46 protein-coding genes (1 of these 46 cut by a window edge) are annotated in these 42701 nt (G+C 64.9%); 20 read left to right on the top strand and 26 right to left on the bottom strand.

Annotated elements, in window-relative coordinates; genetic code table 11:
- Together V7Q53_RS03935 and gspG are read right to left on the bottom strand one after the other, a co-directional pair.
- Window positions 1–390, bottom strand: a 390-nt coding sequence (locus tag V7Q53_RS03935; protein WP_333827074.1) for a pilus assembly FimT family protein, incomplete at its 3' end; no start/stop codon positions are given.
- Complete coding sequence (gene gspG, locus V7Q53_RS03930) at window positions 383–862, bottom strand: type II secretion system major pseudopilin GspG (RefSeq protein WP_333827073.1); 480 nt, start codon at window positions 860–862, stop codon at window positions 383–385. The genes gspG and V7Q53_RS03935, both read right to left, overlap by 8 nt.
- A gap of 174 nt (window positions 863–1036) precedes the next feature.
- Here gspG and V7Q53_RS03925 point away from each other — a divergent pair, with 174 nt between their 5' ends.
- On the top strand, window positions 1037–1816 hold the full coding sequence (locus tag V7Q53_RS03925) for a prepilin peptidase (RefSeq protein ID WP_333827072.1): 780 nt from the start codon (window positions 1037–1039) through the stop codon (window positions 1814–1816).
- 5 nt (window positions 1817–1821) lie between these two features.
- Here V7Q53_RS03925 and V7Q53_RS03920 read toward each other — a convergent pair whose 3' ends face one another.
- Window positions 1822–3483 (bottom strand): Na/Pi cotransporter family protein, encoded by a 1662-nt coding sequence (locus V7Q53_RS03920; RefSeq protein ID WP_333827071.1) that lies wholly within the window; start codon window positions 3481–3483, stop codon window positions 1822–1824.
- A gap of 62 nt (window positions 3484–3545) precedes the next feature.
- Window positions 3546–4415, bottom strand: a complete 870-nt coding sequence (locus tag V7Q53_RS03915; protein ID WP_333827070.1) for a MurR/RpiR family transcriptional regulator — start codon at window positions 4413–4415, stop codon at window positions 3546–3548.
- A 168-nt stretch (window positions 4416–4583) separates the two neighbouring features.
- Here V7Q53_RS03915 and V7Q53_RS03910 point away from each other — a divergent pair, with 168 nt between their 5' ends.
- The 8 genes from V7Q53_RS03910 (at window position 4584) to carB (ending at window position 16035) form a co-directional block, all read left to right on the top strand.
- Window positions 4584–5420, top strand: coding sequence for an N-formylglutamate amidohydrolase (locus V7Q53_RS03910; RefSeq protein ID WP_333827069.1), 837 nt, complete (start codon window positions 4584–4586; stop codon window positions 5418–5420).
- Window positions 5420–5926, top strand: a complete 507-nt coding sequence (locus V7Q53_RS03905) for a TRAP transporter small permease subunit (RefSeq protein WP_333827068.1) — start codon at window positions 5420–5422, stop codon at window positions 5924–5926. Before V7Q53_RS03910 ends, V7Q53_RS03905 begins: the two co-directional genes overlap by 1 nt.
- The gene (locus tag V7Q53_RS03900; RefSeq protein WP_333827067.1) at window positions 5927–7255 is read left to right on the top strand and encodes a TRAP transporter large permease; all 1329 of its coding nucleotides are present in this window, start codon (window positions 5927–5929) and stop codon (window positions 7253–7255) included.
- Between the two features lie 37 nt (window positions 7256–7292).
- On the top strand, window positions 7293–8330 hold the full coding sequence (locus V7Q53_RS03895) for a TRAP transporter substrate-binding protein (protein WP_333827066.1): 1038 nt from the start codon (window positions 7293–7295) through the stop codon (window positions 8328–8330).
- 123 nt (window positions 8331–8453) lie between these two features.
- Entirely contained in the window at window positions 8454–9821 is a 1368-nt protein-coding gene (locus V7Q53_RS03890) for a glutamine synthetase family protein (RefSeq protein ID WP_333827065.1), read from the top strand.
- Between the two features lie 123 nt (window positions 9822–9944).
- Entirely contained in the window at window positions 9945–11333 is a 1389-nt protein-coding gene (locus tag V7Q53_RS03885) for an aldehyde dehydrogenase family protein (RefSeq protein ID WP_333827064.1), read from the top strand.
- Window positions 11330–12478 carry an iron-containing alcohol dehydrogenase gene (locus V7Q53_RS03880; RefSeq protein ID WP_333827063.1) on the top strand — a complete coding sequence of 383 codons (1149 nt, stop codon included), beginning with the start codon at window positions 11330–11332 and terminating at the stop codon, window positions 12476–12478. The genes V7Q53_RS03885 and V7Q53_RS03880 overlap by 4 nt, the downstream gene beginning before the upstream one ends.
- A gap of 215 nt (window positions 12479–12693) precedes the next feature.
- The gene (gene carB / locus V7Q53_RS03875; protein ID WP_333827062.1) at window positions 12694–16035 is read left to right on the top strand and encodes a carbamoyl-phosphate synthase large subunit; all 3342 of its coding nucleotides are present in this window, start codon (window positions 12694–12696) and stop codon (window positions 16033–16035) included.
- Between the two features lie 92 nt (window positions 16036–16127).
- Here the strand turns inward: carB and V7Q53_RS03870 are convergent, their stop codons facing one another.
- From V7Q53_RS03870 to V7Q53_RS03830, 9 genes are read right to left on the bottom strand one after another with little or no spacing between them, the layout of a single operon-like run.
- Entirely contained in the window at window positions 16128–16586 is a 459-nt protein-coding gene (locus V7Q53_RS03870; RefSeq protein ID WP_333827061.1) for a flagellar basal body-associated protein FliL, read from the bottom strand.
- 11 nt (window positions 16587–16597) lie between these two features.
- Complete coding sequence (gene flgH / locus V7Q53_RS03865) at window positions 16598–17332, bottom strand: flagellar basal body L-ring protein FlgH (protein WP_333827060.1); 735 nt, start codon at window positions 17330–17332, stop codon at window positions 16598–16600.
- A 42-nt stretch (window positions 17333–17374) separates the two neighbouring features.
- The gene (gene flgA / locus V7Q53_RS03860) at window positions 17375–17797 is read right to left on the bottom strand and encodes a flagellar basal body P-ring formation chaperone FlgA (RefSeq protein WP_333827059.1); all 423 of its coding nucleotides are present in this window, start codon (window positions 17795–17797) and stop codon (window positions 17375–17377) included.
- Window positions 17797–18582, bottom strand: a complete 786-nt coding sequence (flgG, locus tag V7Q53_RS03855) for a flagellar basal-body rod protein FlgG (RefSeq protein ID WP_333827058.1) — start codon at window positions 18580–18582, stop codon at window positions 17797–17799. Before flgG ends, flgA begins: the two co-directional genes overlap by 1 nt.
- Window positions 18583–18593: 11 nt before the next feature.
- Window positions 18594–19310, bottom strand: a complete 717-nt coding sequence (locus tag V7Q53_RS03850) for a flagellar hook-basal body complex protein (protein WP_333827057.1) — start codon at window positions 19308–19310, stop codon at window positions 18594–18596.
- A 3-nt stretch (window positions 19311–19313) separates the two neighbouring features.
- Window positions 19314–19580, bottom strand: a complete 267-nt coding sequence (locus V7Q53_RS03845; protein WP_333827056.1) for a flagellar biosynthetic protein FliQ — start codon at window positions 19578–19580, stop codon at window positions 19314–19316.
- Between the two features lie 3 nt (window positions 19581–19583).
- On the bottom strand, window positions 19584–19883 hold the full coding sequence (gene fliE / locus V7Q53_RS03840; RefSeq protein ID WP_333827055.1) for a flagellar hook-basal body complex protein FliE: 300 nt from the start codon (window positions 19881–19883) through the stop codon (window positions 19584–19586).
- A 34-nt stretch (window positions 19884–19917) separates the two neighbouring features.
- Complete coding sequence (gene flgC, locus V7Q53_RS03835) at window positions 19918–20319, bottom strand: flagellar basal body rod protein FlgC (RefSeq protein WP_333827054.1); 402 nt, start codon at window positions 20317–20319, stop codon at window positions 19918–19920.
- A gap of 11 nt (window positions 20320–20330) precedes the next feature.
- Entirely contained in the window at window positions 20331–20696 is a 366-nt protein-coding gene (locus V7Q53_RS03830) for a FlgB family protein (RefSeq protein WP_333827053.1), read from the bottom strand.
- 99 nt (window positions 20697–20795) lie between these two features.
- Between V7Q53_RS03830 and V7Q53_RS03825 the strand changes: the two genes are divergently transcribed.
- Complete coding sequence (locus V7Q53_RS03825; RefSeq protein ID WP_333827052.1) at window positions 20796–22106, top strand: FliI/YscN family ATPase; 1311 nt, start codon at window positions 20796–20798, stop codon at window positions 22104–22106.
- Between the two features lie 73 nt (window positions 22107–22179).
- Here the strand turns inward: V7Q53_RS03825 and V7Q53_RS03820 are convergent, their stop codons facing one another.
- From V7Q53_RS03820 to purE, 5 genes are all read right to left on the bottom strand, one after another.
- On the bottom strand, window positions 22180–24228 hold the full coding sequence (locus V7Q53_RS03820) for an OmpA family protein (protein ID WP_333827051.1): 2049 nt from the start codon (window positions 24226–24228) through the stop codon (window positions 22180–22182).
- A 247-nt stretch (window positions 24229–24475) separates the two neighbouring features.
- Window positions 24476–25726, bottom strand: coding sequence for a saccharopine dehydrogenase family protein (locus V7Q53_RS03815; RefSeq protein ID WP_333827050.1), 1251 nt, complete (start codon window positions 25724–25726; stop codon window positions 24476–24478).
- Between the two features lie 38 nt (window positions 25727–25764).
- Window positions 25765–26859, bottom strand: a complete 1095-nt coding sequence (locus V7Q53_RS03810) for a carboxynorspermidine decarboxylase (protein WP_333827078.1) — start codon at window positions 26857–26859, stop codon at window positions 25765–25767.
- Between the two features lie 248 nt (window positions 26860–27107).
- The gene (locus V7Q53_RS03805; RefSeq protein WP_333827049.1) at window positions 27108–28175 is read right to left on the bottom strand and encodes a 5-(carboxyamino)imidazole ribonucleotide synthase; all 1068 of its coding nucleotides are present in this window, start codon (window positions 28173–28175) and stop codon (window positions 27108–27110) included.
- Window positions 28168–28656 (bottom strand): 5-(carboxyamino)imidazole ribonucleotide mutase, encoded by a 489-nt coding sequence (gene purE / locus V7Q53_RS03800; RefSeq protein ID WP_333827048.1) that lies wholly within the window; start codon window positions 28654–28656, stop codon window positions 28168–28170. Before purE ends, V7Q53_RS03805 begins: the two co-directional genes overlap by 8 nt.
- Before the next feature lie 128 nt (window positions 28657–28784).
- Here purE and V7Q53_RS03795 point away from each other — a divergent pair, with 128 nt between their 5' ends.
- Window positions 28785–29261 (top strand): bacterioferritin, encoded by a 477-nt coding sequence (locus V7Q53_RS03795; RefSeq protein WP_333827047.1) that lies wholly within the window; start codon window positions 28785–28787, stop codon window positions 29259–29261.
- Window positions 29262–29264: 3 nt separating this feature from the next.
- On the opposite strand, the gene V7Q53_RS03790 is transcribed toward V7Q53_RS03795, so the two are convergent.
- The gene (locus V7Q53_RS03790; protein ID WP_333827046.1) at window positions 29265–29483 is read right to left on the bottom strand and encodes a YdcH family protein; all 219 of its coding nucleotides are present in this window, start codon (window positions 29481–29483) and stop codon (window positions 29265–29267) included.
- 213 nt (window positions 29484–29696) lie between these two features.
- Here V7Q53_RS03790 and V7Q53_RS03785 point away from each other — a divergent pair, with 213 nt between their 5' ends.
- Complete coding sequence (locus V7Q53_RS03785; protein WP_333827045.1) at window positions 29697–30110, top strand: Hsp20 family protein; 414 nt, start codon at window positions 29697–29699, stop codon at window positions 30108–30110.
- A 12-nt stretch (window positions 30111–30122) separates the two neighbouring features.
- The gene (locus V7Q53_RS03780) at window positions 30123–30344 is read left to right on the top strand and encodes a DUF1150 family protein (protein WP_333827044.1); all 222 of its coding nucleotides are present in this window, start codon (window positions 30123–30125) and stop codon (window positions 30342–30344) included.
- 90 nt (window positions 30345–30434) lie between these two features.
- Here the strand turns inward: V7Q53_RS03780 and V7Q53_RS03775 are convergent, their stop codons facing one another.
- Window positions 30435–30944 (bottom strand): DUF1643 domain-containing protein, encoded by a 510-nt coding sequence (locus V7Q53_RS03775; protein ID WP_333827043.1) that lies wholly within the window; start codon window positions 30942–30944, stop codon window positions 30435–30437.
- A 117-nt stretch (window positions 30945–31061) separates the two neighbouring features.
- On the opposite strand from V7Q53_RS03775, the gene V7Q53_RS03770 reads away from it, so the two are divergent.
- The 4 genes from V7Q53_RS03770 to V7Q53_RS03755 all read left to right on the top strand — a co-directional run bounded on the left by V7Q53_RS03770 (window position 31062) and on the right by V7Q53_RS03755 (window position 36711).
- Complete coding sequence (locus V7Q53_RS03770; RefSeq protein ID WP_333827042.1) at window positions 31062–33371, top strand: Tex family protein; 2310 nt, start codon at window positions 31062–31064, stop codon at window positions 33369–33371.
- A 201-nt stretch (window positions 33372–33572) separates the two neighbouring features.
- On the top strand, window positions 33573–34943 hold the full coding sequence (locus tag V7Q53_RS03765; RefSeq protein ID WP_333827041.1) for an MFS transporter: 1371 nt from the start codon (window positions 33573–33575) through the stop codon (window positions 34941–34943).
- On the top strand, window positions 34919–35815 hold the full coding sequence (mepA, locus tag V7Q53_RS03760; RefSeq protein ID WP_333827040.1) for a penicillin-insensitive murein endopeptidase: 897 nt from the start codon (window positions 34919–34921) through the stop codon (window positions 35813–35815). The genes V7Q53_RS03765 and mepA overlap by 25 nt, the downstream gene beginning before the upstream one ends.
- Complete coding sequence (locus V7Q53_RS03755; RefSeq protein ID WP_333827039.1) at window positions 35812–36711, top strand: esterase-like activity of phytase family protein; 900 nt, start codon at window positions 35812–35814, stop codon at window positions 36709–36711. Before mepA ends, V7Q53_RS03755 begins: the two co-directional genes overlap by 4 nt.
- Window positions 36712–36746: 35 nt before the next feature.
- Here the strand turns inward: V7Q53_RS03755 and smpB are convergent, their stop codons facing one another.
- On the bottom strand, window positions 36747–37220 hold the full coding sequence (smpB, locus tag V7Q53_RS03750) for an SsrA-binding protein SmpB (protein ID WP_333827076.1): 474 nt from the start codon (window positions 37218–37220) through the stop codon (window positions 36747–36749).
- Between the two features lie 152 nt (window positions 37221–37372).
- On the opposite strand from smpB, the gene V7Q53_RS03745 reads away from it, so the two are divergent.
- The 3 genes from V7Q53_RS03745 to V7Q53_RS03735 all read left to right on the top strand — a co-directional run bounded on the left by V7Q53_RS03745 (window position 37373) and on the right by V7Q53_RS03735 (window position 38950).
- Window positions 37373–37669 (top strand): I78 family peptidase inhibitor, encoded by a 297-nt coding sequence (locus tag V7Q53_RS03745; RefSeq protein ID WP_333827038.1) that lies wholly within the window; start codon window positions 37373–37375, stop codon window positions 37667–37669.
- 261 nt (window positions 37670–37930) lie between these two features.
- Window positions 37931–38272 (top strand): DUF2794 domain-containing protein, encoded by a 342-nt coding sequence (locus tag V7Q53_RS03740; RefSeq protein ID WP_333827037.1) that lies wholly within the window; start codon window positions 37931–37933, stop codon window positions 38270–38272.
- Window positions 38273–38299: 27 nt separating this feature from the next.
- Window positions 38300–38950 carry an RluA family pseudouridine synthase gene (locus V7Q53_RS03735; RefSeq protein WP_333827036.1) on the top strand — a complete coding sequence of 217 codons (651 nt, stop codon included), beginning with the start codon at window positions 38300–38302 and terminating at the stop codon, window positions 38948–38950.
- Between the two features lie 101 nt (window positions 38951–39051).
- Here V7Q53_RS03735 and V7Q53_RS03730 read toward each other — a convergent pair whose 3' ends face one another.
- From V7Q53_RS03730 to V7Q53_RS03710, 5 genes are all read right to left on the bottom strand, one after another.
- Complete coding sequence (locus V7Q53_RS03730) at window positions 39052–39516, bottom strand: PTS sugar transporter subunit IIA (protein WP_333827035.1); 465 nt, start codon at window positions 39514–39516, stop codon at window positions 39052–39054.
- Window positions 39517–39591: 75 nt separating this feature from the next.
- On the bottom strand, window positions 39592–40155 hold the full coding sequence (hpf, locus tag V7Q53_RS03725; RefSeq protein WP_333827034.1) for a ribosome hibernation-promoting factor, HPF/YfiA family: 564 nt from the start codon (window positions 40153–40155) through the stop codon (window positions 39592–39594).
- Window positions 40156–40239: 84 nt separating this feature from the next.
- Complete coding sequence (locus tag V7Q53_RS03720; protein WP_333827033.1) at window positions 40240–41520, bottom strand: RNA polymerase factor sigma-54; 1281 nt, start codon at window positions 41518–41520, stop codon at window positions 40240–40242.
- Between the two features lie 12 nt (window positions 41521–41532).
- The gene (gene lptB / locus V7Q53_RS03715) at window positions 41533–42273 is read right to left on the bottom strand and encodes an LPS export ABC transporter ATP-binding protein (RefSeq protein WP_333827032.1); all 741 of its coding nucleotides are present in this window, start codon (window positions 42271–42273) and stop codon (window positions 41533–41535) included.
- A 6-nt stretch (window positions 42274–42279) separates the two neighbouring features.
- Window positions 42280–42701, bottom strand: the 3' portion of a protein-coding gene (locus V7Q53_RS03710; RefSeq protein ID WP_333827031.1) for an LptA/OstA family protein. It continues 73 nt past the right edge of the window; 422 of the gene's 495 nt are visible here — the last part of the coding sequence; its start codon lies off the right edge, out of view; the stop codon is at window positions 42280–42282.

The raw sequence follows: 42701 nt of genomic DNA, 5'->3' as shown, positions 1-42701 counted from the left end.
GTTTATGAGACAGGTATCTGGTGGGGGCGGTACGGGGAAATGCGCGGTGCCGTCGATGACCCAGACCAGCGCCGGGGCGGCGCCTTCGCCAGCCGATTGCCAGGTGTCCGTGGCCCGGTCACGCTGCAACAACTGCCAGCCATCGGCGCGCGGGACCAGCGCATAGGGGCGGCGGGTGTGAAAGGCGTGGCTGCGCGCGGTGTTCACCGCCGTCTCGAACGCCCGCGCGGTGCTTGCGGCAGCGTTGTTCCGGTCACGGCCCAGAAGCGAACCCGCGCCGGTGCCGACCACCATGGCAAGCGCCAGAATGGACAAGACCGTCATCACCGCGACAAGCTCGATCAGGGTGAAACCCGCCGCGCCGTGCCCGCCCGCTGCGGGGTCAGTCAATCTGCCAGTTTCCGATATCAGCGCTGACACCCGCCCCTCCCGGCCGGCCATCGGCACCAAGGCTGAACACATCGAAAGGCCCGTGCACGCCCGGCGCCAGATACTGGTAGGGCTGCCCCCAGGGATCGGTGGGAACACGGTCGATATAGCCGTTCGCGGCCCAGTTTGTCGGCGCGGGCGACGAGGCCGGACGCGACACAAGCGCCTGAAGGCCCTGATCGGTGGTGGGGTAGGTGGCGTTGTCCAGCCGGTAGAGATTGAGCGCTGCTGAAAGCGCCGCGATATCCGCCCGCGCGCGGGCCACGCGCGCCTGATCAGGCCGGTCGATGACGCGCGGTACGATGACCACCGCCAGAATTGACAGGATTACCACCACGACCATCAGTTCGATCAGTGTCAGCCCCCGGTCGCCACGCCTGAATCCGCCGCCCGCTTTTCTTGCGCGGGATGCTCTGCTAGCAATGATTGTCATGCCCGACCCGTACCCATACATACCTGACGCTGCTGCGCAGATTAGCCAATCGCCTGACGCCGCACAACTGCGCAGGCGGCGAAGGGGGGGCTTTCTGCCCCCCCTCTGGGCCTTGCGGCCCATTCACCCCCCCGAGGATATTTTCAAACAGGTGAATGGGAGAGGGCGCAGGCCATGAGCGCGCATTGGGCCGAGGGGATGCGGCTGCTGGTGGCGCTGAGCGGGCCTGCGGCGGGGTCTTTCGCGGCCCTTCTGGCCGATCGCCTGACGCGCGGGGAGCCGGTGATGCTGGCGCGTTCGCGCTGCCGGTCCTGCGGCGCGCCTTTGCGCTGGTTCGAACTGGTGCCGGTAGTGTCATGGCTGCTGCAACGCGGGCGGTGCCCTCGCTGCGGCGCGCCGATCCCCGCCCGCCTGTTGCAGGCGGAACTGGTGGGGCTTGGCTTTGGGCTGGGCGCGGCGTTTCTGGCGCCGACCCCGGTTACGGCGCTGCTGGGCGCGCTGTTTCTGTGGTGCCTGCTGGCGCTGGCGCTGGCGGACCTGCGTTTCTTCCGTCTGCCGGATCCGTTGACCGCGGCGCTGGCGCTGCTGGGGCTGGCGCTGATGCTGGCCGGCGATGGCACCGGCTGGCCGCTGTGGCAGGACCGGCTGGTGGCGGCATTGCTGGGGGCCTTCGCGGGGGGCGGCGCCTTTCTGGCGCTGCGTCTGGGCTATCGGCGGGTCGCCGGGCGCGAGGGGATGGGGCTGGGCGATGTCAAGCTGATGGCCGGGATCGGTGCCGGGCTGGGGGTGGCGGCCTTGCCTCTGGTCGCGCTTCTGGCGGCGGTATCCGCGCTGGGCGTGGCGGCGCTCAGGGCGTGGCGGCGCGGGCGTGGGCTGCGGCGCGCGGGGCGTGTGCCGTTCGGCGCGTTTCTGGCGCTGGCGGCGGCGGCGGTCTGGCTGCTGGCGCTGGTCTGAAGCCCTTAGCGCGGCTCTGCCAGACGACTTTTAAGAATCATCCCGGATTCTTCCAGAATTGGCACCGCCACCGTGACCAGAAGAGAGTTGATCTCCTTGAAGGCCCGCACCACCTCAAGATGCCAGTTGCTGGTGGCCAGACTGTCGGCATTGCCGCGCTGGAGGCGTTCCAGATGGCGCTCATGGCTTTCACGCTCAAGCCGGCGCATCACCTCTTTTTCCTGCATCAGGTGGCGCGCCGAAGCGATATCGCCCGAGATGAGCACATTCATCGCCAGTTGCGTATTGGCCAGAACGCGGGCGTGCAGTTCAAGGATCTCATGCCAGCCTTCCTCCGAAAAGCGGCGGTTCTCGGCGCCCTTCTTTTCGGCCAGCGGCAGCAGGGTCTTGGCAATGATATCGCCGATATGTTCAAGGTTGATGGCGAAATCGGTCAGCTCGATGCTGCGCTTTGCGTCCTCAGTGCCCAGATCGCGGCGGTTGAGCGCGGTGATGAACAACTTGATATCGGAGTGGCGCCTGTCCACCTCGTCATCAAGGCCGCGCAGGGCGGCGATCTGCCCCTCGCTGGGGCTGTCGAGGACATCGCTCATCGGGCGCAGCATCTCTTCGATCACCTCACCCATCAGCAGCAGTTCGCGTTTGGCCGAGGCCAACGCCAGCGAGGGCAGGGCAAGCGTAGTGCGGTCCAGCGCCGAGCGGGGCCGGCGCTCTGTCTGGGGTGCTTCAGGGGTGACGGGCAGCAGGGTGACGGTCAGGCGGTGGACGGCGCCGACAAAGGGCAGCCCCAGTACCACAACCGCGGCGTTGAACAGCAGATGCGCGTTGACCAGCTGCACATCGGTGCGCGCGCCCAGCCAGGCGGGCATCTGCGGGTCGGTCAGCCAGAATGCCAGCAGCCCCAGACCGGCGGCAGAGCCGCGCAGGATCAGGTTGCCAAGCGGGATGCGCCGCGCCTCGGGTACCAGCCCGCGCGTCAGCCACACCGCGATCAGCCCGGCGCCGAAATTCGCGCCCAGCAGCATCGGCAAAGCCGCCGCCATCGGGAGAATGCCGCCCTGCGCCAATGCGGCGAGCAACAGCACCATCGCCACCGAGGAATGCATCCCCCAGGTGAGCAGCGCCACCACCGCAAAGGCGGTCAGTGGATCACCCGCCAGATAGCCGATGGTGGCGGGAAGGACCGCGCTCTCGCGCATCGGTTCGGTTGCTGTGCCGATCATGGTCAGCGACAGAAGGATAAAGCCGATACCCAGCACGATGCGCCCGATCTGGCGGATCTGGCGGGCCTCGAACTTCAGGAACAGGGTGGCGCCGGTCAGAAGCAGCACGGGGATCAGTGCCGACAGGTCAAAGGCCAGAATGCGGACCACCAGCGCCGATCCCAGATCGGCACCCAGAAGGGCGGCAAGCCCGGTTGCCCCGCCCAGCATGCCACTGGCCGCGAAGCCTGCGGCCAGCACGCCCACCGCCGTGGCGCTCTGCAACAGGATGGCGAGCACCACACCGGCCCCTGCCGCCCCCGGCAAACCGCCGCGCGCGCGGCGCAGCCCGTCGCGCAGGGCGCTGCCATAGGCGCGCTCCATCCCGGTGCGCACCATGCGCACGGCCCAGAGCAGCAGCATGACGGCAGCGGCCAGATTGAGCAGCACGATGAAAGGATGCATCCCCGCCCCCTTTGAAAAACCGACTTGTTAGGCCCCGGACCCGGGCCGGTCAAGCGATGATGTCAGCGCACGCGGCGGAAGAGATGGGTGCGCGCATAGAGCGCTTCCATCCGGTTCAGCCGGTCCGAGGTTTCATTCCAGTTGCGCTGCTGCACCGCCGCCAGAAGCGCCTCGACCAGAACCATCAGCGAGGCAAGCGAATCCCAGGCCGAGGGCACCTCGATATGGCAGGGCATCAGGTGCTGGGCATAGCTGGCGGCGGGCGAGACCCAGCGGTCGGTGATCAGCACCACCTCGGCGCCCTGTTCGCGCGCCAGTTCCACCACCTGCAGCACCGTCTGTTCATAGCGGCGGATGTCGAACACCACCAGCACATCGCCTTCACGCATGTCCAGCAGCGCGGGTGGCCATGTGTTGGGCATATGCGACAACAGGGTCACATCGCCGCGCATGACCTTCAGCGCCGTGGTGAAATAATCGGCGATGGAATGGGTCAGTCGCCCGCCCATCATATGGATGCGCCGCTGCGGATCGGCCAGAAGATCGGCCACCCGGTCAAACCCGGCACGGTCGATCTGGCCGATGGTTGCGGTCAGATTCTCCATCACCTGTGCTGCAAAACTGCTCAGGATATGGTCATTGGCGGGCGCGTTTGCCCATTTGTCACGCTTGGCGATGGGCGAGGCGAGCTTCTCGCCCACCTCCTCGCGGAGCTGGTTCTGAAACTCGGGATAGCCCGAATAGCCCAGCTTCTGCACCAGCCGCACCACCGTCGGCCCTGAAACCCCGGCCCCCCGCGCCACCGAGGCGACAGAGCCGAGCACCGCAACGGGGTAATTGTTCAGCATATAAGCGGCAAGTTGCCGTTCGGCGCGGGTCAGGCCGGGAAGGGCGGCGCGCAACCGGGCCTCGGTGGTGTCTTTGTGTTGCATCGGCCTCCGCTGGGAACACGGACGTGGGGAACCTTGTTGCAGGATACACCGCTTTGTCCGATTTGTAACAGAAATGACGGCGCGGAAAAATTCTTGACAGAACGCGGGTGGATACAACAGGCTGGCGGTTCAAGCACACCGCTCCACGCCTTTTGCAAAGCCGCTCTCATGCATCAGCCCGCGCATAACGCTGTCGTCGATTTCGCGCAGCCCGCCGCTTCCGGCGCCGCCTTTCCCGGCATTGTCGAGACTTTCGGCAGCGGTGAGGGCCCGGCGGGTGTTGTGGTGATCTGTGAACATGCCTCGAACGCGCTGGCCGTGGACCGGCCGGAACTGGGCGGCGATCTGGGGCTGGACGCATCGGCGCGCGCGGCGCATGTGGCTTGGGATATCGGCGCGCTGGGTCTGTCGCGGGAACTGGCGGCGCTTCTGGCCCCGTCCTGTGGCGGAGCGGTGCTGGTGCATGCGCCCCTCTCAAGGCTGGTCTATGACCTGAACCGCGCGCCGGATCATCCCGGCGCGATGCCTGCACGCTCCGAAGTGTTCGACATTCCCGGCAACCGCGGCCTGTCGCCTGCACAAAAGCTGGCGCGCACCCGGGCGCTGTATCTGCCTTTCCACGAAACACTGCGCGCGGAAATCGCCGCGCTGATCGCCTGTGGCCGCCGCCCGGCACTGATTGCGGTGCATTCCTTCACGCCGGTCTTTCACGGTGCCCCGCGCGCGGTGGAATTCGGCGTGATCCATGATGATGACACCGCGCTGACCGATGCCATCATGGCGGCAGCCCCCGGCTGCGGCCTCGTCACCCGCCTGAACGAGCCCTATTCGGCCGCCGGTGAGGTGACGCATACCATCCGCCTGCATGCCACGCCGCTGAACCTGCACAACACCATGCTGGAAATCCGCAATGACCTGATCGCCACGCCGCAGGGGCAGGCCGATATCGCCGCCCGCATCGCCCCGGTGCTGGCGCGCGGGCTGGGCGCGGTGGGTGTTCTGTGATGCCGCAGTTTCTGATCACCTATGTGCGCTGGGTTGAAAAGCTGAACTACGGCGTGGGCCGGGTTGCCATGTTCGGCCTTTTCGCGCTGATGGGTGTGTTGCTGTGGGGGACGATTGCGCGCTTTGGCTTCCATCCGCAGATCTGGACCGATGAACTGGCCCAGTTTCTGCTGATGGGCTATTTCATGCTGGGCGGGGCCTATGCGTTGCAGATGGGCTCGGCAGTGCGGATGGACCTTCTGTATTCCCGCTGGTCCGACCGCACGCAGGCCGCCGTCGATGCGGTGACCATTTTCGTGCTGATCTTCTATCTGGGCGTGCTGCTCTGGGGCGGCATCGAGAGCACGCAATACGCGCTGGAATACGGCGAGCGGCGGCGCGGGCTGTGGCGTCCCTATATGGCGCCGATCAAGATTGTGATGGTGGTGGGCATTGTGCTGATGATCCTGCAATGCACGGCCTTCCTGATCCGTGACATCGCCAAACTGCGCGGAAAGGACATCTGAATGGGCACCGAAGTCATCGCCATGCTGATGTTCGGCTCGCTTCTGGCGATGATGCTGACCGGGCAGCGCATGTTCGGGGTGATCGGCTTTGTCGCCGTGGTGGCCGCGCTGTTTCTGTGGGGCGACAGGGGCGGGCACGACCTTGCCTTTTCGCAGGCCTTCAAGCTGATGAACTGGTTCCCGCTGATCACGCTGCCGATGTTCATCTTCATGGGCTATGTGCTGTCTGAAAGCCGTCTGGCCGATGACCTGTACCGCATGTTTCATGTCTGGTTCGGGCGGGTGCCGGGCGGGCTGGCGATGGGCACCATCGGGCTGATGGTGCTGATCTCGGCGATGAACGGGCTGAGCGTGGCGGGCATGGCGATCGGCGCGACCATTGCGCTGCCGGAGCTGCTGAAGCGCGGCTATGACAAGCGGATGGTGACGGGGGTCATTCAGGCGGGCTCCAGCCTGGGCATCCTTATTCCACCCTCGGTGGTGATGGTGCTGTATGCGATGATCGCGCGCCAGCCGGTGGGGCAGTTGTGGCTGGCGGGCATTCTGCCGGGGCTGATGATGGCGGGGCTTTTCATCGGTTATATCTGGCTGCGCTGCCGGATCAATCCGGCGCTGGGACCGGCGATCTCGCAGGAGGAGCTGGCCGCTGTCACGCGCGCTGAAAAATACCGGCTGCTGATGGCGGGCCTGCTGCCACTGGGGATCTTCATGGTGATGATGGTGCCCTTCGTGCTGGGCTACACGCGGCTTGTCGAAAGCTCGGTCGTGGGGGCGCTGGCAGCCTTTGGCGCGTCGGTGCTCAAGGGCCGGATGAGCTGGAAGGTGTTCGAGGAATGCACCCGGCGCACGCTGGCGATCAGCTGCATGTTCCTGTGGATCATTCTGGCGGCGCTGGCATTCGGTGCCATCTTCGACGGGCTGCGCGCGGTCGATTTCGTGCGCGCGCTGTTCATCGAGGATCTGGGCCTGAACCGCTGGCAGATTCTGATCCTGATGCAGCTGAGCTTCATTCTGATGGGCACGTTTCTGGATGACACGGCGATGCTGGTGATCGTGGCGCCGCTGTATGTGCCCATTGTGCGGCTCCTGGAGTTCGATCTGATCTGGTATGGGGTGCTTTACACCATCACTTGCCAGATCGCCTATATGACCCCGCCCTTCGGCTATAACCTGTTTCTGATGCGCGCCATGGCCCCGGCCGAGGTGACGCTGGTGGATATCTACCGCTCGATCGTGCCCTTCGTGGCGGTGATGGTGGTGGGCCTGGCGCTGATCATGATCTTTCCGCAGATCGCGCTGTGGCTGCCGCAGATGCTTTACAATCCCTGAGAAGCCAGGATCAATAACAACCAACGGAGGTAAGACCATGACGACCACGAGAAGGAAGTTCCTGACCACCGGCGCGCTGGCGGGTGCGGCATCGCTGGCGGCCCCGGCCGTCAAGGCGCAGTCGACAATCCGCTGGCGGTTGCAGACCTATGCCGGCACCTCGCTGGGGGCCCAGGTCGCCAAACCGGCAATCGACATGTTCAATGCCATCGCCGGCGACGAGATGCAGATTGACCTGTTCTATGCCGATCAGCTGGTGCCGACGGATGAGCTGTTTCAGGCCATGCAGCGCGGCACGATTGATGCGGTGCAATCAGACGATGACAGCATGGCCTCACCCACCGAGGTGACGGTGTTCGGTGGCTATTTCCCCTTTGCCAGCCGCTATTCGCTGGACGTGCCCGCGCTGTTCAATGACTGGGGCCTGAACGAGATCTGGGCCGAGGAATATGAGAAAGTCGGGGTGAAGCACATTTCGGCGGGGTCATGGGACCCGTGCCATTTCATCACCACCTCACCGATCACCTCGCTGGCGGAACTGTCGGGCAAGCGGGTGTTCACCTTCCCCACCGCCGGGCGCTTCCTGACGCAATTCGGCGTGGTGCCGGTAACCGTGCCATGGGAAGACGTGGAAATCGCGCTGCAGACCGGCGAGATCGATGGCGTGGCATGGTGTGGCATCACCGAGGCCTATGAAGTGGGCTGGGCCGATATCTGCTCGCATTTCCTGACCAACAACATCTCGGGCGCGTGGATCGGGCATTTCTTTGCCAATATGGACCGCTGGAACGAGGTGCCGGAACATCTGCAGAAGTTGATGGCCACCTGTTTCGAGCAGTCGCATTACTACCGCCAGCACTGGTACTGGGCCGGTGAGGCGCGGTTGCGCACCGAGGGTGACAAGCTGGAGCTGACCTCGATCCCCGATGCGGAATGGGCGACGGTGGAAAGCGCCGCGCGCACCTTCTGGGACGAGATCGCGGCAGAGAGCGAGACCAAGGCGCGGGTCGTGCAGGTCTTCAAGGATTACAACGCGGCGATGGACCGGGCCGGGCGGCCCTATCGCTACGGTTGACGGGGCGATGCGGGGGCTGCCGCCCCCGCACCCCCGCCTCAGGGGGGCGCACGCGCCCCCCTGAGAACCCCCCGTGCGTATTTATGGCAAGATGAAAGGCGGCCCTGGGCCGATGGAGTGAGAATGCAAGGCATGTTGACGCTGGAGACATTACAGGCGGCTTTTGATGCGGGAGAGATCGACACCGTGGTCGTCGCCGCGGTGGACATGCAGGGCCGCCTGATGGGCAAGCGGTTTCACGCCGCGCATTTCCTCAATGGCGGGCATACCGAGACGCATTGCTGTAACTATCTGCTGACCGTGGATATGGAGATGAACACGGTGCCCGGCTATGAGGCCGCAAGCTGGGAGCAGGGCTATGGCGATTATGTCATGAAGCCCGATCTGGCGACCCTGCGCCGGGTGCCATGGCTGGAGGCGACGGCGCTGGTGTTGTGCGATCTGCTGGACCATCACACGCATGAAGAAGTGCCGCAATCACCCCGCGCCGTGCTGAAACGCCAGATCGCCCGGGCGCAGGCTCTGGGCTTTGATGCGATGATGGCGACCGAGCTGGAATTTTACGTTTTCGACAACAGCTATGAGGAATTGCGCGATCTGGGCACCGGCGATCTGGTGCCGATCGGCGGCTACAATGAGGATTACCATATCTTCCAGACCACAAAGGAAGAGCCCCTGATGCGGGCCTTGCGCAACGGGCTTTATGGTGCCGGGATCGCAGTGGAGAACACCAAGGGTGAGGCCGATGCGGGGCAGGCCGAGGTCAATGTGCGCTACAGCGATGCGCTGACCACCTGCGACAATCATGTGATCATCAAGAACGCCACCAAGGAGATTGCGCACGCACAAGGCAAATCCGTCACCTTCATGGCCAAGTATGACACGGACAAGGCCGGGTCATCGAGCCATGTGCATCAGTCGCTCTGGACTGCTGACGGCCAGCCCGCGTTTCGTGATGCAGCCGATCCGCATGGCATGTCGGAGGTGATGAAGCATTTTCTGGCCGGGCAGCTGGAGCATGCGCGCGAGATCACGCTGTTTCTGGCGCCCTATGTGAACAGCTACAAACGGTTCTGCGTGGGATTGTTCGCACCCACCAAGGCCGTCTGGTCGTTTGACAACCGCACGGCCGGGTTCCGTATCTGTGGCGAGGGGACAAAGGCGATCCGGGTTGAATGCCGGATCGGCGGGTCGGACCTGAACCCCTATATGACCTGCGCCGCCCTTCTGGCCGCAGGGCTGGACGGGATGGAGCGCAAGCTGGCGCTGGAGCCGGAAATGAAGGGTGACATGTACAGCACCCAAGGTATCCGCGAGATACCGAAAACGCTGCGCGAGGCGGCTGATCTGGCGGACGGGTCGGAATGGCTGCGCGCCGCGTTTGGCGACGCGGTGGTGGGGCATTATGTACATGCCGCGCGCTGGGAAGTGTCAGAGGCCGACCGTATGGTAACCGATTTCGAGCTGAAGCGCGGGCTGGAGCGGGCGTAAGCCACCCCGGCCGGGGCGCGGATTTCGGTTGCGGATGCCTCCGGCGGGGATATTTCTGAACAGATGAAAGGGCGGCGGTGCGCGCTGCCGGAAAGCGCCCTTGTGGCGCAAGGGGTGAGCAGAATGACGACGACGATACAATGTATCTCGCCCGTGGATGGACGGGTCTATGCCGAGCGCCCGGCGCTGTCGCTGGAGGCCGCAAAGGGGGTGGCGGCGCGCGCGAAGGCCGCGCAGCGCGACTGGGCCAGGGTGCCGCTGGAGGAGCGGATTGCGCGGGTCAGGGCCGGGGTGGCGGCGCTGAACGCAACGAAGGACCGCACGGTTGAGGAACTGGCATGGCAGATGGGCCGCCCCACGCGCTATGGCGGCGAATTCGGCGGTGTGAACGAGCGCACCGAGTATATGGCCGGGATCGCGGCTGAAGCGCTGGCGCCGGTTGTGGTGGAAGAGAGCGACCGCTTCCGCCGGTATCTGGCGCGGGAGCCGGTGGGCGTGGTGTTCATCATCGCGCCGTGGAACTACCCCTATCTGACGGCGATCAATACCATCGTTCCGGCGCTGATTGCCGGGAATACGGTGGTGCTGAAACACGCCAGCCAGACGTTGCTGGTGGGTGAGCGGCTGGCCGAGGCGTTTCATGCGGGCGGCGTGCCGGAGGACGTGTTTCAGAACGTTGTGCTGGACCATGCCACGACCGAGGCGCTGATCGCGGGGCGGGCGTTTGGCTTTGTGAATTTCACCGGCTCGGTGGGCGGCGGTGTGGCGATCGAGCGTGCGGCGGCGGGCACCTTTACCGGCACCGGGCTGGAACTGGGCGGCAAGGACCCGGGCTATGTGCGCGCGGATGCCGATCTGGAGGCGGCGGTGGACGGGCTGATGGATGGCGCAATGTTCAACGCCGGGCAGTGCTGCTGCGGGATCGAGCGGATCTATGTGCATGAATCGCTTTACGATACCTTTGTCGAGAAGGCGGTGGCCTGGGTGAAGGGGCTGAAACTGGGCAATCCGTTCGAGCCGGAAACCACGCTCGGCCCGATGGCCAATGCCCGTTTCGCCCGCGTGGTGCGCGAGCAGGTGGCCGAGGCGGTTGCGGCGGGTGCGACGCCGCTGATTGACCCCGCACAATTTCCTGCCGATGACGGGGCGGCCTATCTGGCGCCGCAGATACTGGTCAATGTGGACCATTCCATGCGGGTGATGCGCGAGGAAAGCTTTGGGCCGGTGGTGGGGATCATGCCGGTTTCCGGCGATGAGGAGGCGATCGCGCTGATGAACGATTCGCCCTATGGCCTGACGGCCTCGGTCTGGACGCAGGACGCGGAGGCCGCTGCGGATATCGGTGTGCAGCTTGAAACCGGCACCGTGTTCATGAACCGCTGTGACTATCTGGACCCGGCGCTGTGCTGGACCGGCTGCAAGGATACCGGGCGGGGGGCAGCGCTGTCGCCGCTTGGTTTCCATTCGGTGACGCGGCCAAAATCCTACCATCTCAAGAAGGTGACGAAATGACTGTGCCCACGATGAACTGGTCATACCCGACCGCAATCAAATTCGGCGCGGGCCGGATTGCGGAGCTGGCCGAGCATTGCAAGGCCGCCGGGATGCGGCGCCCGCTGCTGGTGACTGACAAGGCGCTGGCGGCGCTGCCGATTGCAGCGCGTGCGCTGGAGGTGCTGGAAAAAGGCGGGCTGGGCCGCGAGATGTTCTCGGAGGTGGATGCCAACCCGACCGAGCACAATCTGGAGGCCGGGCTGGCTGCGTGGCGCGCGGGCGGGCATGACGGGGTGGTGTGTTTCGGGGGCGGCTCGGCGCTGGATCTGGGCAAGATGATCGCACTGATGGCCGGGCAGAACCTGTCAGTCTGGGAGCTGGAGGATGTCGGCGACTGGTGGACCCGGGCCGACGCCGCCAGAATCGCGCCGATTGTGGCGGTGCCGACGACGGCGGGCACGGGGTCAGAGGTGGGGCGGGCCGGGGTGCTGACCAACTCGGCCACGCACAAGAAGAAGATCATCTTCCACCCGAAACTGATGCCCGCGATCACCATCTGTGACCCAGAACTGACGGTGGGCATGCCGAAATTCATCACCGCAGGCACCGGAATGGACGCGCTGGCGCATTGCCTTGAGGCCTATTGCAGCCCGCATTACCATCCGATGAGCCAGGGCATTGCGCTGGAGGGCATGCGGCTGGTGTTTGAGAACCTGCCCAAGGTTTATGCCACGCCCGACGATCTGGAGGCGCGCGCGCATATGATGTCGGCGGCGATGATGGGGGCGGTGGCGTTTCAGAAGGGGCTGGGGGCGATTCACAGCCTCAGCCACCCCATTGGCGCGGTCTATAACACGCATCACGGCACCACCAATGCCGTGGTCATGCCGATGGTGCTGGATTTCAACCTCCCGGCGATTGACGTGCGGATCGGGCGGGCGGCGGATTATCTGGGCATCAAAGGCGGATTCGATGGCTTCCGCGCGCGGATCATGGATCTGCGCAGCGCGCTGGCGATTCCGGCATCGCTGGCGGCGCTGGGGGTTGAGGCGGCACGGCTGGATGAGCTGACCGAAATGGCGCTGGAGGACCCGTCCTGCGGCGGTAACCCGGTGGAAATGACGCGCGAGAACACGCGGGTGCTGTTCGACGCCTGCATGTGACGAAAAAGGGAGGGGGGCTTTGCCCCCCTCTTGGCTTCGCCAATTCACCCCCCAGCGTATTTCCGGCAAGATGAACGCGCGCCGGTTCAGGATGCGGCGCCATGGCCGCGCCGATCAGGGCTTGCGCCGACCCCTGCGCTGGCTATAACCCGCCTCAATTTAAGCGCTGCCCGGGGCCATGGGCGAGCGCCTGTCAGCATGCCACGGGGGCCATTATGCCAAAAAGAACCGATATCAAAACCATCATGATCATCGGCGCGGGGCCCATTGTCATCGGACAGGCCTGCGAATTTGACTATTCGGGGGCGCAGGCCTGCAAGGCCCTGCGCGAGGAAGGCTATCGGGTGGTGCTGGTCAATTCGAACCCTGCCACCATCATGACCGACCCGGGCCTGGCCGATGCCACCTATATCGAGCCGATCACCCCTGAGATCGTGGCGAAGATCATCGAAAAGGAACGCCCCGACGCGCTCTTGCCAACGATGGGCGGGCAGACCGGGCTGAACACTTCGCTGGCGCTGGCTGATATGGGGGTGCTGGACAAATTCGGCGTGGAGCTGATCGGCGCGAACCGGCAGGCCATCGAGATGGCCGAGGACCGCAAGCTGTTTCGCGAGGCGATGGACCGGATCGGACTGGAAAACCCGCGCGCGACCATCGTTGCCGCGCCGAAGCTGGCCAACGGGCGCTATGACATCAACGCCGCCGTAGCCGAGGCGATGGCCGCGATTGATTATGTGGGCCTGCCCGCGATCATCCGCCCTGCCTATACGCTGGGCGGTACCGGCGGTGGCGTGGCCTATAACCGCGACGATTACGAGGCGATCTGCCGTTCGGGCCTTGAGGCATCGCCGATGGCTCAGATTCTGGTCGATGAATCGCTGCTGGGCTGGAAAGAGTTCGAGATGGAGGTGGTGCGCGACAAGGCCGACAACGCAATCATCGTCTGCTCCATTGAAAACGTCGATCCGATGGGTGTGCATACCGGCGACAGCATCACCGTGGCCCCGGCGCTGACGCTGACCGACAAGGAATACCAGATCATGCGCAACGGCTCCATCGCCGTGCTCCGCGAGATCGGGGTGGAGACCGGCGGCTCCAACGTGCAATGGGCGATCAACCCGGCCGACGGGCGCATGGTGGTGATCGAGATGAACCCGCGCGTGTCGCGCTCATCGGCGCTGGCGTCGAAGGCCACGGGCTTTCCGATTGCCAAAATCGCGGCGAAACTGGCCGTGGGCTACACGCTGGATGAGTTGGACAATGACATCACCAAGGTCACGCCCGCGAGCTTTGAGCCCTCGATTGACTATGTCGTCACCAAGATCCCGCGCTTTGCGTTCGAGAAATTTCCCGGTGCCAAGGCCGAGCTGACCACCGCCATGAAATCGGTGGGCGAGGCGATGGCTATCGGCCGTACCTTCCACGAATCGGTGCAAAAGGCACTGGCCAGCATGGAAACCGGCCTGTCCGGTTTTGATGAAATCGCCATTCCCGGTGCGACAGATCCGCAGTCGGGCAAGGCCGCCGTGATCAAGGCCATCTCGGCGCAGACCCCGGACCGCATGCGGCTGATCGCGCAGGCCATGCGCGAAGGGCTGAGCGACGACGAGATTCAGCACGCAACCGCGTTCGATCCCTGGTTCCTGTCGCGCATCCGCGAAATCGTCGAGGCCGAGGCGCGGATCCGTGAAGCCGGCCTGCCGCAGGACGAAGAAGGCATGCGCGCCCTCAAGATGATGGGCTTTACCGATGCGCGGCTGGCCATGCTGACCGGCCATGATGAAGTGGCGGTGCGCCGTGCCCGCAGCGGGCTGGGCGTGAACGCGGTCTTCAAGCGCATCGACACCTGCGCCGCCGAGTTCGAGGCGCAGACGCCCTATATGTATTCGACCTATGAAGCCCCCGCGATGGGCGATGTGGAATGCGAGGCGCGCCCGTCGGACCGCAAGAAGGTGGTGATTCTGGGCGGCGGGCCAAACCGGATCGGGCAGGGGATCGAATTTGATTACTGCTGCTGCCACGCCTGTTTCGCGCTGACCGATGCGGGCTATGAGACCATCATGGTCAATTGCAACCCCGAGACGGTTTCAACCGATTATGACACCTCGGACCGGCTGTATTTTGAGCCGCTGACCTTTGAGCACGTCATGGAGATTCTGCGGGTTGAGCAGACGAACGGCACGCTGCATGGCGTGATTGTGCAGTTCGGCGGGCAGACGCCGCTGAAACTGGCGAATGCGCTGCATGAGGAGGGTATTCCGATCCTCGGCACCTCGCCCGATGCGATTGATCTTGCCGAAGACCGGGAGCGGTTCCAGAAACTGCTGAACGAGCTGGGCCTGAAGCAGCCGGTGAACGGCATCGCCTCGTCCGATGAGCAGGCAATCGAGATCGCCAGGCGCGTGGGCTATCCCTTGGTGATCCGTCCTTCCTATGTGCTGGGCGGGCGGGCGATGGAGATCGTGCGCGATCTCGATCATCTGAAGCGCTACATCACCAATGCGGTGGATGTGTCGGGCAAGAACCCGGTGCTGCTGGACAGCTATCTGTCCGGCGCGATTGAGGTGGATGTGGATGCTTTGTGCGACGGCGAGGCGGTGCATGTCGCGGGTATCATGGAACATATCGAGGAGGCGGGCGTGCATTCGGGCGACAGCGCCTGCTGCCTGCCGCCGCATTCGCTGGACGCTGCCACCGTGGAAGAGCTGAAGCGCCAGACAGAGCTGATGGCGCGCGCGCTCAATGTGGTGGGGCTGATGAATGTGCAGTTCGCCATCAAGGACGGCGATATCTATGTGCTTGAGGTGAACCCCCGAGCCAGCCGCACCGTGCCTTTCGTCGCCAAGGCGACCGACAGCGCCATTGCCTCCATCGCCGCGCGGCTGATGGCGGGCGAGAAGCTGTCGAACTTCCCGCTGCGCGCGCCTTACGCGCAAGGCGTCGGCCCCGATACCGACCTGCCGCTGGCCGACCCGCTGACTCTGGCCGACCCGATCACGCCATGGTTCTCGGTCAAGGAGGCGGTGCTGCCCTTCGCCCGCTTCCCCGGTGTTGACACGCTGCTGGGGCCTGAAATGCGCTCCACCGGCGAGGTCATGGGCTGGGACCGCAGCTTCCCGCTGGCGTTCCTCAAGGCGCAGATGGGCGCGGGCACGATGCTGCCGGAAAGCGGGCGGGTGTTCGTGTCGATCAAGGATGCCGACAAGACCGATGCCATGGCGCAGGCCGCGCGCGGGCTGGTGGAGATGGGGTTTGAGCTGGTCGCGACCAGCGGCACGGGCAAATGGCTGGGCGGGCAGGGCGTTTCCGCCACGCCGGTTGCGAAGGTCTATGAGGGGCGGCCCAATATTGTTGACCGGATGAAGAACGGCGATATCGCGCTGGTGCTGAATACGACCGAGGGCACGCAGGCCATCTCCGACAGCCGGGCAATCCGCTCTGTCGCGCTGATGGACAAGATCCCGTATTTCACCACGGCCGCCGGGGCCATCGCGGCTGTGGCCGCCATGCAGGCCCGCAACGAAGGTTTTGGTGTCCGGACCCTTCAGGGCTGAGGCGGGGGGCCTTTTCTCGGTCTTGCCATTGCCGCAGCCAGCGGCACCGCTTCTGGCAGGGCGGTGCCCGCCCGGATGGTTGCAGGGACCGCTCAGTTCTCCTGCCGCAACAGTTCGGTGATCAGAATGTCGTGCAGCGCCTCGCCGATCTCGGCGCGCGCCGCGTCACGCAGGGTGCGGCGCAGCAGAAGCAGCGTCTCGCCGCTGGTGAAGACCCCCTCGAACCCGCCGGTATTGGCGTGGTCGAACATGACCTGCAGCAGCACAGCGCGCAGCCGGGCCTCCTGATTCTGAAGGGAGACCCCGTGACCCTGCGCCAGCTCCAGCGCCAGGCTCATCACCACCATTGACCGCACGCGGCCCTCCTCAAGCAGCGGAACCACAAACTGTCCGGGCAGGCGAAGAGTTTCGGTATTGGCGGGGGCCGGCCTGTAATGCGCCGCATTTTCATCTTCGGTGGCAGGTGCTGCACCCGGTCGCAGGGACCATCCCGCGCCCGCGCCTGCCAGAAGGCCGACAAGCGCCAGAATGACCGGCAAAAGCTTTTTCATCGATGTGCCTTTCAGAAGGGGAGGAGGATGTCGGCGATCTGCTGGCCATACCGGGGCTGCTGCATCTGCGAAATATGTCCGCGGCCACCATAGGAAATGCGCGCCCCGGCAATGCGGTCATAGGGGATTTCATTGCGCCGCGAGATATCTTCGGCACGGATATACCCGGTGACCAGAAGCTCGCGCAGTTCATTATTTACCCGGACCTCCTGACTGCCCTCGATCAGCATGACACCGTTCGGCAGGCGCTCCACGATCGTCGTGGCCACCCGCAGGGTAAGCCGCTCGTTGCGGCTGACCGTGCCGGAGCCCTGGAAACTGCTCGACCCCTCCAGCGACACACCGCGCGACAGCGCCAGCCCGCCGGGCAGGCGGCGGTCGATCGCATCGGGCAGACCGAAGAATTCCGGAACACCCGCGCTCTGCGTGCCGGTGCGGCCGCGCGCGGAGGAGTTCGATATCTCGGCGCGGTCATTGATTTCAATCACCACGGTCAGGATGTCACCCTGACGGCTGGCCCGCCTGTCACCCAGCAGCGAGCGCTGGCCAGCCGACCAGAGCGAGGCATCATCGACGGCGCGCTGCACTTCGGTGCGTTCGGGCAGGGGAAGGTTGTAGAGCGCGTGATGCTCCCGGCGCGGCTCAAGCGGCGAGAAATCAGGCGCGCGCCCGACATGCGAGAGGGGCTCGCAGGCTGCCAGCGCGAGGGTCGCGCTCAGCAGCGCAAGAGCAGGGACAAGACGCATTGGGCATACTCCGTGGTTGCGCAGCAGGGGCGCCGTGGGCGGTCAGGGGTGAACCACGACGATCCCGGGCGCGGCGACCCTGCCGCTGACCGTGTTGCGGGAGGCGAGGTTCATGATCCGGATGCTTTCGCCCGCACCGCCCCGGCCAAGTGCCCGGCCATCGGCGCGTATTTCCAGCCCACCATGCTGGAAGATGATCGAAACCAGTTGGTTACGCTCCACCAGCGCGGGTTCCGTCAGGCTGCCCAGCGGCACCGGGCGACCGGCATAAAGGGTGACGCGCGCCTCCAGGCCGATCACCGCTTCCGCATTGGTGGCGGCCCCGGGCGGCGGTGTGCCGCGGATGAGCGACAGGTCATCGGCGGTGATCAGGGTGCCAGCGCGCAGCGTTCGGGAGGTCACCAGCACATCGGCCAGCGCGGGCAGGGGCAGCGCAAGGAGGAGCAGACAGGCGAGATACCGCATCAGCGCACCTGTGTCGTGGCAGCGAGCATCTGGTCGGATGCGGTGATGACCTTGGCGTTCAGCTCATAGCCACGCTGCGCCTTGATCATCTCGGTCAGCTCGCGCACCGGATCGACGGAGCTTTCCTCCAGATAGCCCTGCCGCAAGGTGCCCAGCCCCTCTTCGCCCGGATTGCCGATGAAGGGCGGACCCGAGGCTTCGGTCTCGACGAAGAGGTTGGAACCCAGCGCCTCAAGCCCGCGGTCGTTGGTGAATCCCGCGAGGGTGAGCTGGCCCAGCCTTTCGGGCTGAACGCGGTCGCTGAAATAGGCCCAGACCTCCCCCTCGGGATTGATCGAGATGCTGCGGGCCTCGGGCGGGATCACGATGCCGGGTGCAACTTCATAGCCGTCCGAGGTGACGATCAGACCGTCGCCATTGCTTTTCAGCCCCCCGTCGCGCGTATAGGCCGCGCGCCCGTCGGGCAGCGCCACTTCCAGCCAGCCGCGCCCCTCCACGGCCAGATCCAGATCGCCGCCGGTCTGAACCAGCCCCCCCTGCGCCACCTGCATCGCCACCGAGGACGGGCGCGCGCCAAGGCCCAGCTGCACCCCGGTCGGCACCACGGTGCCGTCCGATGACGAGATGGAGCCGGCGCGGGTGAACTGCTGATAGTGCAGATCGGCGAATTCGGCGCGCCGGGCGTTGTAGCCGGTCGTGCTCATATTCGCGAGGTTGTTGGCGACCGTGTCCACCCGCATTTGCTGGGCGCTCATGCCGGTGGCGGCGATTTGCAGGGCTCGCATCGGATATTCCTTTATTTTCCAAGTGTCTGGACGACCGCGCGCACGCGCTCATCCTCACGTTCGAGAAATTTCTGGCCCATCTCATAGGCGCGCTGAATTTCGATCATCCGCGCCATTTCGGTGATCGGGTTGACGTTGCTTTCTTCCAGAAAGCCCTGATGCAGGCTGGTGTCATCCGCCGGAACCAGCTCTCCCTGCGCCTCAAGCAGCGTGCCGTGCGCGCGGCGCAGCATGGAGGGGTCTTCGGGGCGCATCAGCCCAATCCGGCCCAGGGGCTGGTCTGCGGCCGAAATGGTGCCATCCCGCCCGATGTTGATGCCGCGCGCATCGGCGGGAATGAAGACCGGCGCACCCGCGGCATCCAGCAGGCGAAAGCCGTCGGCAGTGACCATCTCACCCTGGGCATTGGTGATGAAATGACCGCTGCGCGTAAGCCGGTCACCCTCAGGGGTCTCGATGACGAAAAAGCCATCGCCCTCAATCGCCAGGTCCAGCGCGCCGCCGGTCTGCGCCAGTGTGCCCTGTGTCAGATAGGTCTGCCGGGCATTGGCTGCGGCCATCGACAGCGGAGCTTCGACGCCGCCCAGATTGCGCATGTATTCGGTAAAGATCACACCCTCACGGCGGTAGCCGGTGGTGGAGAGGTTGGCGACGTTATGCGCCAGAACCTGCATTTCGCGCAGCAGGCCGGACTGGCGGGTGAGGGTGGTGAAAACGGGATTTCCCATTGCTCAGCTCCCCACCACAAGCGGAAGGATCTCGGCATGGAAGTATTTGACCAGCATGCCGGACATGAAGCTCATGGAGACCCAGAATACGGCCAGCATGGCGATGATCTTGGGCACGAAGGTAAGCGTCATCTCCTGTACCGAGGTGAGCGCCTGAACGAGCCCCACGCCAAGCCCGGCAATCAGTGCCGCGCCCAGCATCGGCGCGGCCATCACAACCGAAACCCACAGGCCCTGGCGAAGAATGTCGAAAAAGGCGACCTCGTTCATGGCTCAGACCGGCATGCGCAGGATTTCGAGATAGGCCTCGACCACCTTGTCGCGCACCGCGACAGTCGTTTCCACGGCAAGCTGCGCCTCCGAGAGAGCCGCAACGAGCGCATGCGGGTCGGCATCGCCCAGCATCGTATCGCGGGAGGTGGTTTCGGCACTTGCCAGCACCTGTGCGAAATTCTCGGCAAATTGCCCGGCGGTGGTGCGGGGCCCGGATTGTTGCCCGGCCATCGGGTCTGGTGCTGTCAATGGCCGGGCTGCGCCGTAGGACCGGGCGGCGAGGTTGGCATTCAGTTCCATTCTGGACACTCCTTGGTTTCAGGGGACGCCGGTTTCAGCGCCGTAGCAGTCCGATCAGGCTTTGCGACATTTGCCGCGCCTGATCGAACATTCTGAGGTTCGCCTCATAGGATCGCTGCGCTTCGCGCGCGTCGGCCATCTCGATCATCAGATCGACATTCGAGCCGTCGTAATGGCCGCTTTCATCGGCCAGGATATGCCCGGGGTCATAAACCCGGGGCAATTCGCTGTGATCGAGCGCCATGGTGCCTGCCCTCACGCCCGAGGCCTGCCCCCAGCCCTCGCCATTCAGGCGCGCGCTCTCAAACGGGATAGTCTTGCGGCGGTAGCCGGGCGTATCGGCATTGGCGATATTCTCGGAGACGTGGCGCAGGCGGCTCGATTGCGCCTGCATGCCGGAGGCTGAGAGGGCAAGGGTGCGGGAAAGATCAGTCATCTGCGATTCCCCTACTTGCCGAGGCTGCTGCGCAGCAGGTCACGCGCCATCGAATAGATGCCCAGTGCCAGCTCATGCTGCTGTCTGGTTTCGACCCCGCGCATCATCTCGTATTCCAGCGAGACGGTGTTCCCGTTCGGCGCGCGGCTTACAGGGTCAGCATCGGTGCGGAAAAAGGCGTTGGGGTTCTGCGGCAGCCGTCCGGCGCCGCTTCTGTCATCAAGGCGCTGGAAATAGTCACTGAACGCGATGGCGTCCCGGGCCTGATACCCCGGGGTATCGGCATTGGCGATGTTCTGCGCGATGGCCTGCTGGCGGGTGCCGGCATGCGTTGCAAATGCCTGCGCCATGCGCAGGACTTCCAGACTGTCGAACATAGGGCTTCTCCCTTGGCTGGCTTACACGAAGCTTTAAGGCTGATTCGTTTAGAAACCGTAATCGGGCGTCACCACGGCGCACGATGATGGAGAAACCTCATGTCTGTTTTTGATCCGCTGCTGGCCGAGATCACTGAAATCCGCACCATCCGTCATTTCGGGCGCATCATCGAAACGCGGGGCGGCACATTGCTTGCCCAGGGGCTGTCAACGCATTCCCGGCTGGGGGACAGGGTGATGGTCCATGGCCGTGAAGGCCAGACGCTGGGCGGCGAAATTCTGGTTCTGGGGCCGCAGGGCGCCGAAATTCTGGCCGAAGGGCCGGTAGAGGGGTTTTCGATCGGCGACCGGGTGGAGCATCTGGGGCGCAACCAGATTGCCCCCGCCGACGGCTGGATCGGCCGCGTGATTGACCCCTACGGCATGCCGCTGGATGGCCGCCCGCTGGCGCGTGGCGCCAAGCCCCGACCCCTTCGCGCGCCGCCGCCGCCCGCCGCGCAGCGCAAGCGGTTGGGGGGGCGGCTGGCGACGGGGCTGGATGCGTTCAACACGCTGCTACCGGTTGTGCGCGGTCAGCGCATCGGGCTTTTCGCGGGTTCGGGCGTGGGCAAGACCTCGCTTCTGGGGGATCTGGCGCGCGGGGTGGAGGCGGATGTGGTGGTGCTGGCGCTGGTGGGCGAGCGCGGGCGCGAGCTGCGCGATTTCATCGAGGAGGTGCTGGGGCCAGAGGGGTTGGCGCGCTCGGTCGTGGTGACCGCCACCTCGGATCTGTCACCGCTGGCGCGCAGGCGGGCGGCATTGACGGCGATGGCGGTTTCCGAACATTTCCGCGAGGAGGGGCGGCATGTGTTGCTGCTGTGCGATTCGATCACCCGTTTTGCCGAAGCGCACCGCGAAATCGCGCTGGCGGGCGGCGAGGCGCCCAGCCTGCGCGGCTTCCCGCCGTCAACCGCGCATCAGATCATGGCACTGGCCGAGCGCGCTGGCCCCGGCCTGAACGGCGAGGGGGATATCACTGCCGTTTTCACCGTGCTGGTGGCGGGTTCGGATATGGATGAGCCGGTCGCCGATATCCTGCGCGGGGTGCTGGACGGGCATGTGGTGCTGGACCGCGCGATTGCCGAGCGCGGACGCTTTCCGGCGATTGACCTGCTGCGCTCGGTCTCACGCAGCCTGCCTGCGGCGGCCACGCCGGGCGAGAATGCCTATATCGCCGAGGCGCGGCGGCTGATCGGCGCCTATGAACGCGCCGAGATGATGGTGCAGGCCGGGCTCTATGCCCATGGATCAGACCCGCTGACGGACCGGGCGATCAAGCTGTGGCCCCGGCTGGACGCGTTCATGGCGGGCAGGGGGGCTGCGCATGCGGGTGAGAGTTTCGGGCGGCTGCGCAAGATGCTGGAGGGGTAAGCGCTGCCGGGGAATTAGGTTTGCATCAAAGGTCAGGGGCGCGATGGCGCGCCCCTGAAGCGTCTTGTTCAGATCAAAGGCCCAGCAGCGGCGATATCCGCCGGATGGCCACGCGCCGGTTTCGCTCTTCGGCTGCAGCGGTGGGTATCCGCAGATGGCGCTCGCCATAGCCCTGAATCACAAGATTTTCGGGCGGGATGACGAAGAACTCGGTCAGCGCCAGCGCAACCGATTCGGCGCGCCGGTCGGACAGCGCCAGATTGTAGGACGCCGCGCCGGTGGCATCGGTGTAGCCCTCGATCAGGAAAAGCTCGCGCGGGTTCTGCGCGATCAGTTGCTCCATCAACCGGCCAACCTGCGCCAGCTTGGGGGCCTCTTCGGCCCGCACATTGGCGCGGTTCGTCTCAAAGGTGATGGGGTCGGGGCTGAGCACCGGCACCAGTTCGCGCACTTCGCGCAGCTCACGGATCTGGCGCAGGGTGAAAGAGCGGTCCAGCGCCCTTGCATCGGCCTCGGCCTCATACAGCAGAGCCAGCGCCAGTTCGGGGTCGGTGCGCTGCGAGATGCGCAGCTCCCGTGTGCGCGGAGGCGGCAGGGTCGAGATAACGACCGGCTCGACATCGCGCATGTCATCGACCAGCGGGATCGATGTGCCATCAGCAAGGATGCGCTCCCGCACCAGCAACCGGCCCGTCGCATCGCGGATGGTGACAATGCGCGAGCCATCCTCGCGCTCCCACCGGGTCAGGGTGGAGCCGTCTTCATACCGCTCAATCCGCCGCTGCGACCCTTCCTGACGCAGGATGGCATCGTCATCGCGCCAGACCGCATAATCACCGGCATTATCCATGACCACCACGCGCTCGTCGGAACGGGCCACGACACGGTTCTGGCTGACGATCATGCCGACCGCCAGGGCACCCAAGGCAACCAGCCCGGCGCGTTCCAGATCGCGGCGGTTGTCACTGCGGGCTTGTCCGGCATCGAAATCCATCGCAAAGCGCGAGTCGAAATCATCGCGGCTGGTGCGGATTTCATCGGCGGTGACCTGATCTTCGGTCACATCGCTGGCCCCGGCTTCCTCCTCTGCGGCGCGCTCGCCGCGCCGTTCCCGGCGAAGCGCTGCGGCGGCGCGTGAGCGCTCGACGTCAGGCTGTTCGCGTGTTTCTTCCGCTTCGGGAAGCTCGAGCATCGCGCCCAGAACCGAGACGGCAGAAGACACTTCAGGGGCCTCCATCAGGCGGTCGAGGGCGCTTTGCTCGTCGGCGTCAAGTTCGCGCGGCGCTTCGTCGCTGGCCACGAATTCTTCAGCCGGGGCGTCTTCGACGATCAGTTCGGGCTCTTCTTCCGCCAGCGCTTCCGCGTCTGCGCGCAGGCGCTCACGCTCTGCCCGACGGTTGCGACGCACTTCGGCTGCGGCTGCGGCTTCTTCCGAGGACGCGGCCTCAGCGGCAGGTGCTTCGGCTTCGTCAGAGGGGGCTTCGGCGGAGGGGGCCTCCGCTTCCGGCTCTTCCGCGATCTCCGCTTCCGGTTCGGAAGAGGTCTCTTCAGCGGCGCTTTCTTCAGCTTCCAGTGCTTCCCGAAGCCGCGCTTCTGCTTCCGCCTCGGTTTCAGTCTCTGCCGCCGCTTCTTCCGCAACGTCAGCTTCTGCTTCGACCTCTGCCTCTGCTTCGGCCTCTACCTCCGGAACTTCTTCCTCGGCAACTGTCTCTTCTTCTTCAGCCGCGGCGTCAGCTTCCGCCCAGCCAGCCTCCTCAGCCTCGCTGGCTTGCGCCGTCTCGGCTTCGACGAAACGCTGTTCACTCTCCTGATCAATCACCGCACTGGCCTGCACCAAGGCCGAGCGGGCCTGATCAAGCTGCGCCGAATCATCAAAGACCGTGTCAGGATCCTCGAATATCATCTCGCAACGAGTCCGCTCGAGATCGGCGGCGCAGTCAATCACAAGGTCACTGATCTGATCGCAGCTTGCCGCCGAGGGGGCATCGACACAGGCCTGAACCGAGGGCACGAACATTGCCTCGCCTGCGCCCGAAGTAAATGATTGCGCAGCGACCTTCAGGGGCGCCATGGCCAGACAAAGCCCCAGCGCCGTCGTTGCGTAGAAATTTGTGCGCGACATCATCAGTCTCCTGTTACTGTGCGAGAGCGAAAGAGGCCGGGACACGGGCATCCGTTCTTTCCAGGCACCAGAACCTCCCCCGGGACAATTCACACAGACAGAACGCGCAAACAGCCGCCTTCGTTCCGCAGCAGCAGCGCTTTTCGGCCGGTCGAGCCGGTTCCCTGCTCGGTCTGCGTAGGGGGCGGGGGGCGCAAGCGCCGCTGAAGGATACCGCCACCCCCGGAAGGGCGGCGGTATCAAGGGTTCAGGCGTTCCAGGCGCGGTCGCCGAGCGCGTCTTTCACGCGGGTGGGCAGGCCGATACGGTCGAGGATCTCAAAAAACGGCTTGGGGTCAAGCTCTTCGACATTGACCATGGTGCCGGTGTCCCAGACACCATTCGCGATCAGCATCGCGGCGGCGACCGGGGGCACGCCAGCGGTATATGAAATCCCCTGACTGCCGACCTCCAGATAGGCCTCTTTATGGTCGGCCACGTTATAGACGAAAACCTCCGCAGGCTTGCCGTCTTTCGTGCCCTTCACCAGCGTGCCGATGCAGGTTTTGCCGGTGTAATCCGGCGCAAGCGAGGCGGGGTCAGGCAGCACGGCCTTGACCACTTTCAGCGGAATGACCTCCAGCCCCTCGGCGGTTTTCACGGGCTGCTCCGACAGCAGGCCAAGGTTTTTCAACACCGTGAAAACATTGATGTAGTGATCGCCAAAACCCATCCAGAATCGGACATCGGCATGCGGGTAGTTGGCCGCCAGCGAATGCACCTCGTCATGGCCGGTCATATAGGCTTTCTGCTTGCCCACCACCGGCAGATCCCACTCCTTGCCAACCTCGAACATGGTGTTGGTCTGCCATGTGCCGTTTTGCCAGGAATACACCGTGCCGGTAAATTCGCGGAAATTGATCTCCGGATCGAAATTGGTGGAGAACCAGCGCCCGTGCGAGCCTGCGTTGATATCGACGATATCAATCGACTCCACCTGCGGCACGAAGGTGTCGATGCCGAAGCGGGCAAAGGCATTGACCACGCCGGGGTCAAAACCCACCCCCAGAATCGCCGTCACACCCTTTTCAGCGCAAAGCTCGCGGCGCTTCCACTCATAGTTGCCGTACCAGGGCGGCGTCTCGCAGATCATGGCGGGGTCTTCGTGGATGGCGGTGTCCATATAGGCCGCGCCCGTTTCAAGGCAGGCCTCCAGCACGGTCATGTTCACGAAGGGCGAGCCTACGTTGATCACGATCTGCGCCCCGGTCTCCCGGATCAGCGCGGCGACGGCGGCACTGTCCATGGCATTGACGGCATGGGCTTTGAGAACGCCCCCCTCGGCCTCGGCGGTCTTCATGGACCCCTTTTCGCGGATCGAGGCAATGATTGCCTCGCATTTGGCAAGCGTGCGGCTGGCGATATGAATATCCCCCAGCACATCATTGTTCTGCGCGCATTTATGCGCAGTAACCTGAGCCACGCCCCCGGCGCCGATGATGAGTACGTTCTTTTTCATTTCACCCATGTGCCTCCATGCGGTTTGGGATGATCGATTCAGGAAAGAGCGGCGGCGAAATCGTCATAACCGAAGTCGCGCACCAGACGGATGGTGCCATCAAGCTCGCGCAGCGCGATGGACGGCATCTTGACGCCGTTGAACCAGTTTTTCTTGACCATTGTGTAACCCGCCGCATCCTGAATGGACAGGCGGTCACCGGGTTTCAGCGCCTCGGGAAAGCGGAATTCACCAAAGATATCACCGGCAAGGCAGGATTTTCCGCAGATCATCCATTCCTCCGGCCCCTCATCGGGCAGGATTTTGGCGGACTGGCGATAGATCAGAAGGTCCAGCATATGCGCTTCGGTCGAGCTGTCGACGATGGCCAGATGCTTGCCGTTGAACAGCGTGTCCAGCACCGAAACCTCCAGCGTCGCCGCGCCCGTAATCGCCGCCTCGCCCGGTTCCAGATAGACCTGCACCTCGTTTTCCTCGGCAAAGCGTTTCAGGCGCGCCGCCAGTTTCTCCAGCGGGTAACCCTCGCCGGTGAAATGGATGCCGCCGCCCAGACTGATCCATTCCATCTTGCGGATCAGAAAGCCGAAACGCTGCTCGATATGGCCCAGCATCCGGTCAAAGCGGTCAAAATCGGCGTTTTCACAGTTGTTGTGGAACATGAAACCGGAAATGCGGTCCGCCACGGTGGCGATCCGCTCGGGGTCATGCTCGCCCAGCCGCGAGAAGGGGCGCGCGGGGTCGGCCAGATCGAAATCCGAGGTCGAGACACCCGGGTTCACCCGAAGCCCGCGCACATGGCCTGCGCTTTGTGCGTCAAAACGTTCAAGCTGACTGATCGAATTGAAGATGATCTTGTCCGAATGCGCCAGCACCTCGCCGATCTCATGATCGGCATAGGCCACCGAATAGGCATGCGTTTCGCCGCCGAATTTCTCATGACCCAGCCGCACCTCGAACAGCGACGAACTGGTTGTGCCATCCATATATTGCGCCATGAAGTCAAAGACCGACCATGTCGCGAAACACTTCAGCGCCAGAAGCGATTTCGCGCCCGAATGCTCGCGCAGCCAGGCAATTTTGTCCATGTTCGGCTTTAGCCGCGCCTTGTCGATCAGATAGTAGGGGGTTTGCAGCATCTCGGGCCCTCCCGGGGGTCAAGGGGTCTGAGGAGCGATTCACTCGCGCGGGGCTGATATAGGCATACCCCACCCCAAACAACAGTTTTCTGACAGAATCGTCGTCAGTGGCATGGCAGGGCAAGGAAAAGCCCTCGCCCCTTCATCTTGCCGGAAATACGCCCCGGGGGCGGCCGAAGGCCGGCGGGGGCAGGCAGCCCCCGGCGTTGCAGGGGGCCTCGATGGCCCCGTGCAACGCCCCCCCTCTACCGCATTATCCGGTTCACATGACCCATCTTCCGGCCCGGCCGGGCCGCGCCTTTGCCATAGAGGTGAAGCTGCACATCCGCCGTGCGCGCCAGTTCCGGCACCCGGCGGATATCCTCGCCGATCAGGTTCTCCATCACCACATCGACATGGCGCGCGCCATTCCCCAGCGGCCAGCCCGCCACGGCGCGGATATGTTGTTCAAACTGGTCCACGGCGCAGCCCGCCTGTGTCCAATGGCCAGAGTTATGCACCCGGGGCGCGATCTCGTTCACCACAAGCCCGTCGCCCGCCACAAACAGCTCCACCCCCATCACGCCCACATAATCCAGCGCGTTCAGGATCTTGCCGGCCAGCAGCACGGCGTCCATGCGCTGCGACTGGCTCAGCTGTGCGGGCAGGGTGGTGGTGCGCAGGATACCGTCTTCATGAACATTCTCGCCGGGGTCATAGCAGGCAACCTCGCCGGACAGCCCGCGCGCGGCGATGACCGATACCTCACGCTCGAAGGTCACGAACCCCTCCAATACCGCCGGGGCGCCCTGCATCGCCGCCAGCGCGGCGTCGGCCTGACCCTGGGTCATGATCCGCGCCTGTCCCTTGCCGTCATAGCCCAGCCGCGCGGTCTTCAGGATCGCGGGGGTGCCGATCCGCTCAAGCGCTGACGCCAGCGAGGCGGCGTCGGCCACCGGCGCGAAGGGGGCCACGCGCAGGCCCAGCCCCGACAGAAACTGCTTCTCGGTCAGCCGGTCCTGTGACACGGCCAGCGCCTGCCTGCCGGGCCGCACCGGGCGCAGGCTTTCCAGCAGGTCCAGTGTCTGCGTCGGAATATTCTCGAACTCATAGGTGATGACATCGACTGACTGCGCGAAAGCGCGCAGCGCGCCCTCGTCATCCCAGCCCGCCGTGGTCACGCTATGCGCCACATCGCCTGCGGGCGGCTGCGGTGCGGGGTCATAGACATGACAACGCAGGCCCAGCCTGCTGGCCGCGACTGAGAGCATGCGGCCCAGTTGCCCGCCGCCCAGAATGCCGATCACCGCGCCGGGTTCCAGCGGTTCAGTCATCGCGCGGCTCCTCGGGGATGGAGGCCGAAAGCTCGGCGCGCCATCTGTCCAGCCGTTCGGCCAGTGCCGCGTCCTGCAACGCCAGTATCTGCGCCGCCATCAGCCCGGCATTGGCCGCACCGGCCGCGCCGATTGCCATGGTGGCGACCGGGTAGCCCTTTGGCATCTGAACGATGGAATAAAGCGAATCGACACCGGACAGCGCCTTGGTCAGCACGGGCACGCCGATCACCGGCACCCGCGTTTTTGACGCCATCATGCCGGGCAGATGCGCAGCCCCGCCCGCGCCTGCGATGATCACCTGAAGCCCGCGCTCCACGGCCGAGCGCCCGTATTCCCACAGCCGGTCAGGCGTGCGGTGGGCCGAGACGATCCTTGCCTCATGCGCGATGCCCAGCTCATCAAGCACCTGCGCCGCTTCGCGCATGGTCGGCCAGTCAGACTGGCTGCCCATGATGATTCCAACCCTGACCGCCGTCATCCTGCCCTCGCCCGTCATCTGCCGTAATTTGTGGGTGTCACTATACCGGCGCAGGGGGTGGGTGCAACGTGGCTTGCGGAACGGTTTGGGCGGGCTGGCGTTGGTTGGGCAGGTACAAGGAGTTTGTCATGTCCAACGATGCCACCCTGAAAAACCTCAACAAGGCCCTTCAGATGGAGCTGAGCGCGGCGCATCAGTACCAGCTGCATGCCCATACCCTTCAGGACTGGGGGCTGGAGAAGCTGGCCGCCCAGATGCGCGAAGAGATGGCAGAGGAGATCGGCCATTCCGACCGCTTCATCGAGCGCATCCTGTTTCTGAAGGGCGAGCCGGTGATGGCGTTTGACAAGAAGCCCAAACGCGCGGCCAAGCTGGTGGATATGTTCAAGGCCGATCTGAACGATGAGGAAGAGGCGATCACCTTCTACACCAAGGCCGCAAGTCAGGCCGGTGAAGTGGGTGATATCGGCTCGCGCAGGTTGTTTGAGGGGATCGTGCTGGAGGAAGAGGGCCATAAGGCATGGCTGGAGTTGCAGCTGGACCTGATCAAGCGGCTGGGCGAAGCGGTTTACAGCGCCCGGTTCATCGGTGGTGACGCGGTCTGAGCGTCAGGCGATGATGTCCGGCGTCAGTTCATCCTCGATCCGGGCGATCTGGTCCTTGAGCGCCAGTTTGCGCTTTTTCAGCCGGATCATCGCCAGCTGATCGGAGGTGCCGCGCTCGGCCATGGCGGCGATGGCGTCGTCAAGGTCGCGGTGTTCGCGTTTGAGCACCCCCAGCTTTACCCGCAGCACCTCTTCGTGGTTCAGTTCGTGCGGGGCATTCATATCCGTCTCGCCTGTTGGAAGTCCTTGGTGCAGCTTACCGCTTTTTCCAGTCTTGGCAAAGCTTTCAGCGATCCTGAACCGCTGGTGTGCGTCGCATGACCGGCCCGCGGCACCCCTCTTGCAGGCGGGCTTTTTCCTGCCCATATTTCCCTTATGCCCGGTCTGCTGCCCAAGCGGGGGCCGGGTGCGGTGTCGCTGTCACAGGGCCTGAACATGACCAAGTTTGTCTTCCCTTCCCACCCGCTGCTGCTGGGTTTTGAGCCGCTTGAGCGACTGGTTGAGCGGACTGCGCGCGCCGGTGCTGATGGCTACCCGCCGTTCAACATCGAAGTGACCGAATGCGGCGAATACCGGATAACGCTGGCGGTGGCCGGTTTCGGTGAAAAAGACATCGCCATCACGCTGGAGGACCGCCAGCTTGTCATCCGTGGCCAGCAGGATGACCCGGGGGCAGAGCGCGTCTTTCTCCATCGCGGCATCGCCACGCGCCAGTTCCGCCGTGTGTTCGCGCTGGCCGAAGGGGTGGAGGTGCTGGGCGCCGGGCTGGAGAACGGGCTTCTGACGCTGACCCTGCAACGGCAGGAGCCTGACCCGGTGGTGCGCTCCATCCCCATTACCCGCCGGTAAAAGGAGGATTGAATGAATAACGCCCATCCTGATCTCTCAGACGCGCGGGTCGCCTATATCCGCGAAGTTCCGGTAGATACCCTGCCCGAGGCTGTCCGCGACAGGCTGGAGGGCGCGCAGCAGGTCTATGGCATCCATGCCGAGGCGGGGAAATGCATTGCCCTTGCCCGGGATCGCAGGCTGGCCTTTGCCGTTGCCCGCCAGAATGATCTTGCCCCGGTCAGCGCGCATTGATCCGCGCCAGCGCAAAAGCGTCACCCCGAAATCGCGATTACGCAATCGCGTTGCAAGCGCCTTTTCAAGGCGCTTTGCGTGGCGCGGGGTTCAGCCCTCCCACGGGACGGGCTGCTGATCGTAGCCGATATAGAGCGGGTGCTTCGGGTGCCCGGCCTTGCTAAGCCCCAGATGATACAGCCGCTGCCCCGTGCCGCGCAGCAGCGCCTCCACCGCCGGGCCGCGCCCCAGATGCGCCCCATGCGTGCCCCAGGCGCAAAGCACCCGGTCAGCCCAGAGCGCACTCTCGGCAATCGCCGCGTCATTGCCCGGCCCCACCGGATCAGCCTGCGCGCGCATCACCTTGGGGTCGGTCGCGCGATAGGCAAAGATGTTGCACACCCGGAATGCGCCGAACCCCAGCGCGCGCGCCCTGCGTTCGCAGCGCTCCACCGTGGGGTCATTCTGCACCTCGGTCGCCGTGGAGGGGTTGAGCATGACAAACAGCGCCTTTGGCCCGCCGGGGTTCCAGATGCGGGTCAGCGTATAGCGGTAGTTCTGGCATGGCGAATACAGCGCCGTGCTGGCCGCATCGCCCTTGAGATGTTCGCGTATGATCATGGCCCGTCTCTAGCGCATTTCCGCCGCGCTGCACCAGCCTTCCGCCAGCCCCTTGGCGCGGGGCGGCTGAAAGGCTAGGGTCGGCGCCCGTTTGCCAGAAGAAGGCCCGCCAGCACCATGTCCCAGCCCCCCGCCCTGCGCATTCCGCGCCAGATTGCCACTGAAATCAGCGCGCGCCCGGATCAGGTCAGCGCTGCCATTGCCCTGCTGGATGAGGGTGCGACCGTCCCCTTCGTGGCGCGCTACCGCAAGGAGGCCACGGGCGGGCTGGACGACAGCCAACTGCGCACGCTGGCTGAGCGGCTGGGCTATCTGCGCGAGATGGAGGCACGGCGCGCGACGATTCTCGAATCGATCCGCACACAGGGCAAGCTGACCGGCGCGCTGGAAAGCGCCATCGCCGGGGCGGAAACCAAGGCGGTGCTGGAAGACCTTTATCTGCCCTACAAGCCCAAGCGCCGCACCAAGGCGATGATCGCGCGCGAAAACGGGCTGGAGCCCTTGGCCGATGCCATTCTGGCCGACCGCGCTGCCGATCCGCAGGCGCTGGCCATGGGATTTCTGTCCGAGGTGGTGGTGGATGTGAAGGCCGCGCTGGAGGGCGCGCGCGAGATCATCGCCGAGCGTCTGGCCGAGGATGCCACCCTCAAGGCGCAGCTTCGTGCGCATATGCAAGCGCATGCGCTTCTGTCTTCAACGGTGGTGCCGGGCAAGGAATCTGAGGGCGCGAAATTCGCCGATTACCACAGCCATTCCGAAAAGCTTGCCACCACACCCAGCCACCGTGCGCTGGCCATGATGCGGGGCCGCAACGAGGGGTTTTTGTCGCTCGATCTGCTGATCGACCCCGATGCCGCGCCCGGTGACAGCCCTGCCGAGCGCATGGTGAAAGCCGCGCTGGCGGCGCATGGCAAGGGCGCGGGCGATCTGTGGCTGGCGCAGGTGGCGGGCTGGGTCTGGCGGGTGAAGCTGAAACTGTCCCTCACCATTGATCTGATGACCGACCTGCGCGAACGCGCCGAAGCCGAGGCGATCCGCGTTTTCGCCCGCAACCTCAAGGATCTGCTTCTGGCCGCCCCGGCCGGTGCCCGCGCCACCATGGGGCTTGACCCTGGCATCCGCACCGGCGTCAAGGTGGCGGTGATCGATGCCACCGGCAAGGTGGTCGATACCGCCACCGTCTATCCGTTCCAGCCGCGCATGGATGTCGAGGGCACGCTGGCCACGCTCGCCGCACTGGCGCGCAAGCACGCGGTCGAGCTGATCGCCATCGGCAACGGCACCGCCAGCCGCGAGACCGATGCGCTGGTGGCCGAGCTGATCAAGCGCCTGCCCGCGCCGCGCCCCACCAAGGTCGTGGTGTCCGAGGCCGGGGCCTCGGTCTATTCGGCATCCGAGCTGGCCTCGCGCGAGTTTCCGGGGCTGGATGTCTCGCTGCGTGGCGCCGTTTCCATCGCGCGGCGGCTGCAGGACCCGCTGGCGGAACTGGTCAAGATCGAACCCAAGGCGATCGGCGTGGGCCAGTATCAGCATGACGTGAACCAGAGCCTGCTGGGCAAATCGCTGGACGGTGTGGTGGAAGACGCGGTGAATGCCGTGGGGGTTGAGCTGAACACCGCCTCCGCCCCCCTTCTGGCGCGGGTCTCCGGGCTGGGGCCGGTGCTGGCCGAGGCTGTGGTATCGCACCGCGATGCCAACGGCCCCTTTGCCAACCGCAAGGCGCTGCTGAAGGTGGCGCGGCTGGGGCCGAAAGCGTTTGAACAGGCGGCAGGGTTCCTGCGGATCCGCAATGGTGACGAGCCGCTCGATGCATCCAGCGTGCACCCTGAGGCTTACGGGCTGGTGCGGCGGATCGTCAAGGCGGCGGGGCGCGATGCGGCGGCCCTGATGAAAGATCCCGCGCCCCTGCGCCAGCTGGAACCCGCCGAGTTTACCGATGAGAAATTCGGCCTGCCCACCGTGCGCGACATCCTCGCGGAGCTCGAAAAACCGGGCCGCGACCCGCGCCCGGAGTTCAAAACCGCGACCTTTACCGAGGGTGTGAACGAGATCCGCGACCTGAAACCCGGCATGTCGCTGGAAGGCACGGTCACCAATGTCGCGGCCTTCGGTGCCTTTGTCGATATCGGCGTGCATCAGGACGGGCTGGTGCATGTCAGCCAGTTGGCCGACCGCTTCGTCAAAGACCCGCATGAGGTGGTCAAGGCGGGCGACGTGGTGCGCGTGCGGGTGGTCGAGGTGGATGTGGCCCGCAAACGTATCGGGCTGACCATGCGAAAGGATAACGTGGACACAAAGCCTGAGCGCAGCATGAAGGACGCACCGAAAACCCGCAGCCCCAACCGCACCAGCGCGGGCCCCGCCGCGCAGCCCTCGGCCCCCGGCGGGCTGGGCGCGGCACTGCTGGACGCGATGAAGAAACGCTGAGAACAAACGCCGGGAAGAAACACTGAACCCGCGTTCATCTTGCCACAAATACGCCGGGGGGTGAGCCGCGCAGCGGCGAGGGGGGCTGGCCCCCCTGCGCCCTCGCCCCGGGCGCGTCAGATGAATATTGCGTAACGGTGCAATTCCCCGCTTGCCAGTCTCAGGCGCTTGGGGCTTGATCGGCGCAAACAGGGGGCGCGCATGTCGGAAGTCCGCAATTCCAAACGCATCTGGGGCTGGTGGTGGTTCGACTGGGCCAACCAGCCCTACAACACGCTTCTGCTGACTTTCATCTTCGCCCCCTATTTTGCGGCCTCGGTGGCGCCTGACCCGGTGACGGGGCAGGCGCTCTGGGGTTGGATGAATTTTGCGGCTGGTGTGATGATCGCCCTTTTCGCGCCCATCCTCGGCGCGATTGCCGACAATACAGGCCCCAAGCGGCCATGGATCATGTTCTGGTCGCTTCTCTATTTCATCGGCGCCTGGGCGCTGTGGTGGGCCGTGCCGGGCGCGGATTCATCCACGATCTTCTGGATTCTGGTGGCTTTTGGCGTGGGTATGGTGGGGCTGGAATACGGCATCATCTTTACCAATGCGATCCTTCCCACGCTGGGCAGCAAGGCCGAGATCGGGCGCATATCGGGTTCGGGCTGGGCGTTTGGCTATCTGGGCGGGCTGGCGGCGCTGGTGGTCATGCTGCTCTTTCTGGCCGAGAACGAGCAGGGGGTCACGCTGATCGGGCTTGCGCCGCTCTTCGGGCTGGAAGCTGCAGCGCGGGAGGGCACGCGCTCTGTCGGCCCCTTCACCGCGCTGTGGTATCTGGTCTTCATCATCCCCTTCTTCCTGTGGGTGCGTGAGCCAAAAAGGCAAAAACCCGTCAGCCGCGATGTGGTCAGGGCGGGGCTGCGCGAACTGGGGCACACGCTGAAAAGCCTGCCGGGGCAAAGCAGCCTTCTGGCCTATCTGCTGTCGAGCACGTTCTACCGCGATGCGCTCAACGGGATTTACGCCTTTGGCGGCATTTACGCGGCCGGGGTTCTGGGCTGGTCGATCATCCAGATCGGCGTGTTCGGCATTCTGGCGGCCAGCGTCGGTGCGGCGGGCTGCTGGTTTGGCGGGCGCTTTGACCGGCGTTTTGGCCCCAAGCCGGTGATCATTGTCTGCATTCTGGTGCTGATCACGGTCTGTGCCATCATCATTTCAACCGACCGCAGCATGATCCTGTTCTTCCCGGTCGAGGCCGCATCAAACGCGCCGGACATCCTGTTCTACTTCTGCGGCTGCATGATCGGCGCTGCGGGTGGCGCGGTGCAGGCTGCCTCGCGCACCATGATGGTGCGTCAGGCCAATCCCGCGCGCATGACCGAGGCCTTTGGCCTCTACGCGCTGTCGGGCAAGGCGCTGTCGTTCATGGCGCCGGGGCTGATTGCGCTTGCCACGACTGTAACCGGCAGCCAGCGTCTGGGCGTTTCCCCGCTTATCGGGCTTTTCCTGATCGGTCTGGTGCTGTTACTCTGGGTCAAACCTGAAGGAGAGAACCCTCACGCATGGGAACCCGAACACGCTGCCTGATCGCCGCCGCTTTGCTTGCACTTCCGTTTCCGGCCGGTGCCCAGAACCTGGCGAACCAGTTGTTCGGTGCGCATGCCATGCCCTCGCTGGCGCAGCCGCAGGCCTATGGCAGCTATGCGCGCGGCTGTGCCGACGGGCTGGTAGCCCTGCCCGAAAGCGGGCCGACATGGCAGGCCATGCGCTTGTCGCGCAACCGCAACTGGGGCCATCCTGAGATGATCGCCTATCTGCAGGATCTGTCGCGCGCGGCGGTGCAGATCGGCTGGCGGGGGCTTTATATCGGCGATATCAGCCAGCCGCGCGGCGGGCCGATGACCTCGGGCCACGCCAGCCACCAGATGGGGCTGGATGCCGATATCTGGATGCTGCCGCCCGGGCGGCTGGACCTGACACGCACCGAGCGTGAAAACCTCAGTTCCATTTCCGTGCGCACTGAGGATCAGCGCAATATCAACAGCAACTGGACCGCGCAGCACCATGCCCTTCTGCGCGCCGCCGCCAGCGACCCGCGGGTGGACCGCATCTTTGTTGCCGCCGCCGTCAAGATCGAGATGTGCCGCACCGCAACTGCCGCTGATACGCCGTGGCTGCAACGCATCCGCCCCGTTGTCGGGCACAATTATCATTTTCATGTGCGGATGCGCTGCCCGGTCGGGTCGCGCCATTGCGAGACCCAGACGCCCACGGTGGCCGAGCTGTCGAACGGTGGCAATGGCTGCGATGACACGCTGATGTGGTGGGTGACCGATTTCCTGAACCCGCCCCCGCGGACCGAACGGACAGAGCCCGCGCCGCCGCGCCAGCGCCATCCGCGCGAATTCACGCTGGCCGATCTGCCGGGCCAGTGTTCCGAGGTGGTTCGGTCGCAATGAAGATCTGGCGCGCGATTTTGATGGCCCTTGCCATCAGCGCCGCGCCCGCTTTGGCGCAGGACGCTGCTGCCCCTGCGCCGCCCCCTCCCGCACCGCAGGTGCTGTCGCAACTGTTCTGGCAGGCCAGTGATGCGCGGCTGCAACGTTTCACGGGGATTGATACCGATGACGGGGTCGCCGTGATCATGGTGACCGATGAGGGCGTACTGGCGCAGGGGCGGCTGGAGCGCGCGGGTGACGGGCGGATCACCGGGGTTCAGCCGCAGCAGATCCGCTATCTGCGTGATCCTGACGGGGCGCCGCTGACCGGCCCCCGGCGCAATGCTCAGGCAGTCGCTCTGGGTGACGGCGGGCGCATTTTTGTGGCCTTTCAGGGATATGGCCGCGTTCTGGCCTATGCCGCACCAGACGCGTCGGCGACACAACTTGCAGGGCATCCCGATTTCGCTCGCCTCACTGTCGGAGCTGGCCTGACGGGGCTGGCCGTCAGTCGTTCAGGCGTGCTTTATGCCATTCCTGAACGCGCGGCGCGGATGACCTATGGCACCCCGTCCTATCACTTCTGGAACGGGGAATGGGCGGGCAGTTTCCGCCTTCCGGCTGACGGGCAGTTCCATCCGGTGGGCGCCGATATCGGCCCCGACGGGCGGCTTTACATACTGGAGCGCGAGCGCGCCGCCGAGGGGCGCCGGGTGCAGTTGCGCCGCTTCATCCTTCAGGGCAGCCGCATTGATGCCGGAACGGTGGTGATGCGCAGCGCCTTCGGGCAGTTCAGCGATCTGTCCGGCGTCTCAGTCTGGGGAAGGGGGAACGGGCCGCTGCGGGCGCTGATGACCGGCTATGCGCGCGGACCCGGCGCGCGCAGCGAGATTGTCGAACTGTTCTTGCCGCGCTGACCATGCGCGACCCGAACGCGGCGCGATAACCCGCGTCAGCCGTGCTCCTTGAGCAGGCGATGCTTCTGGCGGTCCCAGTCGCGCTTGGCCTCGGTCGCGCGCTTGTCGGCCAGCTTCTTGCCTTTGGCGACGCCGATCTTCAGCTTCACCAGCCCGCGATGGTTGAAATACATCACCAGCGGCACCAGCGTCATCCCGTCCTTCGCCGTCGCCGCCCAGAGGCGTGACAGCTCTCGCTTGCCGACCAGAAGCTTGCGCTTGCGCCGCTCCTCATGGCCCCAGGTTTTTGCCTGCTGAAACGGGGCGATGTAGCCGTTGATCAGCCACAGCTCGCCGTTTTCCACGCTGGCGTAGCTTTCGGCGATATTCGCCTGACCTGTGCGCAGCGATTTCACCTCCGAGCCCATCAGGATGATTCCGCATTCGAGATCGCTTTCGATAAAGTAATCGAAGCGCGCCCGACGGTTCTCGGCGATGATCTTGTAGTTGGGGTCTGATTTCTCGGCCATTGCCGCCAGATAGGCGTTCGGCTGGCACCTGTCCAGTGCTTGCGCCATTTGTGCGGATCGGTCATCGTCACGAGGTGGTATTTTCTCAGAGGGTCCGGCCCATGCGTTTCATTGCCTTGCTTGCTGTGTGTAGTTTGCTGGGGGGCTGCGTGATGCCCGAACCGGCACCCTCCCCCTATCCGGTCGTGCGCCCGGTTCCCCAGCCTGCGCCGCACCCGACCAACCCGCGCCCGCTTCCCCCGCGTCCGGTCCAGCCTGAGCGCGAGGGCTGCGATGCGAGCCGGTATCAGCATATGGTGGGCGGCCCGCTGCCAGACCCCTTCCCGCGGCGCGGGACTGTGCGGGTCTATCGCTCGGACATGTCAGTAACGATGGAGTATGACCCGAACCGCCTGAATGTCGAAATCGACCCGGCGACGCGGCGGATTGTGACGATCCACTGCGGCTGACAAGGCGCGGGCGATCTGCGCGCCGATCCGGATGCCCCGGGGCCGGGACATCCGGACGCGCCCCGCTTCGCCAGATCCGGCCCGGTTGGGGGCCCGGGCCTCTCTGCCGGCGGCACAGGCGTTACGGTTCTGCCGGGATACGCCCCGATACGGGCAGGGCTTCGGCGCGAATCAGACGGCAGGCGGGTCATTTGATGTTTTTTTGACGGTTGCCCCGCGAACCGCTTGATTTACGCGCTCTTCGGCGGCATTTTTTTGGATATGAACGTCCAGTCCTTCGTGTCTGCATCCTCATCTGTTCCGGACTGCGTCAGTTTCGACCGGCGCGAACTGGGGGCGATCCTGTCGGTCTATGGCCGGTTTGTGGCGGCGGGCCTCTGGCGGGACTATGGCATTTCATGCCTGCGTGAGCGGGCGGTGTTCAGCATGTTTCGCCGTGCCGCCGAAAACCCGCTTTACCGCATTGAAAAGATACCGAAACAGCGGCTCCGGCAGGGGCTATATGCGCTCTATGGGCCTGAGGGGCAGGTGCTCAAACGCGGTGCGACGCTGGCGCAGGTGCTGGCCCCGCTTGAGCGCAAGCTGATCCGCACGCTGGACTGAGCCGGGCAAGGCGCGGTAAGGGGCGCCATGAACACATTCATCTATACCCCGCCGCAGGAGCCGCTGACGATCCTGCATGCCGATGACGACATCGTCGTGACCGACAAGCCCGCAGGGCTTTTGTCGGTGCCGGGGCGCGGGCCTGAGCGGGCCGATTGCCTGATCGGGCGGATGCGCGCGGAATTCCCGTCGGTCCTGCTGGTGCACCGGCTGGATCTGGATACGTCGGGCGTGATCGTCTTTGCGCTGACGGCGCAGGCGCAGGTGCATCTGGGGCAGCAGTTCGAGAAGCGGCGCACGCAGAAGCGCTATGTCGCGCTGGTCAGCGGCCATCCGGTCGAGGCACGCGGGCAGGTTGATCTGCCGCTGATCGTGGACTGGCCCAACCGGCCCCGCCAGAAGGTGTGCCATGAGACAGGCCGCCCGGCGCAGACCGACTGGCGGGTGCTGCGTCAGGAGGGGGAGAATGCGCGGATGCGCCTGACCCCGGTCACCGGGCGCAGCCATCAGTTGCGGGTGCATATGCAGGCGCTGGGCCATCCGATTCTGGGCGACACCCTTTATGCCAGCGGTGCGGCGGCAGACCGGCCCCGGCTGATGCTGCACGCCGAGGAACTGCGGCTGACGCATCCGGCGACGGGGGAGAAGATGGCCTTTCGCGCGCCCGTGCCTTTCTGAAAAGCCCGCGCCCTTCTGAAAAGCAAGTGCCCTTCTGAGAAGCGGGTGAGGACGCGCCTTCGAAGGCGCTTTTCCCGCGTCACAGGGGCCCGGGTGCCTTTTCAGGCGGCCTTGCTGGCGGGATGAGTGGAGAGGATGGCGTAAAGCTTGTCCGGCTCGGTATTGGCGCGCAGCTTGGTGCATACTGCCGGATCGCGCAATGTGCGCGACACCAGCGCCAGCGCCTTCAGATGCTCTACCCCCGCCTCACGCGGGGCGAAAAGGGCAAAGACCAGATCGACCGGCGCGCGATCCACCGAGCCGTAGTCAAGCGGGCGCTCCAGCCGCAGGAAGACGCCGTGCACCCGGTCAATCCCGTCTACGCGCGCATGCGGAAGCGCAACGCCGTGGCCCACGCCCGTTGGCCCAAGGCTTTCGCGTTCCTGCAACGCATCCACTGCCGGGGCCTCGTCAATACCATAGGCCGCCGCTGCGATCTCGGCGAGATCGAGGAACAGGCGCTTCTTGCTCTTCATGTTGCTGGAGATCCGAACCGCTTCGGGCTTCAACAAGTCGGCCAGCACCATACGCTGCTCCTGTTCTTCATTCCGTGCGGGCCGAAGCCCGGGGCCGTATGCACGGCCCCGGACGGGGCCTGTCATTTATTGCGGGTCAACCCAACCGATATTCCCGTCTTCACGGCGATAGACCACGTTCAGCCCACCATGCCGCTCATTGCGGAAAACCAGCACATTGGCGCTGCTCAGTTCCATCTGCATCACGGCCTCACCTGCCGAAAGCGCGGGGATCCGTGCTTCCATCTCGGCGATGATGATCGGCTGCAGCGTCTCTGGTTCATCACCGGTCGCCCCTTCTTCAGCGGCGAGGATATACGACGAGCCTTCGCCAAAGACAACCGGCTCAGACCGGGCGCGGTGGTCTTTCAGCCGGCGCTTGTAGCGGCGCAGCTGTTTGTCCATTTTCTCGCCACAGGCATCAAAGGCTGCGTAGATCTCGTTCGCCTGCGCCTTGGCCTGCGCGGTCAGCCCCGATGACAGGTGCACCGTTGCCTCGCAGACATAATTATGGGCATCGCGGGAAAAGACGACATGGGCGTCGGTCGGGCGCTGGGAGTATTTCTCCATCACCAGACCGAGTTCCTTTTTGACATGCGTTTGCAGCGCTTCACCGACATCGATCTGTTTTCCACTGATCTGATACCGCATTGGCCTCTCCTTCTTAGGCTGCGGACTGCCTGGACCGGTATGGCGCAGGTGTTTCCGCTTCTGGCAGACCTGTCCTTGTTGCCCTCAGGGCTGGCGGCGGGCCTTTGCGCGGCGGCGCCGCACCGCTGATGAGGGTATGCGCAGGTCTTGTCTGTATTTGGCGACAGTTCGGCGCGCGATGTCAACGCCTTCCGCATTCAGTTGCTGAACAAGCGCTTCATCGCTGAGCGGGCGGGTGCGGGGCTCGGCCGCGATCAGGGCGCTGATGCGGGCCTGAACCTGCCGGGCCGAGATTTCATTGCCCTGCGCGGGAAGCGCGGCGGAAAAGAACACGGAAAGCGGCCAGAGGCGGCCATCGACATCAATGGCCTTGCCCGCCACGGCGCGCCCGATGGTGGAGGGGTGCAGCCCCAGCGCTGCCGCCAGCGCGGCGCGGGTCAGCGGCCTGAGGGCGACGGGGCCATCCGAAAAGAAGCCGGGCTGATTCTCCAACAGCCATATGCCGATGCGGTGCAGGGTCTGCCCGCGCTGATCCAGCGCGGCGAGCAGCGCACGCGCGCGCGCCAGCAGCTCGGGCGCGAAACTCTCGGTGGCGGCACGGCGCACAAGCGAGCTGTCCAGCCGGGCGGCGGGCATGTCGCGGGCAAGGGTGACCGACAGCGCCCCGCCCGCCGCGCGCTCCAGCTTCAGGTCGGCGCGGGTCAGCGTGTCTGGCGCAGGGCTTTCGGCTGTGCCGCTGGCAGCCGTGGGGCGCGTGGAAAGGCCCCGCACAAGTTCGGCACGCTGTTCCGCCACGGCGCGGGGCAGGGCCAGCAGACGCGCGATCGCGGGCCAGTCGCGGGCGACAAACAGCCGCAGGTGAGTGACGGTCTGCGCGGCCTCAATCGGGCTAAGGCCCTTGTCGGCCAGTTGCAGGCGCAGCGATTCGGGCAGGTCGCGCGCCCCCACCCCTGCCGGTTCGCAGCGTTGCAGCGCGGCCAGTGCGGTTTCCAGCAGATCGGGCGGCAGGCCCAGTTCGGCGGCGAGGTCATCAAGGGTGACATCCAGCATGCCATCATCGCGCAACTCGCCCACCAGAAGCTGCGCTGCGGCCTCTACCGGGGCCGCCAGACCCATCAGCGCCAGTTGACTGGCCAGCGAGACCTGCATCGAGGCCTCGCGCGCGGTCAGTTCCTGCGGCAGGCTCTGCCCGGCCGCGCCGGGGGAGGGGTCATGCAGCAGAAAGGGGTTGCGCGCGGCTTCGCGGGCGATTTCCTCGGTCAGCTCCTGCGAGGACATGCGCAGCACGGAGAGCGCGATGCGCATCTGCGCCGACAATGCCAGAGTCTGGCTCTGGCGCAGTTCCAGCCGGGTTCTCAGGGCCATGGGGTGGCCCGTTCAGCGGAAAGTATCGCCCAGATAGACACGCCGCACGTTTTCATCCTGCACCACCTCATCGGGCGTGCCGCTCATCATAACGACTCCATCATGCAGGATATAGGCGCGGTCCACGATCTCAAGCGTTTCGCGCACGTTGTGATCGGTGATCAGCACACCGATCCCGCGTGAGCGCAATTCGCCCACCAGATGGCGGATATCCCCCACCGCGATCGGATCGACGCCCGCGAAGGGTTCATCCAGCAGTACGAAGCCGGGGTTTGACGCCAGACAGCGCGCAATCTCGGTGCGCCGCCGCTCGCCGCCGGACAGGGCCAGCGCGGGTGCGTTCCGCAGATGGGTGATGGAGAATTCGGCCAGCAGCGCCTCCAGCCGGGTTTCGCGCTGGTGGCGGTCGGGGATGGCGATTTCGAGAATGGCCATGATGTTCTCGGCCACGGTCAGGCCCCGGAAGATCGACATTTCCTGTGGCAGATAGCCGATACCCAGCCGCGCCCTGCGATACATGGGCCAGCCGGTGACATCGGTGCGGTCGATGCTGACCCGCCCGCCATCGGCGGGCACCAGCCCGGCCACGCAATAAAAGCAGGTTGTCTTGCCCGAACCATTGGGCCCCAGCAGCGCCACCACCTCGCCGCGATCAAGCGACAGGCTGACATCGCGCAGGACGGGCCGACGCTTGTAGCTTTTGCGAAGGTTATCGACCCGCAAGCCGGTTGCGGGGGGCGCAGGATCGGCCATCAGCGCTCACTCCACGTCGATCAGGGTGCGCACGCGGCCAGACATCCGCCCCGTCCCCGCGCGCAGATCGGCGAAGAAACGCTCGCCTGACAGAACGTTCACGCCCTGCACCAGCACCACATCGCCGGTCATCTCAAGGGTCTGGCCTGACAGCGAATAGACGGCCGAGCGGGCCTCGATAGCCTCGGATTCGGTCACCATGGTGACGCCCCCTTCGGCGACAAGCCGGTCGATGCGCTGGCGTGAACCTTCGCCGGAGGTGCTGTATTCGATGCGCAGGCTTTGCGCCGAAAGCCGCATCTCGCCCTGCGAGGCCACGACATTGCCCAGAAAGGTCGATGCGCCGGTTGCTTGATCAACCTCAAGCGAATCCGAGGTGATTTCAAGCTGGCGTGTCGCCAGATTCATCGACTGGCCCAACCGGAGTT

The organism is Pararhodobacter sp. (genome assembly GCF_036802785.1).
Taxonomy (GTDB): domain Bacteria; phylum Pseudomonadota; class Alphaproteobacteria; order Rhodobacterales; family Rhodobacteraceae; genus Pararhodobacter.
This window is presented reverse-complemented; position numbering and strand designations above follow the sequence as displayed.

Coding starts and splice junctions, on each gene's coding strand:
- gspG (WP_333827073.1), bottom strand. CDS start 862: ATGACAATCATTGCTAGCAGAGCATCCCGCGCAAGAAAAGCGGGCGGC.
- V7Q53_RS03925 (WP_333827072.1), top strand. CDS start 1,037: ATGAGCGCGCATTGGGCCGAGGGGATGCGGCTGCTGGTGGCGCTGAGC.
- V7Q53_RS03920 (WP_333827071.1), bottom strand. CDS start 3,483: ATGCATCCTTTCATCGTGCTGCTCAATCTGGCCGCTGCCGTCATGCTG.
- V7Q53_RS03915 (WP_333827070.1), bottom strand. CDS start 4,415: ATGCAACACAAAGACACCACCGAGGCCCGGTTGCGCGCCGCCCTTCCC.
- V7Q53_RS03910 (WP_333827069.1), top strand. CDS start 4,584: ATGCATCAGCCCGCGCATAACGCTGTCGTCGATTTCGCGCAGCCCGCC.
- V7Q53_RS03905 (WP_333827068.1), top strand. CDS start 5,420: ATGCCGCAGTTTCTGATCACCTATGTGCGCTGGGTTGAAAAGCTGAAC.
- V7Q53_RS03900 (WP_333827067.1), top strand. CDS start 5,927: ATGGGCACCGAAGTCATCGCCATGCTGATGTTCGGCTCGCTTCTGGCG.
- V7Q53_RS03895 (WP_333827066.1), top strand. CDS start 7,293: ATGACGACCACGAGAAGGAAGTTCCTGACCACCGGCGCGCTGGCGGGT.
- V7Q53_RS03890 (WP_333827065.1), top strand. CDS start 8,454: ATGCAAGGCATGTTGACGCTGGAGACATTACAGGCGGCTTTTGATGCG.
- V7Q53_RS03885 (WP_333827064.1), top strand. CDS start 9,945: ATGACGACGACGATACAATGTATCTCGCCCGTGGATGGACGGGTCTAT.
- V7Q53_RS03880 (WP_333827063.1), top strand. CDS start 11,330: ATGACTGTGCCCACGATGAACTGGTCATACCCGACCGCAATCAAATTC.
- carB (WP_333827062.1), top strand. CDS start 12,694: ATGCCAAAAAGAACCGATATCAAAACCATCATGATCATCGGCGCGGGG.
- V7Q53_RS03870 (WP_333827061.1), bottom strand. CDS start 16,586: ATGAAAAAGCTTTTGCCGGTCATTCTGGCGCTTGTCGGCCTTCTGGCA.
- flgH (WP_333827060.1), bottom strand. CDS start 17,332: ATGCGTCTTGTCCCTGCTCTTGCGCTGCTGAGCGCGACCCTCGCGCTG.
- flgA (WP_333827059.1), bottom strand. CDS start 17,797: ATGCGGTATCTCGCCTGTCTGCTCCTCCTTGCGCTGCCCCTGCCCGCG.
- flgG (WP_333827058.1), bottom strand. CDS start 18,582: ATGCGAGCCCTGCAAATCGCCGCCACCGGCATGAGCGCCCAGCAAATG.
- V7Q53_RS03850 (WP_333827057.1), bottom strand. CDS start 19,310: ATGGGAAATCCCGTTTTCACCACCCTCACCCGCCAGTCCGGCCTGCTG.
- V7Q53_RS03845 (WP_333827056.1), bottom strand. CDS start 19,580: ATGAACGAGGTCGCCTTTTTCGACATTCTTCGCCAGGGCCTGTGGGTT.
- fliE (WP_333827055.1), bottom strand. CDS start 19,883: ATGGAACTGAATGCCAACCTCGCCGCCCGGTCCTACGGCGCAGCCCGG.
- flgC (WP_333827054.1), bottom strand. CDS start 20,319: ATGACTGATCTTTCCCGCACCCTTGCCCTCTCAGCCTCCGGCATGCAG.
- V7Q53_RS03830 (WP_333827053.1), bottom strand. CDS start 20,696: ATGTTCGACAGTCTGGAAGTCCTGCGCATGGCGCAGGCATTTGCAACG.
- V7Q53_RS03825 (WP_333827052.1), top strand. CDS start 20,796: ATGTCTGTTTTTGATCCGCTGCTGGCCGAGATCACTGAAATCCGCACC.
- V7Q53_RS03820 (WP_333827051.1), bottom strand. CDS start 24,228: ATGTCGCGCACAAATTTCTACGCAACGACGGCGCTGGGGCTTTGTCTG.
- V7Q53_RS03815 (WP_333827050.1), bottom strand. CDS start 25,726: ATGAAAAAGAACGTACTCATCATCGGCGCCGGGGGCGTGGCTCAGGTT.
- V7Q53_RS03805 (WP_333827049.1), bottom strand. CDS start 28,175: ATGACTGAACCGCTGGAACCCGGCGCGGTGATCGGCATTCTGGGCGGC.
- purE (WP_333827048.1), bottom strand. CDS start 28,656: ATGACGGCGGTCAGGGTTGGAATCATCATGGGCAGCCAGTCTGACTGG.
- V7Q53_RS03795 (WP_333827047.1), top strand. CDS start 28,785: ATGTCCAACGATGCCACCCTGAAAAACCTCAACAAGGCCCTTCAGATG.
- V7Q53_RS03790 (WP_333827046.1), bottom strand. CDS start 29,483: ATGAATGCCCCGCACGAACTGAACCACGAAGAGGTGCTGCGGGTAAAG.
- V7Q53_RS03785 (WP_333827045.1), top strand. CDS start 29,697: ATGACCAAGTTTGTCTTCCCTTCCCACCCGCTGCTGCTGGGTTTTGAG.
- V7Q53_RS03780 (WP_333827044.1), top strand. CDS start 30,123: ATGAATAACGCCCATCCTGATCTCTCAGACGCGCGGGTCGCCTATATC.
- V7Q53_RS03775 (WP_333827043.1), bottom strand. CDS start 30,944: ATGATCATACGCGAACATCTCAAGGGCGATGCGGCCAGCACGGCGCTG.
- V7Q53_RS03770 (WP_333827042.1), top strand. CDS start 31,062: ATGTCCCAGCCCCCCGCCCTGCGCATTCCGCGCCAGATTGCCACTGAA.
- V7Q53_RS03765 (WP_333827041.1), top strand. CDS start 33,573: ATGTCGGAAGTCCGCAATTCCAAACGCATCTGGGGCTGGTGGTGGTTC.
- mepA (WP_333827040.1), top strand. CDS start 34,919: ATGGGAACCCGAACACGCTGCCTGATCGCCGCCGCTTTGCTTGCACTT.
- V7Q53_RS03755 (WP_333827039.1), top strand. CDS start 35,812: ATGAAGATCTGGCGCGCGATTTTGATGGCCCTTGCCATCAGCGCCGCG.
- smpB (WP_333827076.1), bottom strand. CDS start 37,220: ATGGCCGAGAAATCAGACCCCAACTACAAGATCATCGCCGAGAACCGT.
- V7Q53_RS03745 (WP_333827038.1), top strand. CDS start 37,373: ATGCCCGAACCGGCACCCTCCCCCTATCCGGTCGTGCGCCCGGTTCCC.
- V7Q53_RS03740 (WP_333827037.1), top strand. CDS start 37,931: ATGAACGTCCAGTCCTTCGTGTCTGCATCCTCATCTGTTCCGGACTGC.
- V7Q53_RS03735 (WP_333827036.1), top strand. CDS start 38,300: ATGAACACATTCATCTATACCCCGCCGCAGGAGCCGCTGACGATCCTG.
- V7Q53_RS03730 (WP_333827035.1), bottom strand. CDS start 39,516: ATGGTGCTGGCCGACTTGTTGAAGCCCGAAGCGGTTCGGATCTCCAGC.
- hpf (WP_333827034.1), bottom strand. CDS start 40,155: ATGCGGTATCAGATCAGTGGAAAACAGATCGATGTCGGTGAAGCGCTG.
- V7Q53_RS03720 (WP_333827033.1), bottom strand. CDS start 41,520: ATGGCCCTGAGAACCCGGCTGGAACTGCGCCAGAGCCAGACTCTGGCA.
- lptB (WP_333827032.1), bottom strand. CDS start 42,273: ATGGCCGATCCTGCGCCCCCCGCAACCGGCTTGCGGGTCGATAACCTT.